The sequence below is a fragment of the Exiguobacterium sp. K1 genome (genome assembly GCF_033721435.1).
GTDB lineage: Bacteria > Bacillota > Bacilli > Exiguobacteriales > Exiguobacteriaceae > Exiguobacterium_A > Exiguobacterium_A artemiae.
Genome location: NZ_JAOTIT010000001.1, coordinates 1 through 57671 on the forward strand (window position 1 = coordinate 1; position 57671 = coordinate 57671).

Sequence of the window (57671 nt, forward strand, 5' to 3'; positions counted from 1 at the left end):
GGATGTCAGTGGGGATTTTACTTCATTAGAAAACTTGTTCGACTTCAACGACGCCGGCTACTTCTTCAAGCAGGGCACGTTCGATACCAGCTTTCAGTGTGATTGTTGAACTTGGGCAGCTGCCGCAAGCTCCCATCAAACGGAGTTTGACGATACCATCTTCTACATCTACGAGTTCAACGTCTCCTCCGTCACGAAGAAGGAACGGACGCAATTTTTCGAGTACTTCGTTTACTTGATCAAACATTTCCATGCGTAAACACATCCTTTCTTATAGAATCATTGTAACAGGGTTGAAAAATGTTCTCAATCTGGAAAACTTGTATACTAAAAAAGAAGTGTAACAAATAGGGGGGGACCACAGATGGAAATCAAGGTATATGGGGCGGCACAGACGTGTCCGAGTTGCGTCGGGGCACCGAGTTCAGAAGAGACCTACAGCTGGCTGCAGGCCGTTCTTGGACGGAAGTACGAGACGGCATTGACGTTTGAATACGTGGATTTCGAAGCGGCACCGGTCGAGGATGAATGGATTACGGCTCTTCAGGACGATGTTTATTTTTATCCGCTTGTTCTGCTTGACGGTGAGATGGTCGATGAAGGATACGTCCAGTTGAAAAAAATCACGCAGGCAATTGACAGAAGACTTGAAAAAACGGCCCCGGAATGACCGGCGCCGTTTTTCTTATTTAATTTTTTTATGTTTCCAGAGCACACCGGACTTCAGAAGACGTGGAACTTTCCCTGTCAACGCCTGTTTCCCCATGACGATGCCGAAGCCGTCTGACTTTCCGAGTGATCCGAGCATACCGCGCAATTTGATTTCCGGCAGTTTCGGTAATTTTTTGCCGGCCCATTTTGCCTGCAGGACATCGACGACCTGATCGGCCTGATGCTCGGCAAGCTGACCGCTTGGCGCATACGGGAGACTGGCACAATCCCCGATGACGAACACATTTTCATGTTCCGGCACGTGGTGGTGTTCCGTCAGCTTGATCCGTCCGCCGCTGTCAGCTTCAAAACCAAGATCACGGACGACTTTAACCGGTTGCGTACCCGCTGTCCAAATCGTTAAGTTCGATGGATAGGCGTCATCCCCGTTTTGAACATCATCCGCCGTGACGAAGGTGACGTTCGAGTTATTGATGACTTCGACGTCATGCTCCTCGAACCATTCCTGGACGTAGGTCGACACTTTATCCGAGAGGAAGGACAGAACGGACGGTCCCCGGTCGAATAGGCGAATTTTCAAATCTTTCCGGCTTTCGTGCAGTTCACTCGCGAGCTCGACTCCGGATAATCCGGCTCCGACGATGGAAACGATCGCACCGGGTGAAAGTCCGCAAATCGCCTGTTGTGTTTTCCGTGACTCTTCGAGTGTCTGGATGCTGTAAGTAAACTCTTGTGCCCCCGGTATGTTATGGTATTTATCTTCACAACCTAAGGCGATGATCAAATCATCATAAAACAATTCCGTTCCGTCTTGCAGATGAACGGAGTTCGTCTCTGGTGAAATCTTTACGACATGTCCATACTTATATGAGAGATGTTCCCCTTCCGGAAACGCGATCCGGACATCCCGGTCCGACAATGTTCCGGCAGCAAGTGCATAATACTCTGTTTTTAACGCGTGGTACGGTAAACGATCGACGAGCGTCACAGCGACATCTTCATCCTTGAATCGTTCACAAATCCGCATGCCACCATATCCGCCACCTAAAACAACCAGTTGCTTCATAACTTAAAATCCCCCTTAGTTCCCCTAAATCAGTCTGACCTTGTATAATACGACATGAGGAAAGATAATTCCTGCCTGAAGGAGGAAAAAAAGTGAATCCGATTATTGAATTTTGTATCAGTAACTTAGCGACAGGGACTCAGGTCGTCATGCAACAGCTCGAACGGGACCCGAATGTCGATGTCGTCGAATATGGTTGCCTCGGTTATTGCGGGATTTGTTCGCTTGACCATTTTTGTCTCGTCGATGGAGAAACTGTTGTCGGGGAGACACCGGAAGAACTGCTTGAAAAGATTTATCAGAAAATCGAAGAAAACGAGCTCTAAAAAAATCCCCGTGTCTCACAAGAGACCGGGGATTTGTGTCTGTCAGCGGGCGCGGCTTCGGACTTAGACAGTTTGTTGACGACGTGTCATCCAAGGTTTTAGTTTCAGGAACAGCGGGATGAAGAGTGCTGAGATGAACATCGCCTTGATGATGTTAAACGGTAAGATACCGGCTGTAATCGTCGTCCACTTGACGGCAGGGTCAAGCATGTAGTCCATACCGAAGAACCAAGCGTACGCTGGAAGAATCAAGATATAGTTGAGGATGGCAAGACCGAGTGCCATCGTGATCGTACCTGCGACAAGACCGGTTGCGAGACCTTTTGTCGATTTCTTTTTATGATAGAACCAACTGACCGGAAGAATGAAGGCAACGCCAGCTGCGAAGTTGGCAAGCTCACCGACCGGAACACCACTTCCGCGGAAGATGTAGTACAGGACGTTTTTGAGTGCTTCGACGATGACGCCGGCAACAGGTGAGAACATGATTGCGGCGATCAAAGCAGGAACATCACTGAAGTCGATCTTCAAATAGTTCGGTAAAAACGGAAGCGGAAAATTCAGTAGCATAAGAACAAATGAAATTGAACCTAACATCGATAATGTGACCATTTTTTGTGTGCGTTTCATACGAGTATAATCTCCTTTTGCTCGTTCCTCTCGATGAAGTATTGGCATGTCTGCGTTCAAAATAAACCCCCATCGAAGTGTTCGATGGGGGAGAAGTCCGCAGTAAACTAAGCCTGAACGATTTTTGCAAAATCGGTTCAAGAAAGAAACATGCCGCCATCTTCTCCCATCCAGACTATACTGTCGGCTCCTGAGTTACACAGAATCAGCAAATAGCGCCCTATTCGCTCGCGGGCTTCAGGCGAATCGCCTGTTTACCGCCGGTCGGGAATTTCACCCTGCCCTGAAGATGGAACGATTTAATTTTTTTTAATACAACTTATTTATACAACGAATTCAAGATTGTTTCAAGCAACTAGGTTTCGATTCCCCTTAAAATTGCGTATACTAATAAAAAAGGGAAGGTGATGACATGATTCATTTAACAGAAGCGGCCGCACTGCAAGTCAAAGAAATGATGTTGCAGGCGCCGGACGATGAACAAAATCTGCGCATGCTCGTCCAAGGCGGCGGATGCAGTGGTCTCTCCTACGGCATGGGGTTTGACAGTGAAAAAGAGACGGACTTGACCTTTGAGCAACACGGAGTCAAAGTCATCGTTGATCAAAAAGATTATCCGGTCGTTAAAGGACTGGAAGTAGATTATAAACAATCCATGCTCGGAGGCGGATTCACGATTACGAATCCAAATGCAATCGCGACATGCGGTTGCGGGACGTCGTTCCGAACGGCGACGAATGCCGGCACACCGGGCGGCTGTTAATGAAATGACTTGTATCGCAGACGATTGCCGTCTGCGATTTTTTTGTTTTCACGAGCGATTGACAGGACTTTTCAATAGAGATGGAGAAGGACTAACAGGAACGTTAGCACGCTATGATGAGGGAGGACTATCGATGCGAAAGGTACTGATTTTCGGTGGAACACGCTACTTTGGTCGACGGTTGGCATTACGGCTCGCGGAATCGGGGGATGATGTGACGATTGTCACGCGTGGGGAACATACGCCGCCTGTCGCGAAGGGCTTGACATTTTTTAAAGGGGACCGGACATCAAGCAGTACAATGAAGGATCTTGGAAGTCAAAACTGGGATATCATCTATGACAATATTTGTTTTAATCCGTATCAGGCGAAGCTTGCGGTCGATGCCTTCGAAGGGAAAGTCGGGCGTTACATTCTGACGTCGACGATGTCGGTCTATGAGCAGGGCGGGACAAACATTTCCGAGCGGTCCTATAATCCGTTTCCCGGGAAATATGATCTCGAAAAAGAACATGATTACGGCGAAGGAAAACGTCAGGCGGAAAGTTATTTCTTCCAACGGGCGACTTTCCCGGTCATTGCCGTTCGTTTCCCGGTTGTCCTCGGACCGGATGATTACACGGAGCGGCTGATCTTTCATGTCAAACGGGCACTAGCCGATCAACCGGTCATCGCTGAAAATCTGTATGCGAAGATGGGATATATCTCGAGTTATGAAGCTGCAGCTTTCCTCGAGTGGTGCGGCCGTTCGACGATGACAGGACCAATTAATGCCGCGAGTGACGGCGTATTATCGATTCAGGACTTAATGGATAAGATTGATCACGTGGCAGGAACGACATCACGGTTTGAGACGACAGGCGAAGAGCCGTCACCGCTTGCACCGGATCACGATTTCTATATGGATACGACGGCAGCCAAACAAGCAGGATATATCTTCCAACATGTTGATGACTGGCTTGATCGTTTGATTGAAGAGGAGGTCCGGAACCACAAATGATTACCTTAATTAAACCATCGCTGCACTTGGAACCGGAATACCTTGATTATGTATCAGAGTGGCAAGAATCCGGTGAAAGCATCGTTCCGAGTGTCGTCAGTAAAACGTTTCTGCCGTTGGAGGATTTTTTGGAAGAACAGGAACAAGAGGAACGGGTGGCCCCGACGAACTGGGTGACCCACTCGACGTATTGGTTGTATGACGGGGAAACGATTGTCGGTGCAGTCAATTTCCGGCATGATCTAAACGATCAATTGCAACAAGTCGGAGGGCATATCGGTTATGGCATTCGACCGAGTGCGCGCAATAAGGGGTATGCGACGGAAGGATTACGGCAAGCGCTTGAATTTGCGCGAAAGCGGGGACTTGCCTCCGTCTTGATCACCTGTAGTGCGGATAACACCGCATCCGGTCGTGTCATTTTGACAAACGGTGGTCAAGAAATCGAATCTTACATCAAAGAAGATGGAACACGGGTCCGGCGATTTATCATTCCACTATGAATACCGGATTTTTAACGATTCGACGAGCCGACATGGAAGACGCTGCTGCGATTGCCCGGATTCATGTCGCATCTTGGCGGGAAACATATCGGACGATTATTCCGGATGCATATCTCGATCAGTTATCTGCGGAGAAGCGGGAACCGGGTTGGCGGAACAGTCTTGCCGAAGGTCCGGTTTTCGTGGCACTTGATCAGACAAACGAAATCGTCGGTTTTGCGAACGGCGGACCAAACAGGGAAAATGATGCGACGGAGGGAGAGCTGTACGCGCTCTATCTGTTGAAAAGCCATCAGGGGCAACGAACCGGTAAACGGTTGTTTGATCACGTGTTGGAAGATCTCAGGCGGAAAGGCTTCTCGTCTTGCATGGTAAGTGTGCTGGCAGATAACCCGTCCCGTCATTTTTACGAACGTTTCGGCGGACGACTCGTTTCCGAAAAAACCATCGAGCGGGGTGGGAAACAGCTGAGTGAGTGGACGTACCGAATTACACTCGATCCCGTATCCAACGCATAAGCCCAAAAAACAGCGTCCCTTCGATTTCCGAAATCGAAGGGACGCTGTTGTTCGTGATCACTTAATGATTTTTCACTTTTTCGAACAGACTGGTTGAGTGTTGCGGATGGCGGGCTGATGGATCAACAAGCAACTTCGCCTGGTTGACGGCAATCGGTGCTTCTCCGAAACCGGTCGCGATCAATTTGACACGACCGTCATACGTCGCGATGTCGCCGCAGGCAAATACGCCGGGAATCGCAGTTTCCATCTTCGAGTTGACACGGATGGAATTCCGTTCGAATTCGACCTCCCACTCTTTAAGCGGTCCGAGTGATGAGACGAAACCAAAGTTACAGACGACATCATCGGCACCGACGACAATCACTTCATCCGTTTCGGCATGTTTGAATGTCAGCGTCTCGATACTGTCTTCTCCGGTGACGGATTCAAGGGTATAAGGTGTCATGACATTGACAGACGAGTTATGCAACAATTCGACCGTATGCTCATGGGCGCGGAATTTATCGCGTCGGTGAACGAGTGTGACGGATTTCGCGATTGGCTCGAGCATCAGCGACCAGTCGACTGCGGAATCACCGCCGCCGAGCAGGACGACCTGGCGATCTTTGAAGCGGTCCATCTCGTTGACGAAGTAGTGTAAGTTACTGCCTTCAAATCGTTCTGCGTCCGCGACACCGAGGGGACGGGCAGCAAATGAACCGTTCCCGGCTGTCAGGATGACGGTTTTCGTATAATGTTCACCCTTGTTCGTGACGAGACGGATCAGTCCATCATCCAGGCGTTCGTATGCAAGAACGGTTTCGCCGAGCACATACGTCGGATCAAATTCATTTGCCTGTTCCAGCAGACGGTCGACCAGGTCCTGGGCTTTGACTTTCGGGAAGCCGGCAATATCGTATATATATTTTTCAGGGTAGAGCGTCGCCAGCTGTCCGCCGAGTTGCGGCAGACTTTCAATGACTTTCGTCTTCATTTGACGCATGCCTGAATAAAACGCGGTGAACAGCCCGACCGGACCGCCCCCGATAATCGTGACATCATATGGTTGGTGCATCTGAGTCCCTCCTAAAATTGGATACCTCTATTATATAGGAAGTAGGGTTCGATGTTGCAAGTACGGGACATCTCACATTTTTTTGGGTTTGCATAATTTCCCTTTGCAATCTATGATAGAAAATGGTTCAATAAACGTATAGACGTGTGAACATTATTTGAACAAAGTTTTTGAGCATTTATCTGCAATTGAATGTGAAGAAAATCACAACAAAACTATTATGCGTAAGGGGTATCAGAACATGAACACACCAAACATTGTTATTCTTGGAGCCGGCTACGGTGGATTGATCACAGCAGTCAACCTTCAAAAGAAACTTGGCGTCGACCAAGCCAACATCACATTAATCAACAAACACGATTACCATTACCAAACAACGTGGCTACATGAACCAGCAGCAGGTACGATGTCTGCTGAACAAGCACGTATCTATATCAACGATGTCATCAACCCTTCACGCGTCAAGCTTGTTAAAGGAATCGTCGAAAAAGTCGATACAGCAAGCAACACGGTGAAACTCGTCGACGGTGGAACAGTCCCTTACGATTATGTCGTCGTGGCACTCGGCGGAGTTCCTGAAACATTCGGCATCAAAGGATTGAAAGAGAACGCTCTAACAATCAGTTCATTGAACAGTGTCCGTAAAATCAAAGAGCACATCGACTACTCATTCGCAGAGTACAAAACGACAGGTTCAACAAACCGTTCACTCTTGACGATTGTCGTCGGTGGCGCTGGGTTCACGGGTATCGAGTTCATGGGTGAGCTCGTCAACCGGATTCCTGAACTGTGCAAACAATATGACATCCCGCGCGAACTCGTTCGTGTCGTCAACATCGAAGCTGCACCGACTGTTCTTCCTGGATTCGATGCAGATCTCGTAAACTACGCACACAAATGGCTTGAGCGCCAAGGCATCGAGTTTAAACTCGGTAACGGCATCAAGGAATGTGGACCGGGCAGCGTTACATTCGGACCGCTCCAAGGGGATACAACAGAAACAATCGAAGCGAACACAATCATCTGGACTGGTGGCGTCAGCGGTAACCCTGTTGTTGCAGCGTCTGGTTTTGAAGCAATGCGTAACCGTGTTGTCGTTCAAGAAGACCTCCGCGTTCCTGGACATGAAAATGTCTTCATGATCGGTGACTGTTCAGCTGTTATGGATCCGGCTTCAAACCGCCCATACCCGCCGACAGCACAAATCGCAACACAACAGGCACATAAAGTGGCTGAAAACATTGCTGCACTCATCGGTGGACGTCAAACATCGACATTCACATACGAAAACAAAGGAACTGTCGCTTCACTTGGTCATAAAGATGGAATCGGAATGGTCTTCGGTAAGAAGATTTACGGCCGTAACGCATCGTTCATGAAAAAAGTCATCGACAACAAACATTTCCTTGAGCTTAAAAAGATTGGTCTTGCCATCAAAAAAGGTAAATTCTAAGTTCACGTTTTAGGCAAATGTACACTCGTGCATTTGCCTTTTTTGTCGGTTATACTAAAAGAGATTCAAAGGGGGAACATTATGCATATCATTCAAGCCGTGATCGGGAGTGTTCTATATCTCGTCATGTTCTTTAGTATCGGTTTTATCTTAAACATGTTGTTACGCAGTACGTGGATCATGCTTGTCCTGTATCCGATTATCATCATCATGATGATTGATAATCAGTCGACACTGGATTACTTCACGAATGCGCGTGAAGCGATCCCGAAACTCGGGGAACGCATCATGGGTCTGCAGACGGCGGATATCACGATGTTCGTTGCCGGTCTTGCCGGAATCATCATCGCCGGAATGTCAATTCGCTTCCTGCGTAAGAGCGGTTACCAAATGTTTTAAAGTCTACTTGAGTGAGTAGGCTTTTTTAGTATGTGAAAACACGTTATAATAAAATCAGTGTCTTTAAAAAAATGTGTAAGAGCAGATAGGGTTGAGAGCGAATGGATAAACAAATGTACCACGTTATCAAAGTCTTAAATAATAATGTCGTCATTTGTTCGACTGGTGCCAACCAGGAAGTCATTATCCTCGCAAAAGGGATTGGCTTCGGTCGGAAGCCAGGCGATCAACTAACGGATCTTGATAAATTGGAAAAAGTGTATACGTTAAAAGATAAAGACGAGCAAGCGCAGTACAAGGCGCTTGTCGGACATCTGGATGAAAACTTCATCGCTTTGATGAATGAGATCGTTTCAATGATCGAAACGCGATTCGGAAAACGGGTCGACGAGCACATTCATATCGGACTGACGGACCATTTGACGTTTACGTTCAAGCGGCTCGAACAGGGAATGGAAGTCACAAATCCGTTTCTTGCGGAAACGGAAGCCTTATATCCGGAAGAGTATGCGCTCGCTGAAGAAATCGTCGAATTCATCAGTGCCGAGATGAACTTTTATTTACCTCCGGCCGAAACAGGATTTATCGCCCTTCATATTCACTCGGCGACGAACTTCAAAGATGTCCTCGAAGTGAACCGGCATCATCAATTGGTCGGATTGATTGCCAGTCATATTGAACAACGATTACAGATTAAAATCGACCGGAAATCACTGGATTACAAGCGTTTAATCCGGCACTTGCGTTCAGCGATTGAAAGGGTTTCCAATGGGGAGTACCTAGAGGCGCCAGAAAAAGTAGAAAAGCTATTGCGCGAAGAATATCCGCTGTGCTATGATACTGCTTGGGAGCTGATGTCCATCATGGAACGTCAGTTGAAGAAAGCGGTACCGCGCGGTGAAGCGACGTATCTTACGATGCATCTGCAACGCTTAGTGCAGTACGATTTAGGTAAATGACCGCACGGACTACGTGTTACTGATACGATCAGGCATGAGTGGGATGTCGGGCAAGATAATTTATTTCCGTTATTTTTACGGGATAAGTGTATTTTGTCTACAATCCGCTCGTGCCTGATTTTTTTCTGTAAAAATCGGTCAGATGTCTGACTTTTTTCGACCTGTCATTGGTATTATTCCTTATTCTTAGCTCGTACATCAAAAGGAGGAAACACACATGTTCAAACAGATTTTCGCTGTTCTTCAACGTGTTGGTAAAGCGTTGATGCTTCCTGTTGCGATTTTGCCTGCTGCCGGGATCTTACTTGGATTCGGTAACGCGATGCAAAATCCGAACTTGACGTCAAAACTCGAGTTCTTAAAAAATGATGCAGTCATCAAGGTTGCAAAATTGATGGAAGCAGCCGGGGATATCATCTTCGGTAACTTAGCACTCTTATTCGCGGTCGGTGTCGCGATCGGATTAGCAGGGGACGGCGCAGCCGGACTTGCAGCCATCGTCGGATTCCTGATCATGAACAAAACAATGAGCGTTTGGCTCGGCGTTACACCAGAAATGGTCGCTAACGGACAAGGGTACGCTAACGTACTCGGTATCCCGACACTTCAAACAGGAGTTTTCGGTGGTATCATCATCGGTTTAATCGCAGCCTGGGCCTACGGGAAGTATCATAATCTCGAATTGCCGCAGTTCCTCGGATTCTTCGCAGGAAAACGTTTTGTTCCAATCGTTACAGCAGTTGTTTCATTATTCGCAGGTCTTGTACTTGTTTTCGTTTGGCCGTTCGCTCAAGACGGATTGAACACATTCTCCCACTTCATGATGGAGAAAAACCCGACTCTTGCAGCATTCGTCTTTGGTCTCATTGAACGTTCATTGATTCCATTTGGTCTTCACCATATCTTCTACGCACCATTCTGGTTCGAGTTCGGTTCTTACACGAACAAAGCCGGCACAGTTGTTCACGGTGACCAAGCGATCTTCTTCGCTCAGTTGAAAGATAACGTTGCATTGACAGCTGGTACATTCATGACTGGTAAATTCCCGTTCATGATGTTCGGTCTTCCTGCAGCAGCACTTGCTATGTACCATGAAGCACGCCCAGAGCGTCGCGCAGTCGTTGGTGGTCTTCTTGGATCAGCAGCACTTACAGCTTTCTTGACAGGTATCACAGAGCCAATCGAATTCGCATTCTTGTTCGTTGCTCCGATCTTGTTCGCAGTTCACGCAGTCTTCGCAGGTCTTTCGTTCATGACAATGCAATTGTTGAACGTTAAAATCGGTATGACATTCTCAGGTGGATTGATTGACTTCCTTCTCTTCGGTGTCCTTCCAGGACGCACGCAGTGGTGGCTCGTTATCGTCGTCGGTCTTGTTCTTGCAGTTGTTTACTACGTCGGATTCCGTTTCGCAATCCGCAAGTTCAACTTGAAAACACCAGGTCGTGAAGACGAAGTACAAGAGACATCAATGGCACAAGGTTCTGAACTCGCAGCTGGTATCCTTGATGCACTCGGTTCTGAATCAAACATCAAACACCTTGACGCATGTATCACACGTCTTCGTGTTGAAGTTCTTGATAAATCAAAAGTTGATAAAAACGAATTGAAAAAATTAGGTGCGGCTGGAGTACTTGAAGTTGGTAACAACGTTCAAGCCATCTACGGACCAAAATCAGATAACATTAAATCTGAGATTCAAGCCGTCATCAACTCACGTAAACAAGAAAAGTCAGTCTAATATTTAAAAGAGCTTTCCCAATTTGGGAAGGCTCTTTTTTTGTGGAAAGAAACATCAGACAAATAGTTTTGCGCAAGAAACATTAAGGGTATGAAGTAAGTAGTTTGGTCAAAAAAAGGAGGGAAATCACTGATGTGGAAAAATGTGTTCGGTGTATTGCAACGGATCGGTAAAGCTTTGATGTTACCGGTCGCAATCCTACCGGCAGCGGGGTTGCTCCTGGCGTTTGGTACGGCGTTTCAAAACCCGAATCTGACGCAGTATCTTCCGTTTCTCGAAAATGACGCACTGGTCGTCATTTGGCGGGTCATGCAGGATGCAGGGGATATCATCTTTGCCAACTTAGGATTACTGTTTGCCGTCGGGGTTGCGATTGGTCTTGCGAACGGTGAAGGGGTCGCAGGACTGGCCGCAATCGTCGGATTCTTGATCATGAACAAAGTTATCAGTTCATTTTTACAGATTACGCCTGAAAAGATTACAGAAGCACAAAAATCGAGTGATTTATCGTATGCGACCGTTTTAGGAATTCCGACCCTGCAAATGGGGGTGTTCGGAGGGATTATCGCCGGGTTGATTGCGGCGTACAGCTATAATAAATTCTTTAAGATTAAACTTCCGGATTTCCTTGGATTCTTTGCCGGTAAACGATTTGTACCGATTGCTACAGCGCTATTCAGTTTAGTCGCTGGTTTTGCCCTGTCCTATATTTGGCCGCCGATCGGAACAGGGATCAATACGTTCTCAAAAACCATCATCGAATCAAACGAAACGTTATCTGCCTTCATCTTTGGATTAGTCGAACGTTCCCTCATTCCATTTGGTCTCCACCATATCTGGTATTCAAGTTTTTGGTTCCAATTCGGTGAATACACCGATAAAGCGGGCAATCTTGTCAACGGGGATCAGCGGATCTTCTTCGCCCAGTTAAAGGATGGTGTCCCGTTTACAGCCGGAACGTATATGACCGGGAAATATCCGTTCATGATGTTCGGACTTCCGGCTGCCTGTCTTGCGATGTACCATACGGTTGCGAAAGATCGCCGGAAAGCAGTTGAAGGATTATACTTCTCAGCTGCCCTGACTTCATTCCTGACAGGGATTACGGAACCGGTTGAGTTCTCGTTCGTATTCGTTGCCCCGTTGCTGTTTGCAGTCCATGCAGTATTTGCAGGATTGTCATTCATGATCATGGACATCTTAAACGTCAAGATCGGGATGACCTTCTCCGGAGGATTGATCGACTATACGCTGTTCGGTATTCTGCCGAACCGGACCTCCTGGTGGCTCGTTATTCCGGTCGGTCTCGTCTTTGCCGTCATCTATTACTTCGGTTTCCGTTTCGTCATCAAGAAATTTGATTTGAAGATTCCGGGACGTGAAGCGATTCAGGAAGGTGCGGCGACAGCCGGTGCGACAGCCGGTGAATTGCCGTATGAAATTCTCCAGGCATTTGGCGGACCTTCAAATATCAAACATTTGGATGCCTGTATCACACGGCTTCGGATTACCGTCAATGATAAATCCGGTGTCAATAAAGAGCGCTTAAAACAGTTGGGTGCTGCCGGTGTCCTCGAAGTCGGGGACAACGTTCAGGCTATCTTCGGTCCGAAATCGGACGGTATTAAAACGGAGATGGCAGAAATCATGAACGATCCGAATTACCAACCACCAGCCAAACCGGAAGCCGATCCGATTCCGCAGGTTCCGACAGGCGCGGAAGCACGGACGGACAACCGGACAGATGACCGGTCCGGATTAGCCGGAACAGATGGTGCCTATGTCCCGAGCGAAGGATATGTCTCGCCACTCAGCGGTGTGATTCGTTCCCTTGATGATGTACCCGATCAAGTCTTCTCCGGACGGATGATGGGTGACGGTTATGCCATCGAACCGACAGAAGGATATGTCGTTTCTCCTGTTTCCGGTGAAATCACGACGTTCTTCCCAACGAAACACGCGATTGGTATTTTGGCCGATAACGGGGATGAAATCCTGATTCATATCGGTATTGATACAGTATCGCTCGAAGGAAAAGGATTTGAAGCGTTGGCGAAAGCCGGCGACCGGGTCGAACCAGGTTCACCGTTATTGAACGTCGATCTGGAACAAATCCGACCACTGGTTCCATCATTGCTCACACCAATCATCGTCACGAACAGCGGCGACCGGAAAGTCTCCGTTGATGTTGGTAAAACCGTTGAAGCGGGTGAAAAGATTTCGTATGACATTAAATAAGAAGTGGATGCTGAACACGACTCCGATTTTGGAGTCGTGTTTTTTTTTGTATTCCGTGAACATTCAACGATGAGATTTTGCACATATGATGATACAATGAATAAGCTATTATGAAGATTAGCTATTTTTTGATAAGAAAGAGGTGAGTCGATGGCTACGACTTCGACAAAAACACGTTATGTCGTGTTAGGATTACTGATCGGGATTTTAGTGGCAGCAATGGATAATACGATTGTTGCGACAGCGATGCCGACGATTGTCAGCGAATTAAACGGCTTCGACCAATATGCGTGGGTCACATCGGCCTACATGATTGCGACTGTAGCGGGGATGCCGATCTTTGGTAAGTTAAGTGATATGTACGGGCGGAAGCGATTCTTCTTATTCGGCATGTTGCTGTTCATCACAGGGAGTATCCTGTGTGGAATGGCAGACTCGATTGTTGAACTTTCCGTGTATCGTGCGATTCAAGGTTTGGGTGGCGGAGCGTTAATGCCGATTGCCTTTACCATCATCTTTGATATTTTCCCGCCTGAAAAACGTGGGAAAGTCAGTGGTTTGTTCGGGGCCGTCTTCGGAATTTCAAGTATTTTTGGTCCGTTGCTGGGTGCCGTCTTAACAGATGCCATCAACTGGCGTTGGGTCTTTTACATCAATATTCCCCTCGGATTATTGGCGCTTGCCCTTGTTTCTTTGTTTTACAAGGAGTCACCGATTCACCGGACGCAAAAAATCGATTATGCCGGTGCTGTGACGTTAGTGGCAGGACTTGTTTTGTTTTTGCTGGCCCTTGAAATGGGCGGAAAAGATTATGCGTGGAACTCACCGCAAATTCTTGGTTTATTTGGCGGGGCGATTGTTGCCTTCATCGTCTTCGGGTTCATCGAACGCCGGGCAGCGGATCCTGTCATCACGTTCAGTTTATTTAGACGGCAACTGTTTGCTGCGACACAAGGCGTAGCCTTCTTTTACGGTTTTGTCTTCATCTCTGCCAGTGTCTTCATTCCGATTTTTGTCCAAGGTGTCTTCGGGGGCAGTGCGACCAACTCGGGTCTGATCTTGATGCCGATGCTGATTGCATCCGTCGTCTCTGCCCAGCTCGGCGGACGATTACCGAATAAATACGGATTCCGGAATGTCATGCTTGTCTCAGCGGTCTTCTTCTTGTTAGGAGTGTATCTCTTAAGTACGATGTCGCTTGAAACATCGCGCACCGCCATCACAATCTATATGATCATTTTAGGATTTGGTGTCGGCTTCAGCTTCTCGTTACTCAACCTGGCAAGTATCAACGGGATTGAGATGCAACGACGTGGTGCAGCCACATCAATGGGATCGACGTTCCGGACGATCGGCATGACGCTCGGTGTAACGGTCCTTGGAATCGTCCAATCGCGGACCTTCTCATCGACGATCAGTGAACAGTTACCGGGTGGAAACGCACCGGACGGCGGACAATTCCCGACGGCTTCAGCCCTTGCGAAAATGCCGCCGGAAGTAGCAAATGCAATCAAATCGTCACTTGCCGAATCGATTTCGTCGGTCTATCTGTGGGCATTGATTCCGGCTGTACTCGGTGTCATCTTTGTCTGCCTGATGGGCAATGAACGCCCGACGTTAAAAGAAGGACAGGGCGAACGACCGAAAACAAAGCAAGCATAAAGTGTGGTTGAACTATAGTGTGGGTAAAACTATTTAGATAAGCATTAACCGAAGAGAGGGAAGTGGAAGTCAAAATCCACTTCCCTTTTTTGTTGTTCGAAATCATTCGATGTACGAGACTCCTACAGGAAAACTGGCTTGTGTCTCGCCTGAGGAAAGCGAGTGCATAGAATGATTTCGACGTAAACTAATCCGATTTCCCGCACGAAGTATAAAGAAAAGAGAGGACTTTGTTAACACGGCAAAAAAACACGCCCCAAAACGGGACGTGTCAGAAAAGATTATTTTTTAATATCGAACGTTGTGCTGAGGAAGTTAACGACATCTTCCGCTGTGTCCATATCGAGTACTTGTTCGACGATTGCTTCACACTCTGCTTTGTTCAAGCGAGTCATCAGGCTACGTGCGCGAAGGACTGAAGAAGCTGACATTGAGAATTCGTCGAGTCCGAGTCCGAGAAGGATTGGAAGTGCGAGTTCTTCTCCTGCCATCTCACCACACATGCCGACCCATTTGCCTGCTTTGTGTGCTTCTGTGATGACGTTGTTCAAGAGGTTCAAGATAGCCGGGTTGAACGGTTGATAGAGGTATGAAACTTTCTCATTCATCCGGTCAGCAGCCATCGTGTATTGGATCAAGTCGTTTGTTCCGACTGAGAAGAAGTCGACTTCTTTTGCGAATTGCTTCGCCATGACAGCTGTTGAAGGAATCTCGACCATCATACCGACTTCAACGTCTTCTGAAACTGTCACACCTTCTGCTTGAAGGTTTGCTTTTTCTTCGAGAAGAAGTGCTTTTGCTGCACGGAATTCTTCGAGTGTCGCGATCATTGGGAACATGACAGCAAGTTTTCCATACGCGCTCGCCCGGAGAAGGGCACGGAGTTGCGTCCGGAAGAGATCCGTTTGATCGAGGCAAAGACGAATCGCGCGGTATCCGAGGAACGGGTTCATCTCATGCGGGAGATCGAGGTAAGACAATTCCTTGTCGCCACCGATATCGAGCGTCCGGATGACGACTTTTTTATCGCCCATCGATTCGAGAACCGTTTTGTATGCTGTGAACTGCTCGTCTTCCGTCGGGAACGTTTCCGCATCCATGTAAAGGAACTCTGTCCGGTAGAGTCCGACTGCTTCCGCGCCGTTCTCAAGGACACCTTTAACATCGTTTGGTGTTCCGATATTTGCTGCAAGCTCGACATGATGTCCGTCAGCAGTGACTGTTTTTTCGTTTTTGAGTTTTTTCCACTCTTCTTTTTGCGCGATGTACGCTGAACGTTTTTCTTCATATTCTGCGATTTGTTCGCTTGAAGGATTGACGATGACGTCACCCTCTGTTCCGTCAAGGATCAAGAAATCACCGTGTTTGACTTCCGTCAAGACGACTTTTGTTCCGACGACAGCCGGGATTTCAAGAGAACGGGACATGATCGCCGAGTGCGAAGTCCGTCCACCGATGTTCGTAGCAAATCCTTTTGCATACTTCCGGTTGAGTTGTGCTGTATCTGAAGGTGTTAAATCTTCTGCAATGATGATGACTTCTTCATTGATTTGAGCCGGTGTAACGAATGTGATACCGAGCAAGTGGGCCATTGTCCGTTTTGTAACGTCACGGACATCGGCTGCACGCTCGCGCATGTATTCGTTATCCATCGATTCAAAAATCATGACCATCATCTGTGACACTTCATCAAGTGCTTGTGCTGCATTGGTTTTTTCATCGTCAATTTTTGCGTTGACTTGGCTGACGATTTCCGGGTCTTCCAGGATCAACAAGTGAGCTGAGAAGATTTCCGCTTTGTCTGCACCGAGTTCTTTTAATGTGTTTTCGCGGATGATTTCAAGTTCACCCTTCGACTTAACGATGGCGGCTTGGAAACGTTCCTTTTCTGCTGCCGAGTCCTCGATTTTATGCGTCGGAATTTCAAAGACAGGTGTTTCCATTACGAATGCCTTTGCAATCGCAATCCCTGCAGAAGCGCCAATTCCTTTGATGTGCTGTGCCATGTGCATTACCCTCTTTTCAGTAAGTTTTTTCGCCGCAGCGACGTCATTTCTTTGCTATCTATAGATACCCATAAACGCATCTCTCTTAACGGGTCGCTTGCGGACTCTCCCTTTGAATGAAAACGTAGACATTTCTGTCGTTGCCAAATGACCGTTAAATAGAAGTGCCTGTCCTTTTCACCTGTTTAATCCTATCATATTGTGAAACGGGCAACAATTGTTTGAAACGTTCCAAATCGACAAATTAAAGAACGTCTTTTTTGAGAACGGTTTCATTCGTCTCGGAGGCTATCAGTTGGAAAATCAGATCAAACGCTTCATACTTATACCTATCACTAAAGGGGGATTTGAATATGCGATGGAATCAAGTAGATCCACAAGCTCATGTCGAAGTACTCGTTGTCGGTATTTCAGGAAACCAGCCGGTCGAGGAACGGATCCGGTCACTATATCCGGATCGTTTGGATGAATGGGTACGCCGCGGGGACATCTCAACGAAACAAGGAGAACTCCGTTTGCTGCCGACACTGACGGGAACGGTGGAACGAGTGTTGTTCGTCGGTCTTGGCAAGGCGGAAGGACTTACAACGGACGGTCTGCGCCGATTATTCGGAAAAGCGGCTCAGTTCCTGAAGGCACGTCAGCTGTCCAAAGTAACGATTGACGCGACGACCTTCCCGGATCAACCGGTCGAACTGATTGCTGAGACGTTTGGCTTAGCTACATATGAAGTCAAACATTACAAAACCAACACCCGTGCGACATATGATCTGGATGTAACAATCTGGTCAGACGCCGGCGAACAGGCGGTCGAACGTGGAGCGGCACTCGCACAAGCGACGAATCTCGCGCGCCGTCTTGTCACGATGCCCGGAAATTTATTGACGGCACCGGCTTTGGCGGATGAAGCCCGCTTTATTGCCGAGCGTCACGGGCATGAGTTGAAGATTCTTGAAAAAGCCGACATGGAAGCCCTCGGAATGGGCGCATTGCTTGCGGTCAATCAAGGATCGACAATTCCACCGAAGCTGATTGTCCTTGAATACAAAGGAGCAGGCGACGACGCTCCGATTGCAGTCGTCGGAAAAGGTGTGACATTTGATACCGGCGGTTACTCGATTAAACCAAAAGACGGGATTGTCGGGATGAAAGGGGATATGGGGGGAGCGGCAGCCGTCCTCGGATTATTCGAAGCCCTCGGTCACCTAAAACCGGACGTCAATGTCCTCGGTGTCATTCCGGCGACGGATAACATGATTTCCGGTGACGCCTTCAAACCGGATGATGTCATCACGTCGATGGCAGGGAAAACAATTGAAATCCTGAATACGGATGCAGAAGGTCGACTTGTCCTCGCAGACGCTGTCACCTATGCGAAAGAATATAAACCGAAGATGATCATTGATCTTGCTACGCTGACAGGCGGAGTGTTAGTGGCACTCGGGACAGAAATTACCGGTGCCTTGACGAATGATGCCGGTCTGTACGAACGATTCGAAGCCGTAACAAAAGAGACGAATGAGATGGTCTGGCAGATGCCATACGTCGATCAGTTCATCAAGCAAGTCCGCCGCTCGGATGTCGCCGACTTAAATAATTCACCGGGACGAATGGGACATATGATTTTCGGTGGTGCGTTTGTTGGTGAATTTGTTGGCGAGACACCATGGCTCCATCTTGATATCGCGGGAACGTCCGAACAAAAAGCCGCGACAGAGCTCGGTCCAAAAGGGGCGACCGGTGTCATGGTCCGCAGTCTCTATCATTTCGTCGAACGCGAAAAATGATGCGTCTGAACAGTGTCCTCATTTTAGTGACGATTATCAGTATTGTTTGGTACCTGGATTCACGGGAACAGATTCCTTTAGCGGCAGCGACTTTCTTCGGCGTCTTTACGATATTATCGCTGCTCAAGAGTCTGCGGGAGAAGTCCAATGGACGTCACCGGAATTGATGCGGCAAAAGCCGGATGGGTCGCCGTTTCGATTAAAGACGGTCAGTTTTCCTGGACCGTCGCTTCGTCGCTCGACGAGATCGAATGCGGGACCCGGACCTATATCGACATGCCGGTCGGACTGGAAGAAAACAAACGGCGGTCGGTCGACCGGTTACTACGGGAAGAATTGAAACCCGGCCGGACGAGCTGCGTCTTTAACGCCCCGTTACGCACAGCACTTGAACAACCGGACTATCATACGGCAAACGACTATTCAAAGCAACATGCAAGTTTTGGTTTATCGAAACAAGCCTGGTACCTGCTGCCGAAAATCGAGCAGGTCCGGACTCATTACCAACCCGGATGGGTCGAATCCCATCCGGAAGTCTGTTTTGCCCGACTGACGGGTCATCCGGCACGTCACAGTAAACGGACGGTCGAGGGAGTAGCGGAACGGATTGCGCTGTTGCAACGGTATGCTTGTCCGGCTTACTGGGAACTCAACGTGCGTGGTGTCGCGACGGACGATTGGATCGATGCTTGTCTGCTTGCGATTGCGGCAACGTTACCGGCGGTTTATTTGCCGGCTGATTGCCCCGTTGATACAACCGGATTTCCCTTATATGCAGCTTTACCAAAAAAGATCACCTTCACCGAAACGGTGTAGGTGATCCTTTGATAAAGTCCCAAAGATAATGAAAGATTTGAGCGTTGTGTAGTGCTTTAATGATGACCGCAATCAAGGGGCCTAAAATTAATCCGAAGACACCGAATACCTGAATGCCGACAAATAAGGCGATCAACGCGGTGATCGGTTGGATGCCGATATTATCGCCGACGATTTTAGGTTCCATGATATTGCGTTGTAAGATGACGATTGCGTAAAGGATCGCGAGACCGATGGCGAGACCCGTATCTCCCGTAATGATGGAATAGGCAATCCAAGGCAAGAAGACGGAGCCTGTTCCAAGATAGGGCAGGATGTCAAAAAATGCTGCGATAAAGGCGATGGCAAACGGATGCTCGACGCCGATGATCAACAGTCCAATCAGGACGATGAAAAAGGTAATCGTAATCAATGTCAGTTGCGCTTTAATATAACCGAATAAAGCAGACCGGAGACTCGTGACGACCGATTCGGCACGGGCGAACCACGGTAACATCTCGTATTTTTTCAATCGCAGCTCATACCGGTGCCAGTCTTTGGAGATGAAGAACCAGGCGAGCAAGACGATGACTAAAATCAACGCGATGGACGGCAGTGTGGCTAAAACCGTCTGCAACATCCCGGCGACGCTTTTCGAGCCTTCACCGATGGCACTGGCAAGTGAACTGCCGAGTGACTGGATACTGTTTTGGACGGTGTTTTGTTGTGACGGTTCAAGCGACCGGAGGGCTTCCGATGCATCGTTCCAAATGGGAGCCAGCTTTTCATTGTAGAGTTTCTGGAAATAAAGACTCAGCTCCTGGATCTGGGCCGGCAACTGATTGGCGACAAACACAAGTCCACGAATCAACTGCATGATGATCAGGACGAGTGAGCCGATCAACAAACCGCTCATTAAAATAATCGATAGCAGAGCGCCCCAACCGCGGTTGATCCGAAGCCGCTTTTGGAAAAAGTCGACGAGCGGCCGACTGAATAAAGCCAGTAAAAAAGCAAAGACGAACGGGTACATGAAAGAAGACAAGCGAATTATCAGCCAACCGGTGAAAAAGATGGCAAGGATGACGCCAATGAAACGGGCTATTTGCCATAAACGTTCAGTCGACATAAGCAACACCTCTTACTATGTATGTAATGTCATCATCATATCATGTTTGCCAGACGAACGTATCATTCAAAAGGAGGAATTCAGATGAAACGAAAAGAAATGGGAGTACTCGTCTCACTCGCCGTTGCAAGCGGACTCGCTGTCCGTGAATGGCGTAAGAATAAACAGTTTGCCAAACGATTTAAGGAACAATCGGAAGACCGGATCGTGAAAGGAATGGCGGAGGTGCAGGACGATGCAGGAGATGATTCTTCTTCAGCAAAAGGTTGATGAAACGATTCGGGCGCTTGGCGGATACTTTCGTCCATTGTCTGGACTAGCCCGTTTGATTGAGGAAGTCGGTGAAGTGGGGGAAGCGCTCGAAACTGGAGATGAGTTGTCATTTCAGGCGGAACTGGTGGATGTCCTGATGATCTCGACCTGTCTTGCGAATCAATACGTTACGGATTTGGCACAGCAGCATCAACAGCTCGGAACGATGGAAGACGAGGGGCAAGGTTCGTTTTACCGCCTCGTTCATGAAGCGGGGCAGGTCGCCCGTGTGATGAACGGATATGAAGGGGACAAACCCCCAAAACAGACGGAAGATATCATTCCGATCGGGATGTCGCTTGCCCGTCTTCAACGGGAGTTGTTCCGACTGGCCCGTCCTCACGGCATCAATCTTCTGCAGGAAATCGATCGTACAAACGAAAAGAATTTAAATCGTGACCGCAAACGGTTTGCGTTAACACGTGATCCGGTGACGGAAGCGACGATTGATCATTTCCGGAGTGCGACCGGTAATACGGAACGTCTCTGGGGGGCACCGGCTTATGAAAGTGATCTCGCGCTTGAGGCGCACATTCAAGCGGCTTTACCGTCGCTCCGCCGGTTCCTGCGTTGCGCCCGGATTGAAGGGATTGCCGGATTCGTCATCGAAGCTCCGATGGAACGGACGGACAATTTGCGGAGCGTCAAAAATCAAGCGGATGAAATCGGCCGGATCGTTAAAGAGCAGACACCGTTGTCGTTTAAAGAAGCACCGTACCGGATTGATGTCTACGCACCGCAACTGGGTCCCGTGTCACCGTATCATGCGGAAGATGATCACCGGATGTTCCTTGTACTACATGTCGATGAGTAAACCAAAAAACGTCCATTCCAGTCGGAACGGACGTTTTTTGTATGGTTTATCTTGAAGGATTCGATAATTCGACTTGCTTTTGATTCAAGTGTTGCATGAAACGGTTGATCCGGTGAATCGCCTGCTGGAGCTGTTCGATCGAACTGGCATAACTGGCCCGGACATACCCTTCACCGCTTGCGCCGAAGACAGAACCGGGGACGACCGCAACGCGTTCCGCGAGCAACAGTTGTTCTGCGAACTCTTCGCTCGTCAAACCCGTCCCACCGATATACGGGAAGGCATAAAATGCTCCGCCCGGCGAATGCGTCGGCAATCCGGCATCGTTGAGCGCCTTGACGAAGTAGTTCCGGCGTTGGCGGTAACTGCGGACCATATCCGGAACGGTCTTGTGACGCGAACGTAACGCTTCGATTCCGGCGAACTGAACGAGCGTCGGGGCACACATCATCCCGTACTGATGAACTTTAAGCATCGCCTGGCTGATCGCGGGAGGAGCACAGGTGAAACCGAGCCGCCAACCGGTCATTGCAAAGGCTTTAGAGAATCCGTTGATGACAATCGTCCGCTCCCGCATGTCAGGGAGAGTCGCAAAACAGGTTGGCTCATCTTCATACGAAAGTTCGGCGTAGATTTCATCGCTGATGACATAAAGATCATGTTTCTTCGCGAGTAACGCAAGATCGGCCAATTGATCGCGTGTCATGACGGAACCGGTCGGATTCGACGGGAAACAAAAGATGATGGCTTTTGTCCGCTCTGTCATGACGGCTTCAATCGTTTCCGGCTGAATCGTAAACCCGTCCTCTGCGCGACAGGCTGCCGCGACCGGAATACCGCCCGCCAGTTCAATCAACGGAGCATAAGAGACGAAGGCAGGTTCGACGACGATGACTTCATCACCCGGATTGATCAAGGTCCGGAAGGCCAAATCCAGTCCTTCCGACGCACCGGTCGTGACGATGATTTCATCTGCGACCCGGTAATCAATCGAAAATTTTTCTTGCATGTACAACTTGATTTCTTGGCGTAATTCGACTAATCCGGCATTGGCACTGTATGCCGTATAACCTTGTTCGAGCGCCGCGAAGCTGGCTTCCCGAACGTTCCAAGGCGTAACGAAATCGGGCTCACCGACACCAAGCGAGATGACATCTTCCATCGAACCGGCCAAATCGAAAAATCGCCGGATGCCGGAGGGTGCCAACCGTTCGACACGTTCAGATAAATGTTTCATGGAGACACCTTCAATCGTTTGTCCCCATCATCCTGGCTGAATAAAACACCATCATGTTTATACGTTTTCAGACGGAAGTGTGTTGTCGTCGAAATCACGGAATCGAGTGTCGATAGTTTTTCCGAGACGAACTGTGAGACTTCCTGCAGTGATTTTCCATCGAGGACGACTTGTAAATCGTAGGCTCCTGACATCAGGTAGAGTGATGTCACTTCCGGGAAACGATGAATCCGTTCTGCGACTTCATCAAAACCGCGCCCCCGTTTCGGCGTTACTTTAACATCGATAAAGGCGGTCACGCCGTGATGGGCGTGGATTTTTTGCCAGTCGATGACGGCTGTATAACCGAGCAGGACACCGTCTTGTTTAAATGTTTCGAGTGAGGATAACACCTCATCCTCTGTCAAATTAAGCATTTGAGCGGCCAGGACAGGATCGACCGGTCCGTTCTGTGTCAATAATTCAAGTAGTTCCAGTTGTTTGTCTGTGTACACAATCATCACTCGCTTTCTGTCAGGCAACCATTGAACGTCCGGCGTGTCTCGCGCAGGCGCGAGCGGCGTTCCTCTTGCACGATGTGGAAATTTTTCATATCAGTTGTCGGAAGATGATGCTTCTCGACGAGACGGTCGAAATAGACGCGGCGCGATGCATCCTGCTTAGCCGACTGGTGGTTACCGGAAGGATTAAACGCATACAGGACGGTCGCCCGGGCCGGGTGCAGGACGAGATGATCCTGTCCGACACGTAAAATCCAGTCCCAGTCCCAATAGTTGAAGACGTCTTCGTCAAATAAACCAAGCTCTTCGTGAAGTGACTTCCGGTAGAGTGAACCGGACGGGATATAGGTCGAGTCCTCTTTCATCGCTTCCCGGTCATACGGATAAGCGAACGGTTCCGTTGTTTTGACGACACGATGATCCTGTTGCCATTCGTAGGTGAACAGTTCCGCATCGACGTACGTTAAGTCCGCTCCGGCTTCGAGATCGCCGACGGCTTCTTCGATATGTGAAGGTAACAATAAATCATCATCGTCGTGGAGAAGAATATACCTTCCGTTTGCTAACGAGACACCGTGATTTCGTGCCCGGACATGGTGATTTTCCGGCAAATCAATTGCCGTAATCGTCAGTTTGTCCTGAAAATCGGCAACGACGGAAGTCAGCGGCTCTCCATTATTGTTCAAGATGATGACTTCAAAATCCTGATAGATTTGTTTTGTCAGTGCGGTCAGTGCTTCGCGCAACTCACGCAACCGGTTATATGTGGGGATGATGACTGAGACCATCGGCATTTAAGTCGTCTCCTTAGAACAAAGACACCCTTGAAATTCAGGTGTCCTTGTGAGATATTTACATTTTTTCTTCGATTGTCGGAAGTAAGTCATTCCATTCAGCGTCAGCTTCTTTTGTGACGGTGACGAAATCACCGTATGCAAATAGATTGTCGATGCCGTCAATCGTGATGAGTGATGCGAGCAAAGCGTCTTCCGGTGTATCCCCTTTTTTGACGCTGGTGCTCTTGGCACCGAAGCGGTCTCCGTCGAGGGTGATTTTTACTGAGTTCGGGTTAGGCGTGTAATCAACTTGCATAATCAGTCTCCTTTCAAAGTTCACACGAATCTTCACATAAAAGTAAGTTCGTTGCGAGTAAAATCAATTCCTGCTGATCCGGTCTTTCATCAAAAGATTCTTCAAAAACGATCCCGATTGCTTCCGCAAGTGGGCTTATTTGATCATGAACCGTCAGTAAGCTTAGTATAGCAGACATTTCCGTCGGATAATTTCCTTCTCCTAGGTGAAATGGATCATATTTTTTTAAAAGTTCTTCTGAACTCATAATCAATAAAACTCCTTATCTCAATATATCTCAAAAGGCGGTAATCCGCCTTTTCAAATTTGTTTGACCTGATTTTCAATGCAAGGGGTTATTTTTTAGTCATTCAGTGATAACCTATATCTTGTAGATAAATAGGTTTAAAAATGCCTGAAACGTCTATATATAGAGTGAAGATTAAAATGTTCTTTCTATATGTAGGGCGTCTTTTTTTAGTTTAGCGCATTTTTTACGGCAACGGAACCTATTTTAAAGTTAGAGAATGGGAGTGGTTCATAGTGGCATCTCCACTGAATACAGCACGCATCTATCAAGGTGCAATGACAATAGAAGATGTATATACGGTGATCCGTCAGATTACGGCAGCATACTCAGAGCTCGACGTCGAACGTTATACAGAACGGGCGATTCGGGCACTCGAAGGGAAGACGTTACAGGCGGATCAAGTCTATGAACTCTTAACCATGCATGCACTTGACATGTTAAAGGCAGAGGAACCGAACTGGACATTCGTTGCGACAGCGACGTACTTGAACCGGTTGTATCTGGAAGCAAGTGAAAACCGCGGCTATGCAGCAGACGAACGGTACGGTTCGCTTTATCACTTGATCGAAAAATTAACGGAGATTGGTATTTTTACGCCACACCTCTTAGAAACGTATACGAAAGATGAAGTCGAAGAACTTGCGGCATCGATTGATCCGTCACGTGATCATCTGTTCACGTATATCGGACTCCGGACATTATCCGACCGTTACTTAGCGCGCGACCACGTCAAAAAATTATACGAATTACCGCAGGAACGCTTCATGATCATCGCCATGACACTGATGCAGACAGAACCGAAAGACCGCCGGATCAAGCTCGTCAAAGAGTCGTACTGGGCACTGTCGAATCTCTACATGACGGTTGCGACACCGACTTTATCAAACGCCGGTAAATCATACGGCCAACTGTCTTCATGCTTCATCGACACGGTCGATGATTCGCTCCGTGGCATCTATGATTCAAATACCGATGTCGCGACGCTCTCAAAAGGCGGCGGCGGAATCGGCGTCTACATGGGGAAAATCCGGTCACGCGGATCGGATATCAAAGGCTTTAAAGGCGTATCGAGCGGTGTCATTCCGTGGATGAAACAATTGAACAATACAGCAGTCAGTGTCGATCAGCTTGGTATGCGCCAAGGTTCGATTGCTGTTTACCTCGATATCTGGCATAAAGACATCCTTGAGTTCCTTGATGCGAAATTAAATAACGGGGACGAGCGGTTGCGGACACACGATTTGTTCACAGGCGTCAGCTTACCGGACCATTTCATGCGGACGGTCGAAGCACGCGGCGACTGGTACTTGTTTGACCCGCACGAAATTCGGACCGTCATGGGCTTCAGCCTTGAAGATTCGTTTGACGAAACGGAACAAGGTGGCAGTTTCACGGAAAAATATACAGCCTGTGTCAACGAACCGCGTCTGAGCCGGACGAAAGTACCGGCGATTGATCTCGTCAAACGTTATATGCGTTCGCAGCTTGAAACGGGTACACCGTACATGTTCTTCCGCGATGCGGTCAACCGTGCCAACCCAAATAAACATGCGGGAATGATTTACTCGTCCAACCTCTGTTCGGAAATCATGCAAAATATGAGTCCGACGACGGTGACGGAAGAGTACACGGAAGACGGCAAAATCATCATCACGAAAACACCGGGCGATTTTGTTGTCTGTAACTTGTCTTCGATCGCACTCGCACGTGCAGTCCGTGAAAATGTGCTCGAACGGTTGATTCCGATTCAAATGCGGATGCTCGATAACGTCATCGATCTAAATACGATCGACGTACCGCAAGCACAGATTACGAACCAAAAATACCGTGCCGTCGGTCTCGGAACATTCGGCTGGCACCATCTGCTCGCTCTCGAAGGTATCCGCTGGGAGTCGGTCGAGGCCGTCCAGTACGCCGACCGTCTCTATGAAAAAATCGCTTATTTGACGATTGACGCGTCGATGCAACTGGCGAAAGAAAAAGGCGCTTACCGTCTCTTTGAAGGATCGGAGTGGCAGACCGGGGAATACATTGCCCGCCGTCACTACAAAACAACGGATAAACTGAACTGGGATCGTCTGCAGGCAGACATCACAGCACATGGTATGCGGAATGCCTACCTGATGGCAGTCGCACCGAACTCGTCGACGGCAATCATCGCCGGCAGTACAGCGTCAATCGATCCGATTTACAAGAAGGTTTACGCGGAAGAAAAGAAAAACTACAAGATTCCGGTTACAGTGCCCGATTTAACACCGGAAACGAACTGGTTCTATAAATCAGCGTTTGAGATTGATCAACTCTGGAGCATTCGTCAAAATGCCTCACGTCAACGTCATATTGACCAGGCAATCAGCTTTAATCTCTACGTTAAAAACAGCGTCAAAGCAAAAGAGTTACTCGAGATGCACATGGAAGCATGGCAACTCGGGATGAAGACGATTTACTACACACGTTCGACGACTGTCGAAATCGATGAATGTGAGTCGTGTTCATCATAAGAGAAGGAGGACGATATCATGAAGGCAGCAATCGTATATGCGTCAATGAGCGGAAATACAGAGGAGGTTGCGGAACTGATTGCAAAAGCATGTTCCGAAATGCAGGTCGAACCGACGATGATCTTTGCCGATGATGTGACGACGTATCAGCTGGTCCCTTATGATATCGTCTATTTTGGTTCTTATACCTGGGGAGACGGACAACTGCCGGATGAGATGCGGGATTGTCTGAAGGTCGTCTTAAAAGAAAGCCCGCACGCGATTCCGCAGGCGGCTGTCTTCGGGACGGGCGATAAGATGTTCGTCAAATATTGCCGTGCCGTCGATGAGATGGCGTACCATCTCGCGAAGTTCGGGGTTCCGCTCGCAGGTGAATTACTCAAAATCGAACAATCGCCGCGTAACCGACCGCATGCGGTCAAAGAGTGGACACGTCGAACACTACTGCAATTACAGCAAGAGGGAGCCGAACAACATGGAACAACTACAAAAAATCAAACTGCTTGATGCCCGACACCCGAATCGCGCGACCGCGATCATCGGCGGGGAAACAAGCTCAATCGTCAATTGGAACGACATTGCGTATCCGCAGTTCTATTCCATCTATAAACAGCTGTTATCGAACTTCTGGATTCCGGATGAGATTTCAATGTCAAAAGACATGCAACAATGGAATCAATTAAGCGAGCGGGAACAGGATGCCTTCAAACGCATCATCGGCTTATTGTCGATTCTCGACTCCGTCCAGACCCGTTATATTTTGGAGTCGGCGATGTTCACATCGGACGCGTCAATTCATGCGATTCTCGCGATTGTCGCCCAACAGGAAGTCGTTCATAACCAATCTTACAGCTATGTGCTGTCGAGTCTTGTCCCACTGTCGGAGCAGAACAGGATTTTCGACATCGCGAAAGACGACGATATGGTCATGAAACGAAATGCCTTCATTTTGGATCTGTATGAAGATTTCCAAAACGACCGGACACCGGAAAACTTTGCGAAGTCACTGGTGGCCTCGATCGTTCTTGAAGGAATCAACTTCTATTCCGGATTTGCTTTCTTCTATAACTTGGCGCGCCATCAGAAAATGGTCGGAACGTCGACGATGATCAGTTATATCCAGCGTGACGAACTGCAACACTCATACTTCATCAGTCAGCTGTTGCGTGCCGTCTTGACAGAACATCCGGATATCGATGCCGACGGTTCATTCACGAAATTTGTCTACGCGACATTCGAGCGTGCCGTTGATCTTGAAATCGAGTGGAGTGAATACGTGTTACGTGACTTGGACGGACTTGATGTCAGCGAAATGCGTGACTATGTCAAATACCTCGCCAACAAGCGTCTCCGTGTCATCGGACTTGACGATCTGTATGAAGGACATGATGAAGACGTCATGCCATGGATCCGCGCCTATTCCGACGACTCGATGAATGCGACGAAATCCGATTTCTTCGAGCAAAAATCGCGCTCGTATGCAAAAGTAACGGATGCAAACGGATTTGATGATTTGTAAGTCTGTAAACGGACAGAAATTTTGATTGCTTCACCATGAAATTTCCTTTACGCTAGGACAGGTGAGGTCATGCTCGACTCCTGCGGAAAAACAAGCCAATCGTGACCCTGGAAGATGCACCGCATCTGAAGCGGCAGGATGGCTTGTCCGCGGAAAGTGAGCTGACCGAATTGGTCCTTTTTGCGTTGAAAAGTAAGAAGAAACAAAAAAAGGGCCGGACTCAAAAAGTCCGGCAGAATCAGGGGGAATACTTGAAGTCTTGCTACTAATTTGTTCCCTCGTAAAATAAAAAATAAACAATTTGAAAAATATTTTTTACCATCCGTAAAAAGTATGTTATTATAAGTTGATGAATTTAGTTAGGGAGTGTATAAACTATGGCAAACTTTGAAAAAGACCAAATCGTTACTGGTAAAGTAACTGGTATTCAAAACTTTGGTGCTTTCGTAGCACTTGACGAGCAAACACAAGGTCTCGTCCACATCTCAGAAATCTCACACGATTACGTAAAAGATATCAACGATTACGTAAAAGTTGGCGATGAAGTAACTGTTAAAGTTCTCGACATCGACGAAGCTAACAAAAAAATGAAGCTTTCGATCAAAGCAACACAAGAAGCTCCAAAACGCGAAGCACGCGCTAAAGGCCCACGCAAAAACGCTGGCCGTCGCGATGCGGGTCCTGCTTTCAAACAAGAAGAAGCTCCTGGCTTCAACGTGTTAAAAGGCAAATTGGAAGAATGGATTGAAAAATCAAACTTCCAAAAATAAGATTTTGAAAGGGAATCGACATCGGTCGGTTCTCTTTTTTTGCGTTATAAGCATTAAAATAGATGGAAAAGGGGAATGTGTGGATAATGTAAGGTGTTCATTACTTATCAAGGGGGCAACACACAATGGAAAACTTTGAATATCGTAATCCAACGAAACTTATTTTTGGTGACGGTCAAGTCAGCAAAATTACAGACGAATTGAAAGCTTTAGATGCAAAAAAAGTCATGCTCGTATTTGGCGGCGGCAGTATTAAACGCAATGGTGTTTATGATGACGTGACACGCGAACTGAGTGCGGCAGGGATCGAATACGTTGAATGCGACGGCGTCGAACCAAACCCGCGTATTGAAACAGCTGAACGCGGTATTAAAATCGCACGTGAAGCTGGCGTTGACGCATTGCTTGCACTAGGTGGCGGTTCAGTCATCGACTGTACGAAACTGATTGCTGCCGGTATCCCGTACGAAGGCGAAGCATGGGATCTCGTCATTGGGAAAGCAACACCAAAAACGGTCATCCCGTTCGGAACCGTCTTGACACTTGCTGCAACAGGTTCAGAAATGAACTCAGGCTCGGTCATCACGAACTGGAAGACACAAGAAAAATACGGTTGGGGCAGCCCGTTAACATTCCCGACATTCTCAGTCCTTGATCCGAAGTACACAGTCAGTGTACCGAAAGACCAAACGATTTACGGAATCGTCGACATGATGAGCCATTGCCTCGAGCAATATTTCCATACGGCACATGCACCGGTTCAAGAACGGATGACAGAAGGCGTCATGAAAGCGGTCGTCGAAGCAGCACCGAAACTCGTTAACGATCTTGAGAACGTTGAACTCCGCGGTACCATCCTGTTTGCCGGCACGATGGCACTCAATGGTGTCCTGCAAATGGGCGCACGCGGTGACTGGGCGTCACACAACATTGAGCACGCGGTTTCAGCTGTTCATGATATCCCGCACGCAGGTGGTTTGGCGATTCTCTTCCCGAACTGGATGCGTCATGTCCTCGACGAGTCAAATGCACACCGTTTCGTTACACTCGGTGAAAACGTCTTTGACGTCGATACGACAGGTAAATCAGAAATGGAAGCAGCACACGCTACAATCGATGCCATCAGTGCGTTCTGGACGTCACTCGGTGCTCCAAACCGTCTTGCAGATTACGACATCAAAGAAGATACAGTCGACTCAATCGTAAAATCAGCAATGACACGCGGAGACTTCGGTAACTTCAAATCACTTGGCAACGAAGATGTCCGTCAGATCGTAACAGCGGCTTTGTAAGCGCCATAACATTTGCTAATCTTTTCACAAAAGACTTGAACGACCTTCCTTCTTGCGTTTTAATGAAAAGGAAGGTCGCATTTGTTTGCGAATGAATAAGGAGGACGAGTGAATGACAACGGTACGTTTTGATTATTCGAAGGCCCTACAATTCGTAGGACAACATGAAGTAGACTATATGGCGGATACGGTAAAAACATTACACGGAGCAATCCACAACGGCACAGGTGCCGGCAGTGATTTCTTAGGATGGGTCGATTTACCGACAAACTATGACAAAGCGGAATTTGAAAAAATTCAGGCAGCAGCTGAAAAAATCAAGTCGGATTCAGACGTCTTGTTGGTCGTCGGAATCGGAGGATCGTATCTTGGTGCACGTGCTGCAATCGAGATGCTGGGTCATTCGTTCCACAACTTATTGTCAAAAGAAGAGCGGAAAGCTCCGCAAATCATTTATGCTGGACATAACATTTCTTCGACGTACTTACACGATTTGTTCCAAGTACTTGAAGGAAAAGATGTGTCGGTCAACATCATCTCGAAATCAGGCACGACGACAGAACCGGCGATTTCGTTCCGTCTGTTAAAAACGTTCATGGAAGACAAGTACGGTAAAGCGGGTGCGAAAGACCGGATTTACGCAACGACGGATAAAGCACGCGGCGCTTTGAAAACACTTGCGGACTCGGAAGGATACCAAACATTTGTGATCCCGGATGACGTCGGAGGTCGTTTCTCTGTCTTGACACCGGTTGGTCTGTTGCCGATCGCAGCAGCCGGCATTTCGATCGAAGAGTTGATGGCAGGTGCACGTGATGCCCAGGTTCAGTTCTCAAACGAGAACTTGGCGGAAAACGAAGCGTACCAGTACGCAGTTGTCCGGAATGCATTATATGCTAAAGGAAAAACAATCGAGTTGCTCGTCAACTATGAACCGGCCTTACACTATGTGTCAGAATGGTGGAAACAGTTGTACGGAGAGTCAGAAGGAAAAGATTTCAAAGGAATTTTCCCGGCTGCCGTCGACTTCTCAACGGATCTTCACTCGATGGGACAATATGTCCAAGAAGGACGTCGTGATCTGTTCGAAACAGTCATTAAAGTCGGACAAGCGCGTCATGCTTTAACGATTGAAAAAGATGCACAGGATCTCGACGGTTTAAACTTCCTGGAAGGAAAATCGATTCAATTCGTCAACGACAAGGCAGCGGAAGGAACGTTGCTTGCCCACACAGATGGACAAGTTCCGAACTTGACGGTCGAATTGCCTGAGATGACACCGTATCATCTCGGATTCTTGTTCTACTTCTTCGAAAAAGCATGTGCCATGAGTGGATACCTGCTTGGTGTGAACCCGTTCGATCAGCCGGGTGTTGAAGCATACAAGAAAAACATGTTTGCCCTACTCGGTAAACCTGGATTTGAAGCAGAAAAAGCAGAGCTTGAAGCTCGCTTGAAATAAGCATCCGGACATCTCTCGATTCTGAGGGATGTCTTTTTTTGTCATTCTGGCAAATTCCTACGCACTTTCACTTTTAGAATGCTTTCGAAACAGGTAAAGTGAAGAGAGAAGAAGAAATGAGGTGCACGCACGTGATTACGTTTTTAGATTATTATCAAAATCGGGTTGAACTGAGTTTTGAAGACCATCCGTTTTCAGTCCATCCGCTTCATGTCTGGGTCATTGCCGTGTACGAAGGGAAATGGTTACTGACGCATCACAAGCAACGGGGATATGAGTTTCCGGGTGGAAAGGTCGAACCGGGGGAGACGGCGGAGGAAGCCGCATACCGGGAAGTCATGGAAGAGACAGGGGGACGTATCGAACGTCTCCAGTATATCGGACAATACCGGGTCGAGGGTCGAGGGGACACGATCATCAAGAATATCTACTTCGCTCAAATCGAATCACTGGTTCCACACCTGGCTGTCGATGAGACGGACGGAGCCTATTTACTAGACGATATCCCGAAACGTTTAGATACGAACCGCCAATACAGCTTCATGATGAAGGACCGTGTCCTTCCGGAGACTCTTCGTGTACTCGCCGAACGCCGATTGGTTTGAGCTCCCGCGCCAGGGACCGTTCCGCACCTTTCGGGTCTTTTATGAAACATCCGACGGGGAACGGGTCGGAGCGTATGTGATCCTGCCGGTTCATGCGAACGGGCAAGGTCTTTTGTATTTACGTGGTGGGACACGTAATATCGGCATGGTTCGGCCGACCCGCTTAATGCAGTTCGCGCAAGCCGGTTATCTCGTCATGGCTCCTTTTTACCGCGGTAATCTAGGAGGGACGGGGAAAGAAGACTTCGGACACCGGGATATCCTCGACGCCATCAGTGCGTTTGATTGGCTCGATCAATATGTCGAGCGGACGTCGGTCTTCGGTTTTTCCCGCGGTGGACAGATGGCGCTTTTACTTGCGCACCATCGAGAAGTCGCCCGGACGGTGTCATGGGCCGGTGTAACGAATCTGACTTGGACGTATGAAGAACAACAGACGATGCGAAAAATGCTCAGACGGTTTACGGGAGGAGTTCCGCAACAACAGTTGCAGGCATACCGTGTCCGGTCGCCATTGTATTTTCCGCCTCAAGGGGAAATCTTGCTGATTCACGGATTGTATGATCAAAATGTCCGACTGCGTCATGCGACGAATTATGCGGCCCGTTATCCGGAACAGACCCGCTTGATTGTCTATCAGTATGCGCATCAATTTCCGATCCATCAAAAAATGCTTGTGACGAAACAAGTCATTGATTGGATGTTATCTGAATAGAAAAGACTTACAAAACATCTTGATGCCTTGCATTGAGATGTTTTTTTCTCCAAATGATGGGAACATTGATATGTTTTAAAAAAGAGATTTTTTAAGGGGAAACGATATTTGGTATACTAGAACATATTAAATAAGCCAGATTAACGGATTTAGAAGGGATATATGAGATGGAAATCTTACTTGCGCGACAACCGATTGTAGACCGGTTTGGTTCGATTGACGCTTTTGAGCTGCTCTATCGTTCCGTTGAAACACCTGTAGTGTTTGATGGTGACTTGGCGACGATGGATGTGTTGACGAATACACTGATTCATCTCGGAGTAGACCGTGTAGCAGAAGGAAAACGATTATTCATTAATTTCACAGGCGATCTGTTGCAGTCTGAACTGATTGATCATCTGGATCCGACTCAATTCGTGATTGAAGTATTGGAGACGGTTCAGATTGATGAAATGATGCTCCAGACGCTGCAAAAATGGAAAGAAGCCGGCTTCGTCCTGGCGCTTGATGATTTCGTAACGGATTTGTTGCGTCACCACGGTCCGGAGCTGTTTGATTTGATTGATTTGATAAAAATTGATATCGAAGCCATCAATCCACGCGAACAAAGTGCAATCTTACATATTTTAAAACGGAACTATCCGCATATCCGCTTTTTGGCTGAACGGGTTGAAACACACGAGGACCACACGCGAAGCCTTGCGATGGGGTATGACTGGTTCCAAGGATACTTTTACGCCAAACCGATGCTGATGAAAGGAAAGGCCGTTCCTCCGCAAGTGCCTGTCCTGTTGAAAATGTTGAAGTGGCTTGATACGGATGACCATTATGATGACGTCGTGGATGAAATCGAGGGCAATCCTTACATCAGTGTGCAAGTACTGCAATTGATCAACTCTCCGGGCATCGGTCTTCGGAACATGGTCAGTTCCGTCCGTCAAGCAATTTCCTTGCTGGGCTTTTCCCAGCTGAAGAGCTGGATTTCGTTGATCGTCTTGCGTGAGATGAAACTAGCGAGTCCGTATCAATGGTCGGACGAATTATTGCGTTCATCCTTGCATTGCGCAAAACTATGTGAACTGTTTGCGACGGAAACGAAGACACTGAAAGCAGAAAGTGCCTACATGATCGGCTTACTGTCACACATCGATGCCTTGCTTTCCGTGGATATCGGTGAAATCATCGATCAGCTTCCGATTGAACCGGCTTTGAAAAATGTCTTGCAAGGGGAAGATCACCCGTTTCGCGATTGCCTGTTGCTTGCGATCAGCGCAGACCGGGGCGAGTTTGAACGGTTTGAGATGCTCAGTAATCGGTTCGGGATTATGAAGCACCGGGCTTATGAGTTACTGAAAGAGAGTCAAGTTTGGCTTGCGCAAAAGGAACTCCATTTAAAAGACAAAACCGATTCAATCGTCTAACAGAAAAAGGTTGAGCATCCGTTACGGAGCTCAACCTTTTTTGTATCAGTATGATGTTAGACGCGAGGACCGGCTGATTTGATGGCATCGGTCGCACTTTCGAAACGCGCGAAGTTCTGTGTGAACTTTTGTGCGAGTGCAGTCGCTTGTTGTTCGTAATCGGATGGATTTGCCCAAACTTTTACCGGATTGAGCAGGTCAGTCGGAACACCAGGTACTTCAATCGGCATATGCAGACCGAAAATCGGATGTTCTTCTGTCGGGATGTCTGCAAGCAGACCGTTGACGGCCGCATTGACCATCGTTCGTGTATAGGAGAGTTTCATCCGGCTTCCTGTACCGTAAGCGCCGCCGGTCCAGCCTGTGTTGACGAGATAGACTGTGACACCGTGACGATCAATCAGTTCCCCGAGCATCGTCGCATATTTTTCCGGAATCAACGGCAGGAATGGTGAACCGAAGCACGTCGAGAATGTGGCTTCCGGTTCTGTAACGCCGCGCTCCGTTCCAGCCAGTTTTGATGTGTAGCCGGACAGGAAGTGATACATCGCCTGTTCTTTCGTCAGTTTACTGATTGGAGGCAAGACACCATAGGCATCCGCCGTCAGAAAGACAATCGTTTTCGGGTGACCGGCGCGTGACGGAACAGCGATGTTGTCGATTGCTGTAATCGGGTAAGCGGCACGTGTATTTTCAGTCAATGAAGTATCATCATAATCCGGAATCCGCGCATCATCGAGGACGACATTTTCAAGAACGGTTCCGAAGCGGATCGCATCAAAGATTTGTGGTTCTTTTTCGCGTGACAGATTGACTGTTTTCGCATAGCAGCCACCTTCGATATTGAAGACACCGTCATGAGACCAACCGTGTTCATCGTCACCGATTAATTGACGACTGTCATCAGCAGACAGCGTGGTCTTACCAGTTCCTGAGAGTCCGAAGAATAAGGCGACATCGCCGTCGTGTCCGACGTTTGCTGAACAGTGCATCGATAAAACGTCCTGTTGAGGTAAAAGATAATTCATGACAGAGAAAATTGATTTTTTGATTTCTCCGGCATACTCTGTTCCGCCAATCAAGACAATCCGGTGTTCGAATGACATCGCGATGAAGGTCTCGGAGTTTGTGCCGTCAACCGCCGGATCCGCTTTAAAGTGTGGTGCGTAGACGACCGTAAACGGTTCAAAGGCCGCAACCGTAGGATATTCACGTAAAAACAGCTGTTTCGCAAATAAATTATGCCAAGCATATTCGGTTACGACGCGCACTGGAAGGGTGAAATGCGTATCGGCACCAGCAGCAGCTTCTGTGTAGTAGAGTTGATCGGCTTCGTTCATGTAACGAAGGACTTTTTGTAACAGTTGCTCGAATTTGTCCGACTCCATCGGTTGATTGACATGACCCCAATCGATATGCATCTCACATGAATCATCACGGACGATGAACTTGTCTTTCGGTGAACGACCTGTAAATTTCCCCGTTTCTACAGACAAAGCACCATTTTCTGCAAGAACTCCTTCTTTGTTGCGAATCGCATGTTCGACTAGTTCAGCAACAGACAGTTGTTTGAACACATGCTCCTTCTTGAGTAGTTCTTCGATATTCAGGACCGTCATCGGCATCCTGACCCCACCTTTCCCCTACGTTGGTTTTGGCTCTACTATTAGTATGACACATTTATTATATATGACATACTAATGATAGAGCAATCATTTTTCATGCGCTGATTTCTATTTATCTGGAAACGCTTTCAGCATTAACAGTTTAACATCTCTTCCGAAATTTTTCGACTAGAAATTAAAACGTTGCTTGACAGAGTGAGCACAAGTTTATATCATGTAATTCGTAACGGATACTCTTATTCTGAGCAGGTGGAGGGAACAAGGCCCGAAGAAACCCGGCAACCGTCTTATATTAATTTCATCATTAATGTAGGAAAAGGTGCTCTCCTGAAGCGAAGTAAACACTTCGAACGATAAGAGGGTAAAGGAAGAACGCACAACCTTTCCCTGACCATTTTTGGACATGGAAAGGTTTTTTTCATTTTACCGTCCCACTCAACTAGGGGAAATGAGTACACCGTCAAATTCTTTTTTGGGAGGGTCAAACATGACAAACCTTAATCGCCGACTGTTTACGTCGGAATCAGTAACAGAAGGTCACCCGGATAAAATCTGTGACCAGATTTCGGATTCAATTTTGGATGCAATTCTTGCAGCCGATCCAAACGCACGTGTTGCGGCAGAAACTTCTGTCACGACAGGACTCGTATTAGTAGCAGGAGAAATCACGACATCAACTTACGTGGATATCCCGAAAGTCGTTCGTGAAACGATTCGCGAAATTGGCTATACACGCGCTAAATACGGTTTCGATGCAGACACTTGTGCTGTATTGACATCAATCGATGAGCAGTCAGCAGACATCGCTCTCGGTGTTGACCAAGCGCTTGAAGCACGCGAAGGAAACATGTCAGATGAAGAAATCGATGCAATCGGAGCAGGAGACCAAGGTCTGATGTTCGGTTATGCAACGAAAGAAACACCTGAACTCATGCCACTTCCGATCTCACTTTCACACAAACTGGCTCGTCGTCTTGCAGAAGTTCGTAAAAACGGACAACTCGATTACCTCCGTCCGGATGGTAAGACGCAAGTCACGGTTGAATACAATGAGAACAATGAACCTGTTCGCGTTGATACAATCGTTATCTCAACACAACATGCAGAAGAAGTGACGCTTGAGCAAATCCAAGCCGATCTGAAAGAACATGTCATCGCACCGGTCATTCCGACTGAGTACATCGATGCCGATACAAAATTCTTCATCAACCCAACTGGTCGTTTCGTCATCGGCGGACCACAAGGGGATGCTGGATTAACAGGCCGTAAAATCATCGTTGATACGTATGGCGGATATGCACGTCACGGCGGTGGAGCTTTCTCTGGTAAAGATCCAACGAAAGTCGACCGTTCAGCTGCTTACGCAGCGCGTTACGTCGCGAAGAACCTCGTAGCTGCAGGTCTTGCAGACAAAGCGGAAGTTCAACTCGCGTACGCAATCGGTGTCGCACATCCGGTATCAATCGCGGTGGATACATTCGGTACAGGAAAACTTCCTGAAGCACAACTGGTCGAATTGGTTGCTGAAAACTTCGATCTTCGCCCGGCTGGAATCATCAACATGCTTGATCTCCGTCGTCCGATCTATCGTCAGACAGCAGCTTATGGTCACTTCGGTCGTACAGACATCGAGTTACCATGGGAGCAGACAGATAAAGCCGCTACTCTTGAAGAGCAGGCAAAACGTTTCGCATAATTCATTGTTCAGAAACATCCTTCTAAAGGGTGTTTCTGAACTTTTTTTGTTTCTCCTGAACTTTGCAGGGATACGACTGAAATTTCTAGAAAAGGGTAAAAGAACATGAGTCTGTATTCTGTAAAAGGAAAAGGGGGATTTCGGTATGGAGATACGCGAAGCGGTTCCGGCTGATGCAGCACGCATTCATGATATTGCGCTCACGTCTTGGATGGACACATATGAGGAAATCTATTCAGAACGCTCGAAAGCCCATTTCGTTCAAGAAGCGTACCCGCAGGAAGAAGTGGTCCGGGCGATTCGGACAGCGGAGGAAGCACGTGGAGAATATTTCAACGTTGGACTGATTGACGGGGAAATCGTCGGTTTCATTCACGCGATTGATGTTGAGGGAACATGGGAAATCGTCCGATTGTATGTCTTGCCGAAATACCAACAAAACGGGATCGGACGCCGGCTGATCCGCGAGCTGGAATTGCAGGGAGCCTCTCCGATCGAAGTGTATGTCGAATCCCGAAACTATAAAGCCCGCCACTTTTTAACGTCGTACGGATTCAAGGAAATCAGCGAGACGACAGAGGAAGTCTTCGGACAAGTGGAACCTGTGACGCGTCTGCAACGTATATATTAAAGAAATGGAATCCGACTTAAGGCGGTTTGGCTGGAGTCGGATTTGTTGCATACTAAACAGATATCGAATGAAGAGGTGAGTTTGTGGTAGAACAACCAACCGGAGTAATCGTTCTTGTATATCCACTCCAATTACGTGCTCGGCCGAGTGAGGCGCTGATTCGTGTATTAGAACGCGAATACGAAGTTCTCCTGGTCGATGCACCCCGTCGTGTATCGTTTGAAGAACATCAACAGCTGTTAAAAGAAGCATTACGTGAAGCCGGTAAACGAAAATTACCGATTCACATCATTGCCTGCAGTATGGGGGCACTTGTCGTCAATCGCCTGCTTCAAGAATATGAGTTGCCGATGGCGAGCCTGACATTCATCTCGCCGTTATTTGATTGGCACAACTCGAAGCAACTAGGCGGCGTCAAACAAGTGTTTGCAAGTGCTTTCGACCGGTTCCGTCCGGATGCTCCGCTCGGCACATTGCCGTTCGGACAGAACAATGAGGATGCTGCACGTCTTGGTGAATTGACGTATGCGGAATATCGCGAGATTGAAGAAGAAATCGTCATCCATGACGAAGAACGTAAGAAACTGCCGCGGGTCCATCTCGCTTGTTTTTATGCACCGGATGATCAGTTCGCCGACGTCAAGCTGACACTTGAAGTGTGCCGGAAAATGGGCGGAGACCAGATTTATCTGCAACGTCTGCACGGTTTCCCGCACTTCAGTTTTGAACGTTTGAATACGCGGTTTGCTGAAAAGCTATTGCTGTTTCTAAAGATGGTGGAAGATTAAACGGCAACAAGAAAAAGAGGAATCCGGATAGCATCGGGATTCCTCTTTTTGTTTAGTCGATTGTTTGTTTCTTTAATTTTTTTTCAATCGCGACGATGAACGGGGGATTGTTTTGCTGATTCAAGAAACGATACTGCAGGACGGCATAATCCTGTTGCGGGAGGGAAGAGACATGTTCCAACACCGCATCGCGTTCACGTCGTCCTTCCGAATGGCCATGGTAGATCACGAGGACAACCAGACCGCCGGGGACAAGAACCGGAAGGAGGGCACGGAGTGCTTCGAGCGTTTCTTCTCCGGTCGTCGTGACGGATTTGTCGCTCCCCGGCAAGTACCCAAGATTAAATACTCCGGCACGGATCGGACGTTGTTCAGCAAACAAGCGGGCTCCGACGTGAATATGGCTTTCATGGTATAAATCGACCCAGTCCAAGACATGAGCTGTCTGCAGACGACGTGTCGTTTCTTCGATGGCCTGCTCCTGGACATCAAACGCGATGACCCGTCCGCTCGGTCCGACCTGTTCGGCAAGGAAATGCGTATCATGACCGTTCCCCGCAGTCATGTCGACGACGCAATCCCCTTCATGGATGACTGATTCCAATAATTCTTTTGCGTAAGGTAATACACGTGCAAGTGACATGGCAAAAACTCCTCTTTCTGATAATATGCTCTATTTTTTTCTAAGTACCCGGAAAATTGACCCTTTAGTCAATTGTATCATTTTTCCGATTGTTCGTTTAATAACGAAGTTCCTTGACAGAGAGGAGAATAATTTCGTAAAGTGGCAAGGTTGGAAACTACATTGGAGGATGCTTACCATGCCGAAATTACCTCGCGCGGTCTGGATTCTGGTATTGGCGATGGCGATCAATACGACAGGATCCTCTTTTTTATGGCCGTTTAATACATTATACATTCATGATTATTTAGGAGAGTCGATGACAAAAGCCGGAATGGCTTTATTCGTCAACTCGGCTCTCGCCATTGTCGGAAACTATATCGGCGGAAAAGCATTCGATCGATTAGGCGGGAAACGGACGCTTGTCATCAGTGTCATTGGACTGGTCCTTGCTTCGATTGGTCTTTGGCTGTTCCATCAGACCTTCACCGGGTATGTGCTGATGTTAGGATTGATCGGATTCGTCGGAGGAATGGTGTTTCCGACCATCTATGCTTTGACCGGTGTCATTTGGCCGGAAGGTGGAAGACGGGCATTTAATGCAATCTATGTTGCCCAAAATGTCGGTGTGGCACTGGGGACCGCAATCAGCGGACAAATTGCAGCAATCGACATCCAGTTCATTTTCATCGCCAATCTGATACTTTACTTATTGTTTGCCGTCGTCCTTTTGGTGGGGCTGAACTGGATTCAAGTGCATCCGGTCAAACGTCAATCGGTATCGGCAGGGGAAGAAGTGCGGGAACCGCTCTCGAAGAGTTCAGTCCGGACGATGTTGTACGTTTCGGTCGGCTATGCGCTCTTGTGGTTTGTGTATGTTCAATGGCAGGGAACATTCGCCGTGCATACAAAATCCCTCGGTGTGACGATTTCCGAGTACTCGATTTTATGGACGATCAACGGTGCACTGATCGTATTTGCGCAACCGTTATTGACACCTGTCCTGCGCTGGTTTGGTGACGACTTGAAACGTCAGTTGCTGACGGGAACCGGCATTTTTCTTTTGTCCTACGCGATCGTGCCTTTTGCCGGCGGATTCAAGATGTTCTTAGTAGCGATGGTCATTTTGACGATCGGTGAGATGTTCATTTGGCCGGCGGTTCCGGCAATGGCAGCCCGCCTGGCTCCGATCGGGAAAGAAGGCGAGTTTCAGGGGTATGTCAATATCGCCGCTTCGGCAGGGCGGATGATCAGTCCGACTGTCGGAGGGCTGATTTATGATTTATCCGGTATGAATGCCGTGTTCATGACATTGATTGGATTGATCCTGCTGGCAGGATTCACATTCGTTCGGGCTATACCAAACAAGGCGGTAAAATGAGAAAAGGACAGAAGCGGTCGCTTGATTCCGCTGTCTGTCTTTTTTGTTGAAGAAGCATATTAAACATGTAAAATGGGTATTGAATTAAAAGGTAAAAATTAATTGATTAACCAAATTAAAGGAAAAATAGTTATGTTCGACGTGTCATATGCCGGAGGTGGAAAAAGATGAGGCGATGTATTTTTGTGGAAGATCAGTTGACGTGGGCATCACTTGTGGAAAATAAATCACTTGATATTTTTTATAGCTATGAATATGTTCATTTGAATGCCCGGACCGATGAATCGGCCGGACTGATTTATTTTCAAGGAGCATCAGGTGAATTATTTTATCCCTTCTTGAAGCGGCGGATTTTTGACACCGAATACTTTGATTTGATTACGCCTTACGGATACGGAGGTCCGGAAATCATTGGTGAGTTGACTTCAGAAGAGCTGACCGATGCCAAACGTTCGTTTCGACAATGGGCGATGCGTCAAAAAATTGTTTCCGAATTGATTCGTTTTAATCCGCTGACGGAAAACCATAAACGTGTAGCAGATTGGACTAAAACGGAATTCATCCGCCACACGACAAGCATCGATCTTCGGCCTTCTGTAGAAGAAATCATGCAGACCTTTCATAAAAAAAACCGGAGTATGATCCGGAAATCCTTGGCGTCAGAGCTGACGGTCCGAAGAGGATCGAAAGAAGATCTGCCAACCTTCATCCGTCTTTACTATCAAACGATGGACCGGAAGGATGCTTCGTCGCATTACTATTTCACGACCGAATATTTTGAACAGTTGTTTCAACCGACGGAATTGTGTGAACCGTTATTGTTAATCGCGGAGTGGCAGGGAGAAGCGGTCGGTGGATATTTCGTCCTGCTCGGGAACGAGTATGCACACGGACATCTGATCGGTTGTCAACGTGATGAACATAAACTTTTTCCGAATCAGCGCCTGGAGTATGAGGCGATTTTACATTCCAAGTCAGCCGGCATGGTCGAGCAGCACCTCGGTGGCGGCTATAAGGAACGGGACAGTCTGTTTGAAAGCAAATGTCGCTATACAGGTTACCGTATGTTTGAATACCACCAAGGAAAGACGATTCTTCTTCCCCATGTCTATGAACAATTGTGTCAACGGTACGGAAGCGACGAAGCAACCAACTATTTCCCGGAATACCGTTATCAAGAGACGGTTTTAGCCACCTGATCATCGGCAGATGATCAGGTTTTTTGGTAGGCTGATAACAGGAGGGGAAATCATGAAAAAAACAGGTTTGATTTTTGATATGGATGGGGTCATCCTCGATAGTGAAATTCAATATTTTAAAGTCCATCAACAGATGTTCAACACGTTATCGATTCCACTGGATTTGACGCAGTATGCGACATTCATGGGGAAAACCGGGGATGAGATGTGGGAGGAACTGATCACACAACACGCGTTACCGCACTCGACGGAAGCATTGCTGGCACTCGAACACGAATTATTCCAACAGCATGCGAAGCCGGAGACCTGCGGTTTGAAGGACGGCGTAAAAGAACTGATGGAACTGGCCCGGACGGAAGGATACCGGATTGCGATTGCGTCCTCGAGTTCACTTGAAAAAATTAAACGTGTCATTACGCATTATGAATTGATGGTCGATGCTTATACGAGCGGATTTGAAGTCCCGCGTTCCAAACCGGATCCGGCGATTTTTCGTCTGGCGGCAGAGAGGATCAATCAGTCACCCGAGGCCTGTATCGTCATTGAAGACGCCGCAAACGGGATGATTGGTGCCAAAAAAGCGGGCATGGAAGTCATTGCCCTGCTCGACGATCGGATGCCGGCACAAGTCTTGCATCATGCGGATCATGCCGTATCATCGCACGCCGCGATTGGAGAAATTTTACGCAACCGTTGACGGTAAGGGAAGGTTCGGCTTACACTTACACATAGATAGTCCATTGCGACGAACTGAAATAGTAAGGGAGTCATTCCGTTTTAGAGAGCTGGTGGTCGGTGCAAACCAGTCGGAATCGTCCTTGAACTCGTCAGGGAGCATGATTCGTGAAATCAAGTAGCGAACTCCGGTCCTTCACACCGTTATCTGTGAATCAAGTGGTCTGCGTCAGCAGACAACGTGGGTGGTACCGCGGGAGACAAACCGGTCTTTCGTCCCTATTCCTAGGGGCGGAGACCGGTTTTTTTGTATATTCAGAGGAGGAATAAAGATGCCGTATAATCATCGTGAAATCGAACCAAAATGGCAAGTGCGTTGGGAACAGGACAATGCGTTCGTCACAACAGAAGATCCGGAAAAAGAAGGTTTTTATGCGTTAGACATGTTTCCTTATCCATCGGGAGCAGGACTTCATGTCGGTCACCCGGAAGGATACACGGCAACCGATATCCTGGCCCGGATGAAACGGATGCAAGGATACAACGTTCTTCACCCGATGGGATGGGATGCGTTTGGACTTCCGGCGGAGCAGTATGCGCTTGATACAGGAAATGACCCGCGGGAGTTCACTGCCCAAAACATCGAAACCTTTAAACGTCAGTTAAAAGACTTGGGATTCTCGTACGACTGGGATCGTGAAATCAATACGACGGATCCGAAATATTACAAATGGACACAGTGGATTTTTACGAAATTGTATGAACAGGGACTCGCTTTCGTTGACGAAGTCGCCGTTAACTGGTGCCCGGCTCTTGGAACGGTGCTTGCGAACGAGGAAGTCATCGACGGGCTGTCCGAGCGTGGTAATCATCCGGTTGTCCGCGTCCCGATGCGGCAGTGGGTTTTAAAAATTACCGAGTATGCGGACCGTTTGCTCGAAGATTTGGATGAACTCGACTGGCCGGAATCCGTCAAGGAAATGCAACGGAACTGGATCGGAAAATCGGAAGGTGCGGAAATCGACTTTACGATCGACGGTCATAAAAAACAAGTGACGGTCTTCACGACACGTCCGGATACCGTCTTCGGCGCAACGTATCTCGTTCTGGCACCGGAGCATCCATTTGTCACGGATATCACAACAGAGGATCACGAAGAAGCGGTTAAAGCATACATCGCGTCTGTCCAGACGAAGTCAGATTTGGAACGGACGGATCTTGCGAAAGAAAAAACAGGCGTCTTCACGGGAGCTTTTGCTGTCAACCCGATTTCCGGCGAACGTCTGCCAATCTGGATCGCCGATTATGTCCTCGCGACATACGGAACAGGCGCGATCATGGCCGTTCCGGCACACGATGAGCGTGATCATGAATTTGCGAAACAGTTTGACCTTCCGATCATCGAAGTCGTCAAAGGCGGTAACGTTGACGAAGCAGCGTATACGGGTGAAGGCGAACACGTCAATTCACAAATGCTCGATGGATTGTCAAAACAGGAGGCGATTGAAACGATCATCGCTGAACTGGAGACGAATCAAGTCGGACGCAAAAAAATCACGTTCCGATTGCGTGACTGGTTATTCAGCCGTCAGCGCTACTGGGGTGAACCGATTCCGGTCGTCCACATGGAAGACGGAACGATGAAGACACTCGATAAATCGGAACTTCCGCTTGAATTGCCGATGATTCCGGAAATCAAGCCGTCCGGCACAGGTGAATCACCACTCGCCCTTGCAGAAGACTGGCTCGATTACACGGATCCGGTCACGGGACTTAAAGGACGCCGCGAGACGAATACGATGCCACAATGGGGCGGCAGCTGCTGGTACTACCTCCGCTTCATTGATCCGCATAATGAAGAGGCGATTGCCGATCCGGAAAAACTAAAATACTGGCTTCCGGTCGATATTTATATCGGAGGAGCCGAGCATGCCGTGCTTCATTTACTGTATGCCCGCTTCTGGCATAAAGTCTTGTATGATATCGGTGTCGTACCGACGAAAGAACCATTCCAAAAGTTGTATAACCAAGGGATGATTCTTGGAGAAAACAATGAAAAAATGTCGAAATCACGCGGAAACGTCATCAATCCGGATGAAATCGTCAAATCGCACGGTGCAGATACACTCCGCTTGTACGAAATGTTCATGGGACCGCTTGATGCTTCGGTGTCGTGGTCGGAGAACGGTCTTGACGGGGCACGTCGTTTCCTTGACCGCGTCTGGCGTCTGTTCGAACGGACGGCGGACATTCAGGACGTGACGACAGTCGATGCAGACTTTGAACGTGTCTACCATCAGACGGTTAAAAAAGTAACGGAAGACTTCACGAACATTCAGTTCAACACCGGAATTTCGCAGTTGATGGTCTTCGTCAACGAGGCTAATAAACAACCGGTCTTACCGCGTCACTTCCTTCGCGGATTCATTCAATTGCTGACCCCGGTCGCACCGCACCTCGGGGAAGAGTTATGGGAACAGCTTGGTTTTGAGGATACATTGACATATGCGGCATGGCCGACATTTGACGAAACGAAACTCGTCAGCGATACAATGGAATTCGTCATTCAAGTCAACGGTAAAGTCCGTTCGAAGCTCGTCATCAGCATGGAGGCAACAAAAGAAGAAATTGAAGCCCTTGCGTTTGCCGATGAAAAAACACAAGAATGGATTGGCGATAAAACAGTTCGAAAAGTCATCGTCGTTCCGAAAAAACTGATCAATATCGTAGCGAACTAAGGCAAAACCCCTCATCTGATTCGTCAGATGGAGGGGTTTTCGGTTATCTCCGTCGCAAGTCCGCTTTTTTTTTAGGGCGCCTTCTGCTAAACTGAATCAGAAACCGAGACAGAAAGGCGATTTGTGTAAATGAAACGAACTTATATAGTCTATACAACGATTTTTGCCGTCGTCTCCGGTCTGATCCTTTGTGTGTCGCTCGTCTTTTCGAGACCTGAGACCGTCGCACAAATCAAAGAGACGTTTGCCAAAATTGAGACACAATCGAAACACCAAGCAGCAGTCAAACAAGTACCGGCGAAAACACCGTCTTCCATTCCGAATCCGGAAGAACCATTGATCAAAAACGTTCAACAGATGTTGTACGATGATTCGATCGGTTCCTATCTTGTCGTAACGGAAGATTATCACTTTTTTGAAATCAGCGGGACCGGTGAACGAATCAATGCGTCATTCCAAATCGAGGATGAAGGCAAGTTGATGTTATCGGGACTTGACGGCATGACGCTCGTTGACGGCGAGACTGTCGCCTTATTGACGTCCAATCAAATTCTCGTGACCGTCAAACGGGATGAAGGCGTCTGGAAAGAAGACAAGCGGGAACGGGTGGCAGGTACGACGATCCGCGACAGTTTCCACGGACTCGGTTACGATGCCAAGAAAAAACAATTCTACACGATCAATCACATTCGTTCGTTAGCACGAAGTGAACTGACGTATTTCACGACGAAACAAGATGAAATAAAAATCGATAAAGACGCGACCGCAAAGGAAAAACGCGCCTTAAAGAAAAAACAAAAACCGCCGTATTTGACGATTGTAGAGCGGAAGCGGATTGACACGGCCGGCGGCATGCGCAGTGATGCGAAAAAAGCCTTCACGGAAAACTTCCGTCCGATTGGTCTTGCCGAACGGCAAGGGCGGATTTACACGCTGGATTCGGAAGCATTATTCCTGTATTCGATTGACACGAAAGATGTGACGATTACAGGGGAGTCGGCAAGCCCGAAAGTCTACGGGGCAGAAGGTATATTTGTTCAGGACAATGAGTTGTTTGCTTTGATCCAAACGGATAAATTCTCGAGCCGTTCGTTTACACCAATCGACTAAAAGGCTAGCTCCGTGTGGAACTAGCCTTTTTGTCATAACGCGGTCAGTGCAGCATTCGTGCCGGCGCAATGGCCGGTCACGAAAGCGGCTGTGATATTGTAACCGCCTGTATAGCCGTGAATGTCGAGGATTTCGCCGGCGAAAAAGAGACCGTCTGCTTTTTTCGACATCATCGTTTTTGGTTGGATTTCCTTGATCGAAACACCGCCGCCGGTGACGAACGCTTTATCAAAGTCGAGTGTTCCGACTGCTTGAAGCGGGAAGCGTTTGAGCGTCGCCAGCAATAGAGTGAAGTCCTGTTTTTTAATTTGCGTACAGACTTCATCTCCAAAACCAATCCGGGCAAATAATAGATCGAGCAATCGTTCCGGAACAAATCCTTTTAACGCATTGCGGACCGTTTTTTTCGGGTTAGCGGCAAGGGCAGCTTGGAACCGTTCCGTCAGGGCACCAATCGATTCTTCCGGGAACAAGTCGATCGAAAGATGGACAACACGCTCACCAGACCGTTTTCTTTCTTTGATCGTGTACTGACTGCACCGTAAAGCAATCGGACCACTCAGACCGAAATGGGTAAATAACAGATCGCCGGTGTGCGTCTTGATCGGTTTATCTTTTTTACCGTGAACCGTCAGCGCGACGTCACGTAACGAAAGACCCTGAAGTGTCTTTTCTTGGATGAACGTATCGTTCAGTAAAATCGGCACTTCGGTCGGGAAAAGTTCTGTGATCGTATGACCGGCTTTACGTGCCCAAGGATAACCGTCGCCGGTTGAACCGGTATGGGGAACCGATTGTCCACCGACAGCGACGACACAACTCTTCGCTTCGAGGCGGGATCCGTCCGCAAGCAGGACGGCTGCGAACGAACCGTCCGGATGGAAGTCAAGTGTTGCAACTTCCGCATTGATTTGAATTTCAGCGCCGTGCTGGCGGATTTGATCAATCAATACCCGGACGACGTCAGCTGCTTTATCGGAAACCGGGAACATCCGTCCATTATCCTCTTCCTTCAGAGCGACACCAAAGCCCTCGAACAGTTCAATGATGGATTCGTTATTGAACTGAGAAAAGGCACTGTAGAGAAAACGGCCGTTTCCGGGAATCGATTGAACCAATTCTTCCAATGGTTTGCGGTTCGTGACGTTGCATCGACCGCCGCCTGAAATTGCCAATTTTCGTCCGAGTTTACTTCCTTTATCGAGCAAAAGCGTCTTAGCGCCTGCTTGTAACGAGGCGAGCGTTGCCATTAAGCCGCTTGGTCCGCCTCCGATTACGATTACATCATACATGTGGTCACCTCATTTGTTGGATTCTGCTTGTTTCACTTTAGCAGAAGTTTGTACTGTAAACAAACCGTCTCTTTCTTTTATGGAAGCTGAGCGGTATAATGATTTGCAATTGTGCAAGAGAGAACTTGTATATTGAGACGTTTATCGAGTCAAGAAAAAATAGAAAGTGCGAGGAAGGTTATCCATGTCGACTGTGAGCAAAAAGCAAGAAACTTCATCCAGTAATACCGGATTCGTTCGTGGAACGATGTTGTTGTCCGGTGCATCACTCATCTCCCGTGCCCTTGGTCTGATTTATCTGTTTCCGTTTCAGTTCATGGTCGGAGCGACGGGAATCATGTTTTACACGTATGCCTATAACTATTATGCCATCATGATTGGTCTCGCAACAGCCGGTATCCCGGTCGCCGTCTCGAAGTTTGTCGCGAAGTACAATGCGATGGGGGAATATGACACGAGCGAGCGTTTATATCGATCCGGATTAAAAATCATGTCCATCACCGGTGTCGTTTCCTTTCTGGCCTTATTCTTACTGGCTCCGTATCTGGCTCACCGGGCAATTCCCGGAGGAGATGTCGACTCGGCCTCTTACGTCGATGCCGTCACGATGACGATCCGCGGTGTCAGCTTTGCCTTGATTCTGATTCCGGCGATGAGTATGACGCGCGGATATTTCCAAGGATATCAATCGATGGGACCGACTGCGATTTCGCAAATCCTGGAACAGATTGTCCGGATCATCTTTTTACTGGCCGGCGTCAGCATCGCGATTTATCTGTTTGATACGGATGCAGCCTGGGCAGCAACGATTGCGACATTCAGTGCCTTCATCGGGGCAATCGGCAGTGTCGCTGTGCTCGTTTATTATTTCCGGAAACGTGCTCCCGGCTTAAAAGCGTTACGCGACGGTCAGACGACGATATCGCCGAATCGTCCATTATCAGGGTTGTATAAAGAACTGTTGACGTATGCGATTCCGATCGTCATGGTCGGTCTGTCGACACCGCTTTATCAGGTCATTGATCAAAACACGATGAATGCGGCTTTACAAAGCATCGGATACACGCTTGAAGCCGCCGGAAACGCAACAGCCTATCTGATTGCAGATAGTCATAAAATTGTCTTGATTCCGGTTTCGGTCGCGACAGGATTATCCTTATCCGCGACACCACTTTTGACGGCCTCGTTTACACAAGGGGATATGCGGAAAGTCCGGAAACAAATTTCGCAAATTTACCAGCTGGCCTTTTTCGTAACGATCCCAGCGGTCGTCGGTATGATTTTACTGAGTGAAGAGACATTCCATGTCTTATTCCCGAGAGATCAGGCGGCATGGGTCTATTTATTAAGTTATGCACCAAGTGCGTTATTCCTCGCATTGTATTCCGTGACAGCGGCAGTACTGCAAGGAATCAACCGGCAGTATTTCACGATTATTGCGACACTGGCAGGATTGCTGACGAAGTATCTGTTGAACGCACCGTTGATTCACTGGACCGGAGACGGAACAGGGGCCGGATATGCAACCATCCTTGGATACGTCGTCGCAACCGGATTGATGTTCTTCCGGATTACACAAACGGTTCAGTTCCCGTTCAGCACAGTCTTGCGCCGGACGTCACTGATTATGATCATCAGTGCCATCATGGGTGCGAGCGTCGCGCTCGTCAAATGGGGATTAGCAGCTCTGCTTCCCGCTACGACGATCGGTTCACTCATCATCTTAATCGTCGGAGCCGGAATCGGGATTGTCGTCTTTGCAGGTCTTGCCATTTGGAGCGGTCTTGCGGAAGCCGTACTTGGACGAAAATTTTCAATGAAACGAGGACGAGGAAATGCGTCTAGATAAATTACTCTCAAACATGGGAGCAGGATCCCGAAAAGAAGTAAAACAATTACTCAAGTCGGGTGCGATTCAAGTCGATGGCGAAATCGTCTACGACCCGAAACAGCACGTCGATACAGAAAATCAACAAGTGTTATTATACGGCGAACCGGTCACGTATCAAAAATTCATTTATTTAATGATGAACAAACCGCCCGGCGTAATCAGTGCGACAGAAGATAAGCGGGATCAAACCGTGATTGATTTACTGTTTGACGACGTGACGTACTTCAAACCGTTCCCGGTCGGACGACTCGACAAGGATACGGAAGGGTTGCTCTTGCTGACGAATGACGGATCATTTAATCATGCATTGATGTCACCGAAAAAACACGTCGAGAAAGTCTATTATGCGGAAGTCATCGGTACGCTGACAGAAGAGGACGTGGAGGAAGTTGCAGAAGGGGTCACACTTGAGGACGGCTATAAAACAAAGCCGGGCAAGCTGATTATCTTGGAAGCAACGGACGAAACATCAACACTCGAGCTGACGATTACCGAAGGGAAGTTCCATCAGGTCAAACGGATGATGCTTGCTCTCGGAAAAGAAGTGACGTATCTGAAACGGTTGTCAATCGGACAATTGCCGCTTGATCCGACACTTGAAGCAGGAGAATACCGGGAACTCACACGTGGCGAATTAGCCTTGTTTGACTGGAAACCGGAATGAAAAAAGGACGCTCTTCTTATAGAAGGGCGCCCTTTTTGAATTATTGATTACGCAACGCTTCTGCAATCGGGAAGGGACCGCTTAATACTTCGAACTGACGTGTTTGAGTCGGGTGATCAATCAAGGTTACGAAGAGGGCCGCGATATCATCACGTGAGACTTCGCGTCCTTCATACGAATCAAAGTGTTCTTTTGTCTCGATCGTACCGCTCGGTTCATCATAACTGAGTGGACCCGGACGGACAATCGTATAATCGAGACCGCTGTCTTTTAAATGACGGTCGGCCGCACCTTTTGATTCCAGATAAACTTTTAAATCACCTTGCGGATGATCGGCACCGATTGAACTGAGCATCAAGAAACGCTCAATCCCGCTTGCTTTGGCCGCATCGATGACTTTAATGGCTCCATCCTGGTCGACGGCGCGCGTCAACTCTTCCGAAGCTCCGCCGGCACCGGCTGCAAAAATAACGAGATCCGCATCTTTGACGACATCTGTCACATCTTTCGTTAAATCACCAAGACGGACCTCGGATGCGCCAAGGGCGATTAAGTCATTGATTTGATTTTCTTCCCGTACGACGGCGATAGCTTGATGCTGACCTTGTTTTCCGATCAGTTCAACCATTTTTCGCCCGGTTGTTCCGTTTGCTCCAATGATTAAAATATTCATCTCATCATCTCCTTCTCAAACTAGATATACCCTGCCTGAAAAAAAAATAACAAAAAAAGACGCGAAGGATTCGCGTCGTTACAGAAAATAGTTTGGTGAAACATCTTAATCAGCCGGCTTGTCGTTGTTTTTTACTTGATGTCCAAGTACCGCGTCTTGGGCTTACAATGAGGTTGTTGTATTCGAGCACGTTCAAGTCACGCTGGACGGTTCTTGAAGTAATGCCGAATTCTTCAACCAAGTCTGCTGTCGTAGTAGCTCCGTTCTCATTGATATAGAGATAAATCGATTTAATCCGGGTCAACATACGGTCTGTAGAATCTTTCATTGGTATAACCACTCCCCCAATGGATAGAATAGTGTTCTAAAGCTTCGGGTGACAAAAGACGATGATGAATTAAGTTGTTTCGCCTTTAGTATAACTCTTTTAATATAGAATGCAAGTAATTTAACCGAACGTTTTCAAAAAACACATAAACTTTCAATAGTTAATAGCGAATGAAACGTCTTTTATTCATTTTAATGTTCGTTAAAAACGTAATAACAAAAGATTTGGTATTTTGGATGTTCGTAATTGTCAAATTTTCGCTATACTTAAAGGTGAACGAATTAGCGGACAAGGGAGAGAAGTCAAATGGTCAATTGGAAAGAAGAAGTCATGGCACGACGTGAAGATCTCTTAGTTGATTTAAAGGAACTATTAAGCATACCGAGTATTCTCGATGAAACGACGATTCAAGAAGGTGCTCCGTTCGGGACGGAAGTCAAACGGGCACTCGATTGGATGCTTGCGCTGGGGGAACGGGATGGATTTATTACGAAGAACGTCGACGGATATGCCGGTCACCTCGAGTATGGTCAAGGAGATGAATTACTCGGAATCCTCTGCCACCTGGACGTCGTACCAGCAGGCGGTGACAATTGGACATACGGCCCGTTCAATCCGACATTAGCCGACGGGAAATTGATTGCGCGGGGTGCAATCGATGATAAGGGACCCACGATGGCGGCGTATTATGCCTTGAAGATCGTCAAAGAGTTGGGGCTTCCGCTTTCAAAACGGATTCGTTTGATTGCCGGTGGGGATGAAGAAAGCGAATGGCGCTGTGTGAATCATTACTTCAAGCATGAAGAAATGCCGACGCTTGGATTTGCACCGGATGCTGATTTCCCTATCATTAACGCTGAAAAAGGATTGTATGACGGATTACTCGTTCAAGGTAAACCCGTAAAAGCAGCAGATACAGGCTATCAACTCGTTCGTTTCGAAGGCGGAGAGCGTCCGAATATGGTACCGGGTCACGCGACGGCTACGGTTCATGTCGCTGAACGGGGAACGATCGAAGAAGATTTCCATCAGTATCTGGAGAAACAAGGTGTGACAGGGACAGTCAAGGAGACGGCTGAAGGACTTGTCTTTGATGTCATCGGCGTCGCGGCGCATGCGATGGAACCGGATAACGGGAAAAACGCAGCCCTTCATTTGGCGCGTTTCCTGCATACCCTTCATCTTGATTACAATGGCCGCCGTTATCTCGAGATGGTCGTGCACATGTTCCGTGATTCACGCGGTGTGGCGCTTGGTGTGGCTGCATCCGATGAAACCGGCGACTTGACGATCAACGGAGGCGTTTTCCGTTACGGACAAGGGCAAGGGACGGCTTCGCTTAATATCCGTTATCCTTATAGTGCTGATTTCACAGAACGCTTACAGCTGATTAAAGAAGCAGCCATCGCATACGGGTTCGAACTTCAAACACGCACACATATGCCGCCGCATCATGTCGATCCGAACCATGAACTGATCCGGACACTCAGTGCGGTCTATGAACGGCAAACCAATCAAAAGGCCGACTTGATTGCGATCGGTGGCGGAACCTATGCCCGTTCGTTGACAGCAGGTGTTGCATTTGGACCTGTTTTCCCGGGCGGACCGGAAGTCGCGCACCAAGTGGATGAGTATGTTGATTTTGAAGAGTTGTTATTAGCCGTCGCCATCTATGCAGAAGCGATTTACGAATTGGCGAAATAAACATCTGTTCATCTGAAAAACCAATTTATAAGGAAATGAATCCCCCGAATCCATTGTGATAGGGGGATTGATTCTTGAAGGAGAGTCAGTTGTGATCCATCGTCAAAAATATCATTTTCAAGCCCTGTATTTTTTCATCTTCTTTGGGCAAGGTGCACTTATTCCCTATTTGGCACTGTATTTTTCCAATGATGCGTTTCAATTATCAGCATCGGAAATCGGAACGATTGTTGCAGTAGGTCCCGTATTATCGATTGTCTTACAGCCGATTTGGGGAATGGCCGCCGACCGGTTCGGGCGACCGAAACGTTTACTGTTGGTGGCCTTACTCGCGGCAGGTCTCTTAACCATCAGTTATTTACTGACTTCTATTTACTTATTTCTGTTATTGATTTCTTCACTCTGGGCGTTGTTCCAGTGTGCACATATTCCGCTCGTCGATACATTGGCGATTGAATTCTCCAAAAGAAAATCAGTCGACTACGGGGCGTTACGCTTATTTGGCTCCGCCGGTTTTGCGCTCGCTGTCTTTATTCTCGGTCAGGTGACGGAACAGGGCTCGCTCGGTGCAATTTTTTATGCGAGTGGAACAGCACTCGTTCTAGGATTTCTGGTGTTGATTGGCATTGAAGAAACCCCTGTTTCGACGGTCGAACGTGAACACATTCCGTTGAAGGCTTTGTTTTCGAATAAACGTTTTTTACTGTTTTTAGCAGGCGGCAGTTTAGTGTTTGGACCGATTTTTGCCAATAATTATTACTTCGGCAGTTACGTGACGATTCGTGGAGAATCGACGGCACTCGTCGGAACGCTGTTTTTTGTTGCGGTGTTATGTGAAATTCCATTCATGCGTATTGCGACACGAGTCATGATGCGGTTTGGGCCGATTCCTGTCTTGGTGTTTATTTCCGTCTTATCCGCGTTGCGGACCGGAATCTTGGCGCTTGAGCCGCCAATTTTTACACTTTGGATTTTGGCGGCATTACAAGGATTCATCATCGGTCTGTTGATTCCGGTCGCTCTTGATTATGTCCGCTCGCTGGTACCGCCTTCAACAGTGGCGACGGCAGTCAGTACGTATATGGCGACGACGACCGGTCTTGCGACGGCATTATTCAATTTAATGAGCGGGATTGTTTTGGATCAATGGACCATCTACGCGGTATTTTGGGTATATACAGGTAGTAGCCTGTTAGGTGCTTGTTTGTATCTGATTAGCTCAAAAATCAAGGAGTGATCCGTATGCAAAAACACTTTTTCATCGCCATTCCGGTTGCTGACGAGACGTTGGCGCGATTCGCGTCTTCCCTGAAACTTGAGCGTTATTACAAAACGGTATATGAACCGAACGAGTATCATCTGACACTGCGTTTTTTAGGCTCACTAACCGATGACGAGTTGAGAAACTGGCGGCGTCAGCTGACGGAGATTACGCAAATGACTTCCGCCTTTACTTTAAAACTAGATCACCTTGAACGATTTGGATTAGCAGAACGACCACGTGTCTTTGCTGCCGGACCGGCATATGAGGAAAAACTGTTTCAGCTTGCCCGGCAGATTGATCCGGATCCGGCTAAACCGTTTGTTCCACACATTACCTTTGCGAAGAAGTGGAATCAAGAAGTGTCGCTCCACCCACCCGAACAAACACCTGCCGCCAGCTTACATGTCAAAGAAATCGTTCTGTATCAGATTTGCCCGGACAATCAACCGCGGTATCAGGCAGATACACGATTTCAATTTGGGAAGAATGAACGAGGTGATATGATTGGCATTATTGATGAAACTTTATGATTTAGAAAGCCGTTACGAAAGAAATCCGCTCGAAACTTCAAAACGTTTTAAAGATCAGCAGCTTGTTGATTATGCGAACGTCTTGAAAAAATGGGAGACGGGTGAATTGTTCCCGGGTGAGACGATCATCCGGCCGAAAAAATGGTGGCAGCCTTTTAAGAAACCGGAAATGTTTCAGGTGCCGGGAAAACAAATCTCGAAGTCGGCTTTTGATAAATGGTACAAAAAGCGAGTGGAAGTCCAAAAATTAATTTATGTCGCAGGCGGAGCGACGGAAGATGACATCTGGCGGCTTCCTTTAAGACGACACCTGGATTTTTATCAGATGCTGCATCTCTTGAATGATCAATTCGGTATGTTTTACCGTGCCGTCATTCAGTACCAGCAGGGAGAAGTGGAACTCAGTCCGTTTGTCGTAGGGCCTTCTGCCATCTATATACTGGATTGGTTAGACGGCGAAGAGAGCATCTATCACATCAAACGCAGTAAACTGTGGCGCGAACAACCATTCAAAGCCTCGTCGAAAAACATCGTTAATCCGTTAATCAGTTTAAAACGGACAGAGGATATCCTGCGATTGATTTTAGGTTCCGAATTCATATTGCCAATCGAGCGTGTCGTCATAGCGTCACAAGGCTATTTCGATCAAATGCCAAAAGAGACAACGACGACTTACGTCAGTAAGATTGATTTTACAGAGTGGTTGCGGAAAATGAATCTGTCGGCTGTGCATACAAAAGCTTTTCAGATGCGCGTATGCGAACAGATTTTAAAAGAGACCGTTTCGGTGACATTCCAAATGGCACTGAACAGTCAGGAAAATGGGCGGATTCAAAAATAGGGAGGGAAGCGGCAAGATGTTTGCTTGTCGCGTAAACAGATGATAAATAATGAATCGGAAACGCAACAAGTCAGATTGTATTCAGTTGAGTTCGTGACATTTCAAACCATCTTAATGGAAACCGAAACACCGTTTGGACAAGGTGAGTTTTCGCTCGTCTGTGATGGTGAGCCGATGGACTACTCCATCGAAAATCGGGAAGATATGGACGGAACAATCAAACTGACACTGCTGCTCGACCGGGCGGTTGAATTGGGACGCTGTTATGAAATCATCTTACCCGATCAGGAACGAGTCCGCGTGATGCCAAATCGGATTGTACAGACGGCAGGATTTGATCGCAAATACAGTTATGAAGGACCTTTGGGTGCGGTCTATGAAACCGACATGATTTCCTTATATGTCTGGTCCCCGCTGGCTGAACGGTTGGAATGTATCCGCTACGATCAAGACGGTGTCGAAAGGGACAGCCGGGACTTTGAACGGCAAGAACGCGGCGCGTATCGGTTAGTGGTTCCCCGTTCATGGGAGAACAGCCTGTACCGTTACCGGGTCACGACGTATCAAGGAACAGAGGAAGTTGTTGATCCTTATGCCAAGGCTGTCAGCGTAAATGGACAATTCGCGGTTCTGCTTGATGTCGAGCAAGAAATCAACCGACAGTTTCCTCACCGGCAAAAACGGCCGTTGTTAATCAAACCGACAGATGCCATCCTTTATGAAGCACATATTCGGGATTTCACGATTGATCCGTCTTCCGGTTCTCATTATCCCGGACAATACCTC

At 47.8% G+C, this 57671-nt stretch carries 57 protein-coding genes, 2 riboswitches and 1 other annotated feature (1 of these 60 running past the window's edge); of the genes, 41 read left to right on the forward strand and 16 right to left on the reverse strand.

The window, feature by feature from the left end; translation table 11 throughout:
• Positions 1-25: 25 nt before the first annotated feature.
• Positions 26-253 carry a NifU family protein gene (locus tag N7U64_RS00005; protein ID WP_012371190.1) on the reverse strand — a complete coding sequence of 76 codons (228 nt, stop codon included), beginning with the start codon at positions 251-253 and terminating at the stop codon, positions 26-28.
• A gap of 111 nt (positions 254-364) precedes the next feature.
• Between N7U64_RS00005 and N7U64_RS00010 the strand changes: the two genes are divergently transcribed.
• Entirely contained in the window at positions 365-670 is a 306-nt protein-coding gene (locus N7U64_RS00010; protein ID WP_012371189.1) for a DUF1462 family protein, read from the forward strand.
• Positions 671-685: 15 nt separating this feature from the next.
• On the opposite strand, the gene N7U64_RS00015 is transcribed toward N7U64_RS00010, so the two are convergent.
• Positions 686-1738, reverse strand: a complete 1053-nt coding sequence (locus N7U64_RS00015) for an NAD(P)/FAD-dependent oxidoreductase (protein ID WP_012371188.1) — start codon at positions 1736-1738, stop codon at positions 686-688.
• A 92-nt stretch (positions 1739-1830) separates the two neighbouring features.
• On the opposite strand from N7U64_RS00015, the gene N7U64_RS00020 reads away from it, so the two are divergent.
• On the forward strand, positions 1831-2064 hold the full coding sequence (locus tag N7U64_RS00020) for a YuzB family protein (RefSeq protein ID WP_012371187.1): 234 nt from the start codon (positions 1831-1833) through the stop codon (positions 2062-2064).
• 63 nt (positions 2065-2127) lie between these two features.
• Here N7U64_RS00020 and N7U64_RS00025 read toward each other — a convergent pair whose 3' ends face one another.
• Complete coding sequence (locus N7U64_RS00025; RefSeq protein WP_131502143.1) at positions 2128-2694, reverse strand: ECF transporter S component; 567 nt, start codon at positions 2692-2694, stop codon at positions 2128-2130.
• A 154-nt stretch (positions 2695-2848) separates the two neighbouring features.
• Positions 2849-2989, reverse strand: a riboswitch (FMN riboswitch).
• A gap of 117 nt (positions 2990-3106) precedes the next feature.
• Between N7U64_RS00025 and N7U64_RS00030 the strand changes: the two genes are divergently transcribed.
• From N7U64_RS00030 to N7U64_RS00045, 4 genes are all read left to right on the forward strand, one after another.
• A complete protein-coding gene (locus N7U64_RS00030) occupies positions 3107-3457 on the forward strand; it encodes a HesB/IscA family protein (RefSeq protein WP_012371185.1) in 351 nt (116 codons plus the stop codon).
• Between the two features lie 133 nt (positions 3458-3590).
• Positions 3591-4457 carry an NAD-dependent epimerase/dehydratase family protein gene (locus N7U64_RS00035; RefSeq protein ID WP_290827470.1) on the forward strand — a complete coding sequence of 289 codons (867 nt, stop codon included), beginning with the start codon at positions 3591-3593 and terminating at the stop codon, positions 4455-4457.
• Positions 4454-4960 (forward strand): GNAT family N-acetyltransferase, encoded by a 507-nt coding sequence (locus N7U64_RS00040; protein WP_318927756.1) that lies wholly within the window; start codon positions 4454-4456, stop codon positions 4958-4960. Before N7U64_RS00035 ends, N7U64_RS00040 begins: the two co-directional genes overlap by 4 nt.
• On the forward strand, positions 4957-5478 hold the full coding sequence (locus tag N7U64_RS00045) for a GNAT family N-acetyltransferase (RefSeq protein ID WP_318927757.1): 522 nt from the start codon (positions 4957-4959) through the stop codon (positions 5476-5478). Before N7U64_RS00040 ends, N7U64_RS00045 begins: the two co-directional genes overlap by 4 nt.
• 61 nt (positions 5479-5539) lie before the next feature.
• On the opposite strand, the gene N7U64_RS00050 is transcribed toward N7U64_RS00045, so the two are convergent.
• Entirely contained in the window at positions 5540-6535 is a 996-nt protein-coding gene (locus N7U64_RS00050; protein WP_012371181.1) for an NAD(P)/FAD-dependent oxidoreductase, read from the reverse strand.
• Between the two features lie 241 nt (positions 6536-6776).
• Between N7U64_RS00050 and N7U64_RS00055 the strand changes: the two genes are divergently transcribed.
• The 6 genes from N7U64_RS00055 to N7U64_RS00080 all read left to right on the forward strand — a co-directional run bounded on the left by N7U64_RS00055 (position 6777) and on the right by N7U64_RS00080 (position 14987).
• On the forward strand, positions 6777-7988 hold the full coding sequence (locus N7U64_RS00055) for an NAD(P)/FAD-dependent oxidoreductase (protein ID WP_012371180.1): 1212 nt from the start codon (positions 6777-6779) through the stop codon (positions 7986-7988).
• Between the two features lie 81 nt (positions 7989-8069).
• Positions 8070-8387: a YuiB family protein gene (locus tag N7U64_RS00060; RefSeq protein ID WP_012371179.1), complete on the forward strand. Its 318-nt coding sequence runs from the start codon at positions 8070-8072 to the stop codon at positions 8385-8387.
• Positions 8388-8488: 101 nt separating this feature from the next.
• On the forward strand, positions 8489-9346 hold the full coding sequence (gene glcT, locus N7U64_RS00065) for a glucose PTS transporter transcription antiterminator GlcT (protein ID WP_012371178.1): 858 nt from the start codon (positions 8489-8491) through the stop codon (positions 9344-9346).
• Positions 9347-9563: 217 nt separating this feature from the next.
• Complete coding sequence (gene ptsG / locus N7U64_RS00070) at positions 9564-11087, forward strand: glucose-specific PTS transporter subunit IIBC (RefSeq protein WP_290827462.1); 1524 nt, start codon at positions 9564-9566, stop codon at positions 11085-11087.
• Positions 11088-11219: 132 nt separating this feature from the next.
• The gene (ptsG, locus tag N7U64_RS00075) at positions 11220-13325 is read left to right on the forward strand and encodes a glucose-specific PTS transporter subunit IIBC (RefSeq protein ID WP_290827460.1); all 2106 of its coding nucleotides are present in this window, start codon (positions 11220-11222) and stop codon (positions 13323-13325) included.
• Between the two features lie 150 nt (positions 13326-13475).
• Positions 13476-14987, forward strand: a complete 1512-nt coding sequence (locus tag N7U64_RS00080; protein ID WP_290827458.1) for an MDR family MFS transporter — start codon at positions 13476-13478, stop codon at positions 14985-14987.
• Positions 14988-15268: 281 nt separating this feature from the next.
• Here N7U64_RS00080 and ptsP read toward each other — a convergent pair whose 3' ends face one another.
• The gene (gene ptsP / locus N7U64_RS00085) at positions 15269-16993 is read right to left on the reverse strand and encodes a phosphoenolpyruvate--protein phosphotransferase (protein ID WP_318927758.1); all 1725 of its coding nucleotides are present in this window, start codon (positions 16991-16993) and stop codon (positions 15269-15271) included.
• Positions 16994-17346: 353 nt separating this feature from the next.
• On the opposite strand from ptsP, the gene N7U64_RS00090 reads away from it, so the two are divergent.
• From N7U64_RS00090 to N7U64_RS00100, 3 genes are read left to right on the forward strand one after another with little or no spacing between them, the layout of a single operon-like run.
• The gene (locus N7U64_RS00090; RefSeq protein ID WP_318927759.1) at positions 17347-18780 is read left to right on the forward strand and encodes a leucyl aminopeptidase; all 1434 of its coding nucleotides are present in this window, start codon (positions 17347-17349) and stop codon (positions 18778-18780) included.
• The gene (locus N7U64_RS00095) at positions 18777-18947 is read left to right on the forward strand and encodes a hypothetical protein (protein ID WP_318927760.1); all 171 of its coding nucleotides are present in this window, start codon (positions 18777-18779) and stop codon (positions 18945-18947) included. The genes N7U64_RS00090 and N7U64_RS00095 overlap by 4 nt, the downstream gene beginning before the upstream one ends.
• Positions 18928-19596, forward strand: a complete 669-nt coding sequence (locus N7U64_RS00100) for a DUF429 domain-containing protein (RefSeq protein WP_318927761.1) — start codon at positions 18928-18930, stop codon at positions 19594-19596. Before N7U64_RS00095 ends, N7U64_RS00100 begins: the two co-directional genes overlap by 20 nt.
• On the opposite strand, the gene ytvI is transcribed toward N7U64_RS00100, so the two are convergent.
• A complete protein-coding gene (gene ytvI / locus N7U64_RS00105; protein ID WP_012371171.1) occupies positions 19580-20704 on the reverse strand; it encodes a sporulation integral membrane protein YtvI in 1125 nt (374 codons plus the stop codon). The genes N7U64_RS00100 and ytvI overlap by 17 nt on opposite strands.
• Before the next feature lie 84 nt (positions 20705-20788).
• Between ytvI and N7U64_RS00110 the strand changes: the two genes are divergently transcribed.
• Both N7U64_RS00110 and N7U64_RS00115 read left to right on the forward strand, forming a co-directional pair.
• Positions 20789-20974 (forward strand): hypothetical protein, encoded by a 186-nt coding sequence (locus N7U64_RS00110; RefSeq protein WP_012371170.1) that lies wholly within the window; start codon positions 20789-20791, stop codon positions 20972-20974.
• Positions 20940-21830 carry a MazG nucleotide pyrophosphohydrolase domain-containing protein gene (locus tag N7U64_RS00115; RefSeq protein WP_318927762.1) on the forward strand — a complete coding sequence of 297 codons (891 nt, stop codon included), beginning with the start codon at positions 20940-20942 and terminating at the stop codon, positions 21828-21830. The genes N7U64_RS00110 and N7U64_RS00115 overlap by 35 nt, the downstream gene beginning before the upstream one ends.
• Positions 21831-21876: 46 nt before the next feature.
• Here N7U64_RS00115 and N7U64_RS00120 read toward each other — a convergent pair whose 3' ends face one another.
• Genes N7U64_RS00120 through N7U64_RS00140 form a run of 5 tightly spaced genes read right to left on the reverse strand, consistent with a single transcriptional unit; the run spans position 21877 to position 24906 of the window.
• Positions 21877-23067 carry an aminotransferase gene (locus N7U64_RS00120; protein WP_012371168.1) on the reverse strand — a complete coding sequence of 397 codons (1191 nt, stop codon included), beginning with the start codon at positions 23065-23067 and terminating at the stop codon, positions 21877-21879.
• Positions 23064-23567, reverse strand: coding sequence for an Lrp/AsnC family transcriptional regulator (locus N7U64_RS00125; protein ID WP_318927763.1), 504 nt, complete (start codon positions 23565-23567; stop codon positions 23064-23066). Before N7U64_RS00125 ends, N7U64_RS00120 begins: the two co-directional genes overlap by 4 nt.
• Positions 23567-24361: a glycosyltransferase family 2 protein gene (locus tag N7U64_RS00130; RefSeq protein WP_012371166.1), complete on the reverse strand. Its 795-nt coding sequence runs from the start codon at positions 24359-24361 to the stop codon at positions 23567-23569. The genes N7U64_RS00125 and N7U64_RS00130 overlap by 1 nt, the downstream gene beginning before the upstream one ends.
• Positions 24362-24419: 58 nt before the next feature.
• Entirely contained in the window at positions 24420-24659 is a 240-nt protein-coding gene (locus N7U64_RS00135) for a NifU N-terminal domain-containing protein (protein ID WP_026827667.1), read from the reverse strand.
• Between the two features lie 13 nt (positions 24660-24672).
• Positions 24673-24906: a DUF1871 family protein gene (locus N7U64_RS00140; protein WP_214766124.1), complete on the reverse strand. Its 234-nt coding sequence runs from the start codon at positions 24904-24906 to the stop codon at positions 24673-24675.
• A 317-nt stretch (positions 24907-25223) separates the two neighbouring features.
• Between N7U64_RS00140 and N7U64_RS00145 the strand changes: the two genes are divergently transcribed.
• The 9 genes from N7U64_RS00145 (at position 25224) to N7U64_RS00185 (ending at position 35233) form a co-directional block, all read left to right on the forward strand.
• Complete coding sequence (locus N7U64_RS00145) at positions 25224-27449, forward strand: ribonucleoside-diphosphate reductase subunit alpha (RefSeq protein ID WP_413230422.1); 2226 nt, start codon at positions 25224-25226, stop codon at positions 27447-27449.
• A gap of 18 nt (positions 27450-27467) precedes the next feature.
• Entirely contained in the window at positions 27468-27956 is a 489-nt protein-coding gene (locus N7U64_RS00150; protein WP_012371162.1) for a flavodoxin domain-containing protein, read from the forward strand.
• Positions 27925-28968: a ribonucleotide-diphosphate reductase subunit beta gene (locus N7U64_RS00155; RefSeq protein ID WP_012371161.1), complete on the forward strand. Its 1044-nt coding sequence runs from the start codon at positions 27925-27927 to the stop codon at positions 28966-28968. The genes N7U64_RS00150 and N7U64_RS00155 overlap by 32 nt, the downstream gene beginning before the upstream one ends.
• Positions 28969-29345: 377 nt before the next feature.
• Complete coding sequence (yugI, locus tag N7U64_RS00160; protein ID WP_214766120.1) at positions 29346-29738, forward strand: S1 domain-containing post-transcriptional regulator GSP13; 393 nt, start codon at positions 29346-29348, stop codon at positions 29736-29738.
• Positions 29739-29863: 125 nt separating this feature from the next.
• Complete coding sequence (locus tag N7U64_RS00165; RefSeq protein ID WP_012371158.1) at positions 29864-31030, forward strand: iron-containing alcohol dehydrogenase; 1167 nt, start codon at positions 29864-29866, stop codon at positions 31028-31030.
• A gap of 112 nt (positions 31031-31142) precedes the next feature.
• Positions 31143-32492 carry a glucose-6-phosphate isomerase gene (locus N7U64_RS00170; protein WP_012371157.1) on the forward strand — a complete coding sequence of 450 codons (1350 nt, stop codon included), beginning with the start codon at positions 31143-31145 and terminating at the stop codon, positions 32490-32492.
• Positions 32493-32623: 131 nt separating this feature from the next.
• Entirely contained in the window at positions 32624-33097 is a 474-nt protein-coding gene (ytkD, locus tag N7U64_RS00175) for an RNA deprotection pyrophosphohydrolase (RefSeq protein WP_012371156.1), read from the forward strand.
• Positions 33069-33812: an alpha/beta hydrolase family protein gene (locus N7U64_RS00180; protein ID WP_318927765.1), complete on the forward strand. Its 744-nt coding sequence runs from the start codon at positions 33069-33071 to the stop codon at positions 33810-33812. Before ytkD ends, N7U64_RS00180 begins: the two co-directional genes overlap by 29 nt.
• Before the next feature lie 167 nt (positions 33813-33979).
• Positions 33980-35233, forward strand: coding sequence for an EAL and HDOD domain-containing protein (locus N7U64_RS00185; protein ID WP_318927766.1), 1254 nt, complete (start codon positions 33980-33982; stop codon positions 35231-35233).
• 56 nt (positions 35234-35289) lie between these two features.
• Here the strand turns inward: N7U64_RS00185 and pckA are convergent, their stop codons facing one another.
• On the reverse strand, positions 35290-36858 hold the full coding sequence (gene pckA, locus N7U64_RS00190; RefSeq protein ID WP_318927769.1) for a phosphoenolpyruvate carboxykinase (ATP): 1569 nt from the start codon (positions 36856-36858) through the stop codon (positions 35290-35292).
• Positions 36859-37091: 233 nt separating this feature from the next.
• Positions 37092-37218, forward strand: a riboswitch (SAM riboswitch).
• Between the two features lie 127 nt (positions 37219-37345).
• On the opposite strand from pckA, the gene metK reads away from it, so the two are divergent.
• From metK to N7U64_RS00205, 3 genes are all read left to right on the forward strand, one after another.
• Complete coding sequence (metK, locus tag N7U64_RS00195; RefSeq protein WP_012371152.1) at positions 37346-38554, forward strand: methionine adenosyltransferase; 1209 nt, start codon at positions 37346-37348, stop codon at positions 38552-38554.
• A gap of 145 nt (positions 38555-38699) precedes the next feature.
• On the forward strand, positions 38700-39185 hold the full coding sequence (locus tag N7U64_RS00200) for a GNAT family N-acetyltransferase (protein WP_214849461.1): 486 nt from the start codon (positions 38700-38702) through the stop codon (positions 39183-39185).
• An 83-nt stretch (positions 39186-39268) separates the two neighbouring features.
• Positions 39269-39973 (forward strand): serine aminopeptidase domain-containing protein, encoded by a 705-nt coding sequence (locus tag N7U64_RS00205; protein WP_012371150.1) that lies wholly within the window; start codon positions 39269-39271, stop codon positions 39971-39973.
• A gap of 52 nt (positions 39974-40025) precedes the next feature.
• On the opposite strand, the gene N7U64_RS00210 is transcribed toward N7U64_RS00205, so the two are convergent.
• Complete coding sequence (locus N7U64_RS00210) at positions 40026-40616, reverse strand: class I SAM-dependent methyltransferase (protein WP_318927776.1); 591 nt, start codon at positions 40614-40616, stop codon at positions 40026-40028.
• A 178-nt stretch (positions 40617-40794) separates the two neighbouring features.
• On the opposite strand from N7U64_RS00210, the gene N7U64_RS00215 reads away from it, so the two are divergent.
• The 5 genes from N7U64_RS00215 to N7U64_RS00235 all read left to right on the forward strand — a co-directional run bounded on the left by N7U64_RS00215 (position 40795) and on the right by N7U64_RS00235 (position 47698).
• Entirely contained in the window at positions 40795-41976 is a 1182-nt protein-coding gene (locus N7U64_RS00215; protein WP_290827415.1) for an MDR family MFS transporter, read from the forward strand.
• A 167-nt stretch (positions 41977-42143) separates the two neighbouring features.
• Positions 42144-43175 (forward strand): peptidoglycan bridge formation glycyltransferase FemA/FemB family protein, encoded by a 1032-nt coding sequence (locus N7U64_RS00220; protein ID WP_318927779.1) that lies wholly within the window; start codon positions 42144-42146, stop codon positions 43173-43175.
• Between the two features lie 52 nt (positions 43176-43227).
• Positions 43228-43872 carry an HAD family phosphatase gene (locus N7U64_RS00225; RefSeq protein WP_318927781.1) on the forward strand — a complete coding sequence of 215 codons (645 nt, stop codon included), beginning with the start codon at positions 43228-43230 and terminating at the stop codon, positions 43870-43872.
• A gap of 39 nt (positions 43873-43911) precedes the next feature.
• Positions 43912-44134, forward strand: a binding site (T-box leader).
• Between the two features lie 48 nt (positions 44135-44182).
• Positions 44183-46588: a leucine--tRNA ligase gene (gene leuS, locus N7U64_RS00230; protein ID WP_318927784.1), complete on the forward strand. Its 2406-nt coding sequence runs from the start codon at positions 44183-44185 to the stop codon at positions 46586-46588.
• A gap of 129 nt (positions 46589-46717) precedes the next feature.
• Positions 46718-47698 (forward strand): hypothetical protein, encoded by a 981-nt coding sequence (locus tag N7U64_RS00235; RefSeq protein ID WP_318927786.1) that lies wholly within the window; start codon positions 46718-46720, stop codon positions 47696-47698.
• A 32-nt stretch (positions 47699-47730) separates the two neighbouring features.
• Here N7U64_RS00235 and N7U64_RS00240 read toward each other — a convergent pair whose 3' ends face one another.
• Positions 47731-48990: an NAD(P)/FAD-dependent oxidoreductase gene (locus N7U64_RS00240; protein ID WP_318927788.1), complete on the reverse strand. Its 1260-nt coding sequence runs from the start codon at positions 48988-48990 to the stop codon at positions 47731-47733.
• A gap of 184 nt (positions 48991-49174) precedes the next feature.
• Between N7U64_RS00240 and N7U64_RS00245 the strand changes: the two genes are divergently transcribed.
• On the forward strand, positions 49175-50839 hold the full coding sequence (locus N7U64_RS00245; RefSeq protein ID WP_318927790.1) for a polysaccharide biosynthesis protein: 1665 nt from the start codon (positions 49175-49177) through the stop codon (positions 50837-50839).
• Positions 50826-51545: a pseudouridine synthase gene (locus N7U64_RS00250; protein ID WP_012371140.1), complete on the forward strand. Its 720-nt coding sequence runs from the start codon at positions 50826-50828 to the stop codon at positions 51543-51545. Before N7U64_RS00245 ends, N7U64_RS00250 begins: the two co-directional genes overlap by 14 nt.
• Before the next feature lie 40 nt (positions 51546-51585).
• Here N7U64_RS00250 and N7U64_RS00255 read toward each other — a convergent pair whose 3' ends face one another.
• Entirely contained in the window at positions 51586-52218 is a 633-nt protein-coding gene (locus tag N7U64_RS00255; protein WP_318927793.1) for an NAD(P)-binding oxidoreductase, read from the reverse strand.
• A 109-nt stretch (positions 52219-52327) separates the two neighbouring features.
• Positions 52328-52546 carry a DeoR family transcriptional regulator gene (locus N7U64_RS00260; RefSeq protein ID WP_012371138.1) on the reverse strand — a complete coding sequence of 73 codons (219 nt, stop codon included), beginning with the start codon at positions 52544-52546 and terminating at the stop codon, positions 52328-52330.
• A gap of 306 nt (positions 52547-52852) precedes the next feature.
• Here N7U64_RS00260 and pepV point away from each other — a divergent pair, with 306 nt between their 5' ends.
• The 5 genes from pepV to pulA form a co-directional block, all read left to right on the forward strand.
• Complete coding sequence (gene pepV, locus N7U64_RS00265; protein ID WP_318927798.1) at positions 52853-54250, forward strand: dipeptidase PepV; 1398 nt, start codon at positions 52853-52855, stop codon at positions 54248-54250.
• A 91-nt stretch (positions 54251-54341) separates the two neighbouring features.
• A complete protein-coding gene (locus tag N7U64_RS00270; RefSeq protein ID WP_318927800.1) occupies positions 54342-55487 on the forward strand; it encodes an MFS transporter in 1146 nt (381 codons plus the stop codon).
• 5 nt (positions 55488-55492) lie between these two features.
• Positions 55493-56044, forward strand: coding sequence for an RNA 2',3'-cyclic phosphodiesterase (gene thpR, locus N7U64_RS00275; protein ID WP_290827403.1), 552 nt, complete (start codon positions 55493-55495; stop codon positions 56042-56044).
• Positions 56019-56885, forward strand: coding sequence for a hypothetical protein (locus N7U64_RS00280; protein ID WP_318927801.1), 867 nt, complete (start codon positions 56019-56021; stop codon positions 56883-56885). The genes thpR and N7U64_RS00280 overlap by 26 nt, the downstream gene beginning before the upstream one ends.
• A gap of 93 nt (positions 56886-56978) precedes the next feature.
• Positions 56979-57671, forward strand: the beginning of a protein-coding gene (gene pulA / locus N7U64_RS00285; RefSeq protein ID WP_318927802.1) for a type I pullulanase. 1413 nt of this gene lie beyond the right edge of the window; 693 of the gene's 2106 nt are visible here — the first part of the coding sequence; the start codon lies at positions 56979-56981; its stop codon lies off the right edge, out of view.

Excerpts from the sequence above, each read along its gene's own strand:
- N7U64_RS00005 (WP_012371190.1), bottom strand. The coding sequence starts at position 253 with ATGGAAATGTTTGATCAAGTAAACGAAGTACTCGAAAAATTGCGTCCG.
- N7U64_RS00010 (WP_012371189.1), top strand. The coding sequence starts at position 365 with ATGGAAATCAAGGTATATGGGGCGGCACAGACGTGTCCGAGTTGCGTC.
- N7U64_RS00015 (WP_012371188.1), bottom strand. The coding sequence starts at position 1,738 with ATGAAGCAACTGGTTGTTTTAGGTGGCGGATATGGTGGCATGCGGATT.
- N7U64_RS00025 (WP_131502143.1), bottom strand. The coding sequence starts at position 2,694 with ATGAAACGCACACAAAAAATGGTCACATTATCGATGTTAGGTTCAATT.
- N7U64_RS00030 (WP_012371185.1), top strand. The coding sequence starts at position 3,107 with ATGATTCATTTAACAGAAGCGGCCGCACTGCAAGTCAAAGAAATGATG.
- N7U64_RS00035 (WP_290827470.1), top strand. The coding sequence starts at position 3,591 with ATGCGAAAGGTACTGATTTTCGGTGGAACACGCTACTTTGGTCGACGG.
- N7U64_RS00040 (WP_318927756.1), top strand. The coding sequence starts at position 4,454 with ATGATTACCTTAATTAAACCATCGCTGCACTTGGAACCGGAATACCTT.
- N7U64_RS00045 (WP_318927757.1), top strand. The coding sequence starts at position 4,957 with ATGAATACCGGATTTTTAACGATTCGACGAGCCGACATGGAAGACGCT.
- N7U64_RS00050 (WP_012371181.1), bottom strand. The coding sequence starts at position 6,535 with ATGCACCAACCATATGATGTCACGATTATCGGGGGCGGTCCGGTCGGG.
- N7U64_RS00055 (WP_012371180.1), top strand. The coding sequence starts at position 6,777 with ATGAACACACCAAACATTGTTATTCTTGGAGCCGGCTACGGTGGATTG.
- N7U64_RS00060 (WP_012371179.1), top strand. The coding sequence starts at position 8,070 with ATGCATATCATTCAAGCCGTGATCGGGAGTGTTCTATATCTCGTCATG.
- glcT (WP_012371178.1), top strand. The coding sequence starts at position 8,489 with ATGGATAAACAAATGTACCACGTTATCAAAGTCTTAAATAATAATGTC.
- ptsG (WP_290827462.1), top strand. The coding sequence starts at position 9,564 with ATGTTCAAACAGATTTTCGCTGTTCTTCAACGTGTTGGTAAAGCGTTG.
- ptsG (WP_290827460.1), top strand. The coding sequence starts at position 11,220 with ATGTGGAAAAATGTGTTCGGTGTATTGCAACGGATCGGTAAAGCTTTG.
- N7U64_RS00080 (WP_290827458.1), top strand. The coding sequence starts at position 13,476 with ATGGCTACGACTTCGACAAAAACACGTTATGTCGTGTTAGGATTACTG.
- ptsP (WP_318927758.1), bottom strand. The coding sequence starts at position 16,993 with ATGGCACAGCACATCAAAGGAATTGGCGCTTCTGCAGGGATTGCGATT.
- N7U64_RS00090 (WP_318927759.1), top strand. The coding sequence starts at position 17,347 with ATGCGATGGAATCAAGTAGATCCACAAGCTCATGTCGAAGTACTCGTT.
- N7U64_RS00095 (WP_318927760.1), top strand. The coding sequence starts at position 18,777 with ATGATGCGTCTGAACAGTGTCCTCATTTTAGTGACGATTATCAGTATT.
- N7U64_RS00100 (WP_318927761.1), top strand. The coding sequence starts at position 18,928 with ATGGACGTCACCGGAATTGATGCGGCAAAAGCCGGATGGGTCGCCGTT.
- ytvI (WP_012371171.1), bottom strand. The coding sequence starts at position 20,704 with ATGTCGACTGAACGTTTATGGCAAATAGCCCGTTTCATTGGCGTCATC.
- N7U64_RS00110 (WP_012371170.1), top strand. The coding sequence starts at position 20,789 with ATGAAACGAAAAGAAATGGGAGTACTCGTCTCACTCGCCGTTGCAAGC.
- N7U64_RS00115 (WP_318927762.1), top strand. The coding sequence starts at position 20,940 with ATGCAGGAGATGATTCTTCTTCAGCAAAAGGTTGATGAAACGATTCGG.
- N7U64_RS00120 (WP_012371168.1), bottom strand. The coding sequence starts at position 23,067 with ATGAAACATTTATCTGAACGTGTCGAACGGTTGGCACCCTCCGGCATC.
- N7U64_RS00125 (WP_318927763.1), bottom strand. The coding sequence starts at position 23,567 with ATGATTGTGTACACAGACAAACAACTGGAACTACTTGAATTATTGACA.
- N7U64_RS00130 (WP_012371166.1), bottom strand. The coding sequence starts at position 24,361 with ATGCCGATGGTCTCAGTCATCATCCCCACATATAACCGGTTGCGTGAG.
- N7U64_RS00135 (WP_026827667.1), bottom strand. The coding sequence starts at position 24,659 with ATGCAAGTTGATTACACGCCTAACCCGAACTCAGTAAAAATCACCCTC.
- N7U64_RS00140 (WP_214766124.1), bottom strand. The coding sequence starts at position 24,906 with ATGAGTTCAGAAGAACTTTTAAAAAAATATGATCCATTTCACCTAGGA.
- N7U64_RS00145 (WP_413230422.1), top strand. The coding sequence starts at position 25,224 with ATGACAATAGAAGATGTATATACGGTGATCCGTCAGATTACGGCAGCA.
- N7U64_RS00150 (WP_012371162.1), top strand. The coding sequence starts at position 27,468 with ATGAAGGCAGCAATCGTATATGCGTCAATGAGCGGAAATACAGAGGAG.
- N7U64_RS00155 (WP_012371161.1), top strand. The coding sequence starts at position 27,925 with ATGGAACAACTACAAAAAATCAAACTGCTTGATGCCCGACACCCGAAT.
- yugI (WP_214766120.1), top strand. The coding sequence starts at position 29,346 with ATGGCAAACTTTGAAAAAGACCAAATCGTTACTGGTAAAGTAACTGGT.
- N7U64_RS00165 (WP_012371158.1), top strand. The coding sequence starts at position 29,864 with ATGGAAAACTTTGAATATCGTAATCCAACGAAACTTATTTTTGGTGAC.
- N7U64_RS00170 (WP_012371157.1), top strand. The coding sequence starts at position 31,143 with ATGACAACGGTACGTTTTGATTATTCGAAGGCCCTACAATTCGTAGGA.
- N7U64_RS00185 (WP_318927766.1), top strand. The coding sequence starts at position 33,980 with ATGGAAATCTTACTTGCGCGACAACCGATTGTAGACCGGTTTGGTTCG.
- pckA (WP_318927769.1), bottom strand. The coding sequence starts at position 36,858 with ATGCCGATGACGGTCCTGAATATCGAAGAACTACTCAAGAAGGAGCAT.
- metK (WP_012371152.1), top strand. The coding sequence starts at position 37,346 with ATGACAAACCTTAATCGCCGACTGTTTACGTCGGAATCAGTAACAGAA.
- N7U64_RS00200 (WP_214849461.1), top strand. The coding sequence starts at position 38,700 with ATGGAGATACGCGAAGCGGTTCCGGCTGATGCAGCACGCATTCATGAT.
- N7U64_RS00210 (WP_318927776.1), bottom strand. The coding sequence starts at position 40,616 with ATGTCACTTGCACGTGTATTACCTTACGCAAAAGAATTATTGGAATCA.
- N7U64_RS00215 (WP_290827415.1), top strand. The coding sequence starts at position 40,795 with ATGCCGAAATTACCTCGCGCGGTCTGGATTCTGGTATTGGCGATGGCG.
- N7U64_RS00220 (WP_318927779.1), top strand. The coding sequence starts at position 42,144 with ATGAGGCGATGTATTTTTGTGGAAGATCAGTTGACGTGGGCATCACTT.
- N7U64_RS00225 (WP_318927781.1), top strand. The coding sequence starts at position 43,228 with ATGAAAAAAACAGGTTTGATTTTTGATATGGATGGGGTCATCCTCGAT.
- leuS (WP_318927784.1), top strand. The coding sequence starts at position 44,183 with ATGCCGTATAATCATCGTGAAATCGAACCAAAATGGCAAGTGCGTTGG.
- N7U64_RS00235 (WP_318927786.1), top strand. The coding sequence starts at position 46,718 with ATGAAACGAACTTATATAGTCTATACAACGATTTTTGCCGTCGTCTCC.
- N7U64_RS00240 (WP_318927788.1), bottom strand. The coding sequence starts at position 48,990 with ATGTATGATGTAATCGTAATCGGAGGCGGACCAAGCGGCTTAATGGCA.
- N7U64_RS00245 (WP_318927790.1), top strand. The coding sequence starts at position 49,175 with ATGTCGACTGTGAGCAAAAAGCAAGAAACTTCATCCAGTAATACCGGA.
- N7U64_RS00250 (WP_012371140.1), top strand. The coding sequence starts at position 50,826 with ATGCGTCTAGATAAATTACTCTCAAACATGGGAGCAGGATCCCGAAAA.
- N7U64_RS00255 (WP_318927793.1), bottom strand. The coding sequence starts at position 52,218 with ATGAATATTTTAATCATTGGAGCAAACGGAACAACCGGGCGAAAAATG.
- N7U64_RS00260 (WP_012371138.1), bottom strand. The coding sequence starts at position 52,546 with ATGAAAGATTCTACAGACCGTATGTTGACCCGGATTAAATCGATTTAT.
- pepV (WP_318927798.1), top strand. The coding sequence starts at position 52,853 with ATGGTCAATTGGAAAGAAGAAGTCATGGCACGACGTGAAGATCTCTTA.
- thpR (WP_290827403.1), top strand. The coding sequence starts at position 55,493 with ATGCAAAAACACTTTTTCATCGCCATTCCGGTTGCTGACGAGACGTTG.